The organism is Vibrio sp. 1F169 (assembly GCF_041439605.1).
Taxonomy (GTDB): Bacteria; Pseudomonadota; Gammaproteobacteria; order Enterobacterales; family Vibrionaceae; genus Vibrio; species Vibrio tasmaniensis_A.
This window is the reverse complement of record NZ_JBGOOI010000016.1, coordinates 1-57,671: the sequence shown is the minus strand read 5'-3', so window position 1 is coordinate 57,671 and position 57,671 is coordinate 1. Positions and strand designations below refer to the sequence as shown.

Below are 57,671 nucleotides of genomic sequence, written 5' to 3'. Positions count from 1 at the left end.
ATGTACGTGGGTTTCGACCATATGACGGGGAGTTTAAAGCTAGCTGATTACTTCAAACAAGTGAGTGAACCGGACAGCAAGTATTCTGTGTTATATCGTTCTGAAGGTTATATTAGTGATGCTCGTGGAGATACCTTTATCCATGATGTGAATTCTGATACTAACTTTGCTCTTAAGTCGTCCTTTTACACTAAGTCAAATAAAGAGAGCGGTTACCAAGCAGCTAAAATCAGCCTTGCTAACGATAAGGATCTAAACTTTATTTATGCATGTGCAACTGACATTGCTCTGGGTGCAGCAGAAGCTATTCGAGAATCTGGTCGAGATGTATTAGTGAATGGTTGGGGAGGCGGCTCTGCAGAATTGGAAGCTATAGCAAGGGGTGACTTAGATGTTACGGTCATGCGCATGAATGATGATACGGGTATTGCGATGGCAGAGGCGATTAAATGGGATCTTACCGGGTTGGAAGTTCCTACCGTTTATTCAGGTGAATTTGAAATTGTGACTAAAGAGGATTCTCCAGATCGTATTTTAGAACTTAAGCAGCGAGCATTTAGGTACTCAGACCAATAATGAAAAAAAGCTACGCCATTACACCAAAGAACACTTTAGCCAAATTAATTACGCGTATCATTATTTTAGTGATAGGCGTGATGGCACTTGGCGTGCTTATTCATAACTACGAAACAAGCAGTAGGATCGTTAAGCAAGAGACGAATAGAACGGTTAAACAAACTTCTAGCTTGATCCAAAATATGTTCGATTATCGCTTATCAGTGCTGCAAATCCATCAAGACAGTAGCTCACACAGTGAAACTTTAAGGGAGTATTTTGATACCAACAATGAAGAGGCTCTGAGCTACTTTTTTTATGGTGTTGACCAACGCGAGCCGGAACATGCTCCCGACTTACGCTTTGTTTCTACTTATAACGGTTTGGCTTGGGAAGATGGCAATGGTCAGTTCTATGGTTTGGATACGTCCAATTTAAAACATATTTCTGATGAGGTCGCTTTTAGCAGTAACTGGCACTTCATTCAGCTGGCTACGGATATCGGCAAGCGTCATTTGTTGGCTCGACGAACGCCTATTGTTGATAACAAGACTGGTGAAGTTCTAGGGCAGCTTTATGTTGCTATTGTTCTAGACAACAACTTTCCATTGGCTGAATCTATCCAGCAAGGCAGTAATTGCGAAAATATCGTCATTGAAGCGCATGGTACTCCTGTGACATCGACATTCAGTGGCGACGAAAGCTATACTATAAAAGACGTCCTCAGTTATAAAACGTATGAGCAACTACCTCGTCATTTCGTCACTATTGCAACCATTAAGATCAATGCTGTTGAAACTCCTCTAACCATTCGCGCGATCCAGAAAAACACTAACCTCATTGCACTCGAAGACAATTATGAACGTACCATCATTGTTATGATTGTGGTGATCATCATCATGTCTTTCCTTGCGCGAGCTTGGATTCAAAGAAGAGTCGCGGCAGAACTTGATAAATTAATGGAATTCACTCGCTCTGCAAGTGGCAATGAAGAATTCAGCAAGTTTGATGGTTCAAATATTTTCGAATTTCACCACATTGGCTGCACGTTGGAAGATACTTTTGAGCGCTTATCTGAGCAACACCAAAAATTTCAAGATCTGTTTAATTTTGCGCATTCTCCAATTTTGGTTTGGTCCGAAAAAGGTGACTTAATTCAGATGAACCCAGCGGCTCGTATGGCGCTATTTGATGAAGATGATAACTATGGTGCAATGGCTCGAGAGTTTGAGCTCCGTATGCTGCCGAATATCCAGATGGTGGTTCAAGGCTCGAAACTAACGGGTATTAATGTGCCAATCGGCGAGAAGGTTTTTCGCTGGAACATGTCTGCAATCCGTGTTGAACACGGCATCAGCGGTGTGGTGGTGCAAGGTCAAGATATTACTAAACTTATAGAAGCAGAAAGACAGGCAGATCGAGCGCGTGAAGAGGCAGAGCATCTTGCCAGTGTGCGTGCAGACTTCCTCGCTAAAATGAGTCACGAAATTCGTACGCCACTGAATGGTATCCTCGGTGTCTCTCAGTTGCTTAAACGTTCAATACACAGTGAAGATAACCGTGATCAGGTTGATGTACTTTGTCATAGTGCAGAACATCTATTGGCGGTACTAAACGATATTTTGGACTTCTCTAAGATAGAGCAGGGACAATTCAATATTCAGAAGAAAGATTTCCTTCTAGGAGAGTTGGTTAACACCTTAGATAGCATCTATCGCCCACTTTGTGAGGATAAATCCGTCGAGTTCACCATTGTGAATCACTTGGTTGATGACATCGAAATAAACACCGACCAGGTTCGCTTGAACCAGATCATGTTTAATTTACTGAGCAACGCCCTTAAGTTCACACATCAAGGCAGTATTTCCGTCAGTTTTGAAATCGAAAGTATCTTGAATACTGATTACGCTAGCTTGATTGTTCGAGTAAAAGACAGTGGCATCGGTATTGATGAGAGTAAGATCGATGCTATTTTTGAACCTTTTGTTCAAGCAGAAGAAACGACGACTCGGGAGTATGGTGGTACAGGACTTGGACTTACGATTGTAAAGAACCTTGTCGATATGCTGGAGGGAGACATTCAAGTCCGAAGCGTTAAAGATCAGGGGTCTGAGTTCATTGTAGAAATCCCAGTGGAGTTACACTCCAAGCCTCTGTTAGCCGACGTTAAGAAACAAGCCGACATGGAGCCTGAGGCGTTGTTTAATCGTTCGTTGAAAGTGCTGCTAGTGGAAGATAATCACACCAACGCCTTTATCGCACAGGCATTTTGCAAAAAGTATGGGATGGTGGTTACTTGGGCAAAAGGTGGCTTGGAAGCGATAGAGCTAGCAAAAAGCACGGTTTACGATCTTATCTTAATGGATAATCAACTCCCTAATCTTGGTGGGATTGAAACCACACAGCAACTAAGAGAGCAAATTGGCGTAACAGCTCCGATTTATGCGTGTACTGCCGATGCTCAAGAGTCAACAAGAGATAGATTCATGGCTGCTGGAGCAAATTACGTGATCGTAAAACCGATAAAAGAAGCGTCGTTGCACAAAGCTTTTGTTCATTTCAAACAATTGTACTGGGATGATACTCAGCATTAAGCTGAAGATTAAATGGTGCTCTTTAACTGGTTGTAAATGGCGTTATCTAATTGATAAAATTGAATAAGTTTTACGGGTTTCGAGCTGAGTAAGAGCTCTTTTTGTATCTGTATTCCCTTTAGCTTGTATTCCTGTTAGCGTGTATTTAGATAGAGCCAGTTACAAAAGCTTGTTCCAACAGAAGCGTTTTCAACTCATCACTCATATTTAGGTGTTGAGGAAACTGAATGCCTAATAGCCAGCCTTGTTTTTGCCTTTTCTTACTCACCACGGTGTAAACCAGATCGTCATCCAAATGTTCATTTAAATTGGAATTTACTTTTATCTTCCAGCCCACATCGATATCTGACTGTTGAGTAAGATAGATACCGCAGCCTGAAGCTGAAAAATCAACCAGAGTGGCATCTAGTGATAGAGTATCAACGGTGACTTCACAGCTGAGACGCATCTTATACCGTTCATGTTCACGGATCGGTTTGTTCGCAAAGCTTGAGGGAGGGCGAAGGAAGATAAGGTGTGCTGGCGAGGTGATGCGGGCCAGTACAGTCGTCTTAAACGCGACAATGTGTCCAAGTTCAGTATCGGTAATAGCACGAACAACAATATCAACGTTGATGAGCTTTCTTAGCGGTTAGTGCTTCGGTCGCTTTTTTTGAAAGTTCAAGTATAAGGTACTGATCTTCTTTGTGTCCGATATAAAGTGTACTTATCTGGATTGAGTCATCTAGGCCAAACTCCAATACACCCACTGTTTTTGTACCTGGTTTAAGGTATCTGAACAGTTCTAACCTTCTGTCTTTATGCATATTCGTTACTAAACAATATTGACCGTTTGATAAAATAATATAACGCTCTGATAAAACTATGTCATTAGTTTCATTGAAGTAATTAGTCATGGACGTCAAAAAAATGAATAACGGATTAAAGGAAACAACGGCTTACTCTTGCTGAAAAACAAGATACACTGCTTCAGATATGTACTTGATGGAGAAATATTAAATGGAACTGCAAACCTTATTGAATACTCTGGCTGATACCCCAGAAAGCGTGCAATTTGAAGACACAATACAAGTGATAGAAGCTCATTATGATTTTGCTGAGAGTGAATTTCGTAATGGCGATGTAGTGAATGCCACTGGGCAGAATAATGGTTCGTGTAAGATTTTTGCTTTTGGTTTAGAGCAAGGTCTATCTGCAGAGCAAACACTTGCTTGTTTTGGTCAATTTTATCGTAATGACGTATTAGGTTTTCCCGAGAACACTGACCATCAAAATATTCGTAACTTCATGACTCATGGCTGGAGCGGAGTACAGTTTTCTCAGCCTGCGCTGATTGCAAAATCGAAGTAACCACTAACTAGATAACTATTAGTAAGTAGTAAGTAGTAAGTAGTAGGTCGAAACTTAATGTCGTATCTTGAAGCGAGAGAACAACCTCTCGCTTTTTTGTATATGATGAACAGGCTCGTAAGCTGCTGAGTAGCTTTGTAAGCTATTGATTATGTTTGCAAGCTGTTGATTATGTATGAAAACTCTTGACTAGGTTCGTAAGCTACTGAATAGGCAAGGCAGACAGGCATTTACGGCACATGCACGCACCAGTTTTTGGAATGTTGCTAGTATCACGCTTCTCTAACTCAAAACACCAACACGTCTCTTTACCCGCACTAATATCGCATTGAGCTGGCTCATGACACTGCGGACATTGGTGAGTCGAACTCTCGCCACTAAGGTTATCCATGACTGACGTTCGTTCGTCTTCAGATAAGCCTTTCCAACCTATAATTTCATCCATTGTTCGAAAGCAGCCACTGCACATTCCGCCATTATTTTTACAAGCCGCTCGGCAAGGTGTTTTCATCTATCTAACCCATGATTCATTTGGGCTGAAATGTAGCATATTTGTTTCCTTTTTAAGAGTCATCAAACCAAAAACACAAGGGTCTGTTGATCTTTCGAGCTGATTTTTGCAGCACTTTGTGGGAAATTTCTACAAGGCAGAGGCTTTGAAGTGTAGCTAGCCTACATGAGAAGCCGATAACACAGTAGAAATGAACCACAAAGGCTGCCCGAAGGGTTCGGTTAGAATCGTTTTATACTTTGTTAAGATGTATTTACTTAGAATGACTAGGCTACATACATCTTGCCGCGCCTAAAACGATTCTATCTCGAACAAAAATTTAACCACGAAAGGTCAACAGACCCTAAGTAAAATCGACAAATGACCTCGTAATTTAAAGGCTTTTCATGTAGCATCTCGACCCTTTTGTTGAGTGGGGGATATTATGTTTATTGGATTTGATTATGGAACAGCGAACTGTTCTGTCGCGGCGATGGTTGATGGAGAACCAAGCCTGTTACCATTGGAAGGTAGCAACCATTATATTCCCTCAACTGTATTTGCACCTACTCGTGAGAGCGTTTCTGAGCACCTATTTCGCCATTTGAATATCAAACCGAGTGATGCGATTGGTGACCAGGTGTTGCGACGTGCTATCGCTCTGAACCGAGAAGAGAGTATCGACCTAGTGCCAGAAGACATGGCATTTGGTCAGGCTGCATTGGACCTCTATTTGGAAGACCCTCGTGACGTTTATTACGTTAAGTCCCCCAAGTCTTTCCTTGGTGCCAGTGGATTACATGATGTCCAGGTGAGTTTCTTCGAAGATTTAGTGTGTGCCATGATGGCGAATATCAAGCATCAAGCTGAAATTACGACTCAAGAGCCGATCAAACAAGCTGTTATTGGCCGACCAATTAACTTCCACGGTCGTGGTGGTGAAGAAGCAAACCGACAAGCCGAAGATATACTCTCACGTGCAGCCAAACGTGCAGGTTTCCTTGATATAGCCTTTCAATTTGAACCGGTCGCTGCAGGCCTTGATTACGAAAGTACTCTGACTGAAAACCAAACGGTATTGGTTGTCGATATTGGTGGTGGTACCACTGATTGCTCATTGTTAGAAATGGGGCCAAGTTGGTCTGGTAAAGCGAACCGCACCCAAAGCTTGTTAGCACACAGTGGACAAAGGGTAGGGGGTAATGATCTTGATATTTACCTTGCCTTCAAACAATTGATGTCACCTTTCGGTATGGGTAGTAAGGGTATTTCGGGTATCGATATGCCGTTGACTCAATTCTGGAATCCAATTGCGATAAACAATGTAGAAGCTCAAAAAAACTTCTATTCAAGGGAAAACCTAGCCGCGTTAAAGTTACTTCGTAAAGAAGCTTCAGAGCCTCAAAAGTTAGACCGTTTAATGAAGGTCTATCACGATACTTTAGGTTACAGCATTGTGCGTCGGGCGGAAGAAGCCAAGATTGCATTGGCAGAATCCTCCCAATATCGAACAGCAATCAATGTTGCATCAGATCTGATTGAAGTGGATATCTCCGTTGAGCAGATGATTGAAGCGATTGAAACGCCAAAATCTAAGATGATTGAATTGGTCAAAGAAGCGATTCAACAAGGTCAGAAAAAGCCAGATGTCATCTACATGACGGGCGGTTCTGCCCGTTCTCCTATTCTTCGAGAAGCAGTACAACAAGCCGTACCGAATGTGCCAATTGTGAGTGGTAACTATTTTGGTTCCGTAACTTCAGGCCTAGCACGTTGGGCTGAGGTTTGCTTCAAATAAGAATGTACTAACTTGTATTAGGGCAACCAGTCACGGATTGGTTGCCCTTTTTTTGTATTTTCTCTAGTGAACTTTCAATAAAGCAATAGCCAATAATTAATAAAGCAACTTATCCTAGTTCAAATTGGGAATTGTTTCACAAGGCTAAATATTTCAGTACGGTTCATTATGTTACAGGATGTTTCTAAGTTAATGGTATGTCGCAGAATGGTCTAGAAAGTCGTTTGTAGCTTAAGTGTCTAATGCTGTTTTTATGATTGGAAAATCAAAAAATCAAAGGTTTTTATATCAAAGAATACCAAAAATTAGCTTGAGGTTTGTTTTTAATGGTTTGTTTTTAATGGTATTTTTTGTTTTTATAGCGAGATTTTTTTTATTTTATATATTTTAATGCAACTTTTTTGTCAGTCGTATATTAGTGTTTTCCCACTTGTTAAATGCAGGTAACAACCTCTTCGTAAGTACGAGGTTGTTATGGAATCACTCTCCCAGTTACAAATGGATATGACAATGAATAAGAAACTTTTAGCGCTAGCAATTTCTGGTGCAGTATTTGGTACACAGGCAGTTGCGGTAGAGCTTTATAACGAAGACGGTACAGCCTTCTCTGTTGGTGGTCACGTTTCTGTAAACCTGAATGGTTCAGAGAAAGGCGATACGGATGTTGGTACAAACTCACCACGTATCAACTTTAATGCTACGCAAGAATTAGGTAATGGCTTCACAGCTGACGCTAAAGGCGAATGGGCGCTTAACTACCTAAACGGTGGTGATGAGTCGTTCACTACTCGTCTTGGTTATGTAGGTTTAAGTCATGATGAGCTAGGTCGTGCTGTTGCAGGTACGCAGTGGGCGCCATACTACGATGTAGCTTCAGCTACTGATATGCCGATCGCTTTCGCGAACGATTTCTTATACGACAACCACGGTGCGCTAGGTACTGGTCGTGCAGACAAAATGGCAAGTTACCGCAACGGATTTGATTTTGGTGAAGCGGGTGAGCTTAGCTTTGGTCTAGGTTGGCAGGGCAGCAATGACGTAACGACTGACACTGAAAACGTTCTTGGTGGTGTTGTTGTTACTACTCGTTCAACGGTGTCTTACGATGACCGTATTCAAGCGACTCTTGGTTACTCAATCGCTGGTGTTAAATTGGGTTATGCCTTCAACACTGGTGACTTCAAAGAGGGTGGTGTTTCTAAGACGGCTGAATCTCACCTAGTTTCTGCTGCATACGGTTCTTACGGTTCAGGTTTATACCTAGCAGGTATCTACGCTTCAAACGAAAACATGAACGCAGGCCTTGAAGAAAGTGATGCATATGAATTGCTAGCGGCTTACGCTTTAGCGAACAGCTTAAACTTAAGCGTTAACTACGAAGTTGTTGAAGGCGAAGCGACGAAAGGCGCGGCAACACAAACTGACCGTGAAGAGCTAGCTCTACAAGCTGAATACAACTTTACGAGCAATGTTGTTGGCTACACTGGCTATCAGTTTGATCTAAACGATGCAGACAACAGAAAAACTGATGACAAGTGGACTATTGGTGCTCGTTTCTACCTATAAGTCGCGACTCATTGAGTTTGACTACTATTATGCATAGTGTTTACTCCTTAAATTTACCTTTTCGGATACTGTCCTAGACACCATGCTAAGCCCTCTCAAGCCTTTTGGTTTGAGGGGGCTGCTTTCGTTCTATATGCATCTGTTTTAGCTTTCCCTTCATGTTACCTTGCCATTCATTTCATCTACGTAGCTATGGTCTACGCAGCGATGATCTACGTAGCTATGGCTCTTGTCATCAGTTCTTATACGTCGCGATCTTCGGATAAAAGTATTTAAATCATTTAATTGAGCTAAAGATCAGAATTTAGATATTGGTAACCATCTTGACGAAGATTCTCTTTTAATGATGCGGTAAACTCTGCGCTCCAAAAAACAGTTTAGGGACAAACTATGAGCAGCGTTGTAGATCAGGAGCAATTGATGAATTCGAAACGAACAGCAACACCCAGCAAAGTACTGTGTATTGGGCGCAATTATGTTGATCACATCGAAGAGCTTAATAATGTTATCCCTGACTCTATGGTGGTGTTTAATAAGCCGAGCACTAGCGTTACGTCTTCTCTATCATCTTTCCATCAAGAAACGTTACATTATGAAGCTGAAATCTGCTTCATTGTTGAAAACGGTGAATACTCTGCCGTGGGGCTAGGTTTAGACCTTACCAAACGCGAGTTACAAAGTAGTTTGAAGGCAAAAGGTCTGCCTTGGGAACGTGCTAAAGCTTTTGATGGTTCTGCTGTTTTTAGTCGCTTTGTTCCCATAGATAACTTGGACCTCTCTGACTTAAACATAGAGTTATTTATTAACTGTGTCCGCGTTCAAAAAGGGCATGTTGAACAGATGCTTTATTCCCCACAGACCATCCTCGAAGAGTTATCTTCTTATACGACTTTGCTTGACGGTGATGTTGTGATGACGGGCACTCCGAAAGGTGTTGGAGAGGTACATCAAGGTGATATTTTCCTTGGTCGTCTAAAGTGTGGCGAAACCACTGTGATTGAGATCGAGTGGGTAGCACGTTAATTAGTCTTTTGTATTTAGTTAATAAATTGGTTTTACTGTTCATTGATGGTGTTTAATTCGATCAATTTAATACCTAGCAACTGATTGCATCTGGAAGGGTGTTAGTAATTGATATAAAATTCGCCTCCATTTTTATCAATACTGAAACCCATGATCGATTTAACCATCCTACCTGTTTACCTGACGGCCGTTGTAGCTCTTCTCCTTTTACCAGGCCCTGATATGTTACTTATCGCGAGTTCAAGCATGAGCTATGGCCGTAAAGTCGGTGTGTTTGCGAGCTTAGGTAATGCGACTTCTGGAATTATCCTGACAGTATTGGCAGCAATGGGCGTTTCAGCATTGATTGCGATGAGTCCAGTGGCTTTAAAAGCTCTTCATCTATTAGGCGGTGCATACTTATTAAAGATGGGGTGGGATTGTCTTCGAACAGAACAGGGCAGTGCGCCTGAGTTAAGCGACAACCGTGCTGCAAAAGCGTACTACCAACGAGCACTTATTAGTAACCTGCTTAACCCTAAAGCGTTGGTTTTTTTCGTGATGTTCTTACCGCAGTTTGTATCGACGAGTATTGAAGCGACTTCGGGTGAGCAGATGCTCGTTCTGGGCTTATTGCTGAATGTGCTAGGTTTGACGTTCAACTTTTTACTTGTGGCGTTAGTGGGTACTATTGGTAAATCTTTGGTAGAAAATGCTAAGTTTCGTACCTATCAGCAAAAAGTGATGGGCGGAGTTTTCATCGTGTTAGCGGTGTGGATGTTGTCTTCTTTCTTTACCTCGTAGACTGCAACTCAAACAGTTTATTGGGGTTGGCCGCCGATACAAAAATGGACGCTTCGAGCGTCCATTTTTTATGTCTATCAGTTACATATTGTACTTCATTGAACTGATGTTTTGAAAGAATGATGAGCTAAGAGTTCAGCTCTTTCTGGTGTTGTTCGATGAGCTTATCCATGTACTCTTCACCGCGCTTGCGAGTATCGTCATAGGTTTCTGTCCCTTCGAACTTTGTTACCGTCTCATAATAAACCTTAACTTTTGGTTCTGTTCCTGAAGGTCTTACGATAATGCGTGAACCATCCTCGAGATGATAGATGAGTACGTCACTTGCTGGCAGGTTAATCGCCTCGGTAGCCCCACCGACAATAAAGCGCAAAGAAGACTGCAGGTCTTCAATCACAGAGATAGCGACACCGTTTATTACTTTTGGTTGTGCCGAGCGGAGTTTAGAACCAATCGATGGTGAATCTGGGTCTAGGGCAATACTTCGTTGCGCGTTGGTATGAACCCCATGTTCAAATGAAATTTGAGCGAGAAGATCCCAAACGGTTCGCCCTTGAGATTTTAACTCCTCAACCAGTTGAGCAAACACGACGATAGCAGACAGCCCATCTTTGTCTCGTACCTGAGTACCAATTGTGTAGCCTAACGCTTCTTCATAGGCGAACAAGAACTCGTTTTTCTCATCTTCTAATTGCATGCCAATATTCGCTAACCATTTAAAGCCAGTCAGTGTTTGGAAGTAAGTCGCACCGTGAGAATTAGCCACTTTCTCAAGTAGAGTTGAAGATACGATACTGTTACCAACTAACTGGTTTTTAGTGTGTGGCTTTGATAGCAAGTAGTGCGCGAATAACACACCCACTTGGTCACCCGTGAGCATTTTATAGGAAGCATCTTCAGTTCTGACTTTATCATCGGTTCGAACGGCAACCGCAAATCGGTCTGCATCTGGGTCATTAGCGCAAGCGATGTCGGCATCGACACTTTTTGCTAAGTTAACCACAAGATCCATCGCGCCTTTTTCTTCCGGGTTGGGGAAGTTCACGGTTGGGAAGTGACCATCTGGCTCTCTCTGTTCGGCAACACTGAACACCTTATGGAATCCAGAATTATGAAGTAGATCTTCCGCCATTTGTGCGCCGACACCATGCATAGCGGTATAGGTGATGGTGGTGTTCGCCGATTCGATCTCTTTACTCACGTGTGGGCTCTGGTTGATCGCAGCGCGGTACGTTTGATAATAGCCTTCAGTTAACCATACCAACTTACCCTGTGTTTCAGCGTCACTAAGGCTCATCAATGGGATGGCCTTGGTCGATGCTATGTCTATTTCAGCAGCAATGCCTGCATCATGAGGGGGAATGATTTGAGCGCCATTCTCCCAGTACACTTTGAAGCCATTGTACTCCGGCGGGTTGTGGCTCGCCGTCACGACAACAGCCGCCGCCGCGTTGAAGTGCTCGATACCAAAGGCAACGATAGGTGTCGCTGCAACATTCGAAGTTAGGTAAACCTTAATACCTAAAGCAGTGAGTACAGAAGCTGTATCAATCGCGAATTGCTTTGAATCTAAACGGCCGTCGTAGCCAACCACTACACCACGCATAGAGGCATTTTCGACATGTTCAATTAAATAGTGGCCAAGGCCTGTGGCCGTTTCTTGTATGACCAGGCGGTTCATTCTATTTGGGCCGCATCCGACTTTGCCGCGCAGTCCCGCCGTTCCGAATTCTAATCGTTGAATAAAGCGGTCTTCAAGTTCGTCGTGCATTCCCTCATCGATAAGGTATTGAAGCTCTTCACGAGTTCTTGGGTCTGGGTCTCTCGCTAACCAGTTCATTGCATCTTGCATAATCACTAAACCTTTTAATATCGGGGTGTCTTTCTGTTGATTTAATTTAAATGATACTGATTATCATTTCTATGAAAGCAATCGTAAAACTCAATTTAAAATAAATTCCAACAGTAAGGGAAAGGCATATGGGGAAAGCCACTTCAAATAATTGACTGTTTAATAAGTAAACTTACCTTGAACAATTGGATATCACTAACTAGCCTTTTACATAAATATAACAAAACTTAACAAATTCGTCGTTTTTGAATCTTTAGTGGAAACTTCCAACGCTTATGATCCGTATTGGTTCTTAAGTTGAGATGAGGTCAGCAGCCCGTTTACAGGCTAGCTCCATGTGAGTTTTAGATTGAGATTCAGCTTTTCATGTTCAGCTGGAATAACAATGAATGTTGTCTGGCTCGTAATGAAACGTAGCTCGCAACGAATATAGCTCGTAACGAAACACAGCTCGTAACGAAACACAGCTCGCAACGACATTTAGGTCGCAAGTATCCAATTAGGAAGGATAAGGAGAGATCTTTTGAAAAGATTACTGGTTAGGCTAGCGTGGCTTTTGAAAAGTTTTGTTGTGGTTTTGGTGTCGCCTTTGGTGCATGCAAGCAGTGAATACAACATGACTCAAGGTGTCACTGAGATCAGCGGTAAGGTATACGAGCTTCATATGCTGATCTTCTATATCTGCTGTGCGATTGCCTTTGTTGTTTTTGGAGTGATGTTCTATTCGATTCTGAGGCACAGAAAGTCGAAGGGTGCGGTTGCTGCCCATTTTCACGAAAGCACGAAAGTAGAAATTCTTTGGACCATCATTCCTATTATTATCCTTATCGCTATGGCGATACCCGCCACTAAAACCTTAATAGCGATGGAAGACACCTCCCAATCAGATCTGACCGTTAAAATCACAGGGTCACAATGGAAATGGCATTACAGCTATTTTGGTGAAGACGTTGAGTTTTTCAGCCTCCTAGCAACCAGTGATAAAGAGATTGAAGGCATCGAAGTGAAAGGCGCGCATTACCTGTTAGAAGTTGATAAGCCACTTGTACTGCCTATCAATCGTAAAGTCCGCTTTTTGATGACTTCCGATGATGTTATTCACTCATGGTGGGTACCAGCTTTTGCCGTTAAGAAAGATACCATTCCGGGTTTCATCAATGAGGCTTGGACAAAGATAGATGAGCCCGGTGTTTATCGAGGCCAGTGTGCTGAGTTGTGTGGTCGTGCTCATGGGTTTATGCCGATAGTGGTGCATGCGATGGAAGAAGCTGAGTATGACGCATGGTTAGCCGAACAAAAAGAATTGGCGGTAGCCGCACAGCAAGCCGCGCAAGATGCATTAGATGCGTCACTTTCCTTGGAAGAGCTCAATACCATTGGCGAAGAGGTGTATAAAACTCGTTGTGCGGTGTGTCACCAAGTTAACGGCGAAGGTATCCCTGGAGCATTTCCTGCCATAAAAGGAAGCCCTATTGCGCTTGGCGATGTGGATGTTCATATCGACACTATTGTTTATGGTCGTGGCGGGACGGCGATGCAAGCATTCGATAATCAGTTAACTGAGAAAGAGATCGCAGCGGTAGTGACTTATCAACGAAACGCTTGGGGTAATGACACTGGGGATATTGTTCAGGCTTCAGATGTGAACGCTTATAAAGCCAAGCAAGAAGGCGGGGAACAAGCTTCTGACGAACAAGGTTCAACGGATGAAACGGAAGGCTCAACGGACAAAGCACAAAACGATGCTAAGGAGCAGTTATGAGTTCACCAATCAATAAGCCGGTGAAATCGGCTCCAGCAGAAGACCAAGCACTGAGCCATTCTAAGGAAGGTACACTAGGCAATAATGATTTGCCTGTTGATGATCACGACTCACATGCGGCACCTAAAGGTTGGGCGCGTTGGCTGTACTCAACCAATCATAAAGACATTGGTACATTATATCTTTGGTTCAGTTTTGCGATGTTCTTAACGGGTGGTGCGATGGCGATGGTCATCCGTGCTGAGCTATTCCAACCGGGTTTGCAACTCGTTGAGCCAGATTTCTTTAATCAAATGACCACAGTCCACGGTTTAATCATGGTATTTGGTGCGGTGATGCCGGCATTTACGGGCTTGGCTAACTGGATGATCCCGATGATGATCGGTGCTCCAGATATGGCGCTGCCGAGAATGAACAACCTCAGTTTCTGGATTCTGCCTTTTGCATTTTTAATCCTGATCGGATCTTTGTTTACTGAGGGAGGCGGGCCGAGTTTTGGTTGGACATTTTATGCTCCGCTCTCAACAACTTATGGCCCAGACAGCACCGCGCTATTCGTATTCTCAGTTCATATTATGGGGATCAGTTCGATCATGGGGGCGATTAACGTGATCGTAACCATAGTGAACATGCGCGCGCCGGGTATGACTTGGTTCAAGCTACCGATGTTCGTATGGACATGGTTAATTACCGCTTTCTTACTAATAGCCGTGATGCCCGTGCTCGCGGGTGCGGTTACCATGGTGCTGACCGACAAATACTTTGGTACTAGCTTCTTTGATGCCGCTGGTGGTGGGGACCCGGTGATGTTCCAGCACATATTCTGGTTCTTTGGGCACCCCGAAGTGTACATCATGATCTTGCCGTCTTTTGGTATTGTCTCAGCCATCATCCCAGCATTCAGTGGTAAGCGTCTGTTTGGTTATCACTCTATGGTTTATGCGACCTGTAGTATCGCATTGCTGTCATTCTTGGTTTGGGCGCACCACATGTTCACCACGGGTATGCCAGTATTTGCAGAATTGTTCTTCATGTATTGCACCATGTTGATCGCTGTGCCGACCGGTGTGAAAGTCTTCAACTGGGTGGCGACCATGTGGCGAGGGGCTCTGACCTTTGAGACGCCAATGCTGTTTGCGATTGCCTTCATTGTTCTGTTTACGATTGGTGGGTTATCTGGATTGATGCTCGCTATCGTGCCAGCTGATTTTCAATACCACGATACCTACTTTGTTGTAGCTCATTTCCATTACGTTCTGGTAACCGGTGCCGTGTTCTCTATTATGGCTGCTGCCTATTATTGGCTGCCTAAGTGGACTGGGCATATGTACGATCACAAGCTCAGCCTGTGGCATTTCTGGACGTCGGTGATTTCAGTCAATGTACTGTTCTTCCCTATGCACTTTTTAGGGTTAGCGGGTATGCCGCGTCGTATTCCAGATTACGCCATTCAGTTTGCTGATGTTAACCAAGTCGTGTCGATTGGTGGCTTTGCCTTTGGGTTGTCTCAGTTGATTTTCTTATGGCTAGCTATTAAGTGCGTAAGAGGCGGAGAGCCTGCACCAAGTAAGCCTTGGGATAGGGCTGAAGGACTAGAATGGACAGTACCAAGCCCAGCGCCTCACCACACCTTTACTCATCCACCTAAAGTAGATTAGAGGGATGAGCTATGAGTGATAAGCAAAGCGATCCCAATCAAGATAAAAAGCAACCAAAGCGCCTGTCTAATAAGCGATCGACTAAAAAGCTGACGGGCTACTTGGTGTTGAGCGTGGTTGCGATGTTTGGCTTCGGTTTCGCTTTGGTTCCTCTGTATGACGTAATGTGTGAAGCCTTGGGGATCAACGGCAAAACCAACACGGTCTCTGCCGTTCAACCTCAGGGAATGCAGCCTGATTACTCTCGTACGGTCCGCGTTGAATTTATGTCGCACATTAAGCTAGATATGCCGTGGCAGTTTTCGCCTGAAGTTCGAGTGTTAGAGGTTCATCCTGGTGAGGTGGTTCAAACTAACTACATTGCCAAAAACCTTTCTGGAACCTCATTGGTTGGCCAAGCTGTGCCATCGGTTTCTCCAGGTATGGGGGCAACTTACTTCAATAAGATGGAATGCTTTTGTTTTAATCAGCAGCCATTGGACGGGCACAAGAGCGCAGAAATGGGTTTGATATTTTACATTGAGCCAGATATTCCAGAATCGATACATACGCTTACACTCTCTTATACGCTGTTTAACATTACGAGTCAGGTGAGTGGAGAGGCAAGTAAGCCTGAAGTGAGCACATCAACATTGAACACACTACAATCTGGCTCACCAAAAGCGAGCACACTCGCAAGTAACTAGGGATTTACAGAACCAGTATCAACATAAGGAGTTGAGCGATGAGTTCTAAAAAGGAAGTTTATTTCGTTCCACACCAAAGCCACTGGCCATTGGTGGGTGCTGTAGCACTGTTTTTGGTCGCGGTTGGCGCTGGCTTGACGGTGCAAAATATGGGCACCGACGCTGCTGGCGGCGTGTTTGGCAAAGCGGTGTTGTTAGTCGGGTTTGCTGTGCTGCTTTACATGCTCGCAGGTTGGTTTAGCAATGTGATCACAGAATCATTGAGTGGTCTCTATTCTGAGCAGATTTCTCGTTCTTTTAGACAAGGAATGAGTTGGTTTATTTTCTCTGAAATCATGTTCTTTGGCGCTTTCTTTGGCGCGCTTTTCTATGCTCGAATGATTTCTGTGCCTTGGATTGGTGGCGCGGGTAATAATGAAATGACCCATGAAGTATTGTGGCCGATGTTCCAATCAATATGGCCACTAACTACTACCCCTGATGGTGTGACGACACAAGCCATGCCTTGGCAAGGTATCCCTCTTAAGAACACCATTATTCTGCTGCTTTCCTCTGTGACGCTGCACATGGCACATATCAGTCTTGAACAAAATAAGCGTATGGCTTTGATCGTCTGGTTGGAGATAACCATTGTTCTGGCTGGCTTCTTCCTGTTCTTCCAAGTTGAAGAGTATCTTCACGCTTATCAAGAAATGGGGCTGACACTTCAGTCTGGTATCTATGGCAACACCTTCTTCTTGTTGACCGGATTCCATGGCTTGCATGTCTGTTTAGGGACGATCTTTTTGATTGTGTTACTGGCGAGAGTTGCGAAAGACCACTTCACTCCGAAAGACCACTTTGCGTTCCAAGCGGGCAGTTGGTATTGGCACTTTGTTGATGTGGTTTGGTTAGGTCTGTTCGTGTTTGTCTATGTACTTTGATGATGTACGGGGCTGCTTTAAGTCGTGTTTTGAAGAATAAATAAGTTTGAAAACTTGAATGCCTTAGTAAGGTCTTGGATTTGGAGTGATGGTGCCTGAGGCTAGGGCAAGTAACAATAATAGCACTACGATGGCAGACAGCATCACACGGCGACCTAAGAAGTGACTCAGTCTTTTGCCATTGTGTTTACCAGAGGCGATTTGAATTAGGCCTTTCATCAAATTGAAAGCGATGAAGAACAGCAAAGCGACTAACACAATTTTAAATAACAACACAAAGGTAGATGACGCCATAGTGATAACTCCAAACCGATTGATTGATGATGAACACAAGTTCCGCAGTAAAGGTTTTTGGATAGCGGTTGTTTTAACTGTGGTTTCAGTCGGCATTTTAATCAAGTTGGGTTTGTGGCAGTTAGATCGAGGTAACGAGAAATTGCGCTATGAAATGCAGCTATCAGAAAGAGCGCAGCAATCGTCTAGGTCATTGGATACGGTTATCTCTGAATGGAAGGGCTCGCGTACACAAATGCAAGGTGCATCTGAACTGCCGTCTTTAAATGGTTTGAGAGTTGACGTGGAGCTGGAAGCACCCAGTGGATTAGTGGTTTTGTTAGACAACCAGATTAACCAAGGAACGGTAGGGTATGTGATTTACATGTTGGGCGAAGTTCCAACACAAGATGGAAGAAAACAACTGTTGATCGATCTTGGGTTCGTTGCAGCTAGCCGTGACAGAAGAGAGCTACCCCAATTAGGAAGCATCACACTACCAACCAATATGTCAGGGCGTTTGTACACACGTTCGGTGAACCCTCTAAGTCATGAGTTGGGATTAGAAAATACGACACCGAATAGAATTCAAAACTTAAACATAACAGCGCTATCACAGTACACCGGGCAAGAAGTGCTGCCCTTTGTCTTCCAACCTCAGAGTTTAGATGCATGGCCCTATGAAATGTTATGGCGTCCAACGGCGATGAAATCTGAGAAGCACTTTGGTTACTCATTTCAATGGTTTGTTATGGCTGCGGTACTTTTGTTTTTGACGATGTTGATTGGCTATCGGTACCTAAAGGCAACACCTATCACGAGGAACAAGGATGGATAAATCTCAAGCACAAGTGAACAGGGAAATTACCGAGGCAAACATGGCCGAGCTTAAAAGCCGCCGTACTAAGGGACGTCTGGTATTAATCGGATTAGTTTTGATTTTCGCTTTGCCAGCCATTATCGCCAAAACCGTATTGGACCAGAATTGGTACACGTCAGGCGTCACTAACTCAGGCGAATTGGTAGAACCAAGAACCACGCTTGCGGATTTCGGAGTAACGGTACCCATGGCTGGAGAAGGGTGGTTAGTGGGTTATATCGCACCGATGGAGTGCGAAAGCTTGTGTGAACAACAGCTTCATTATTTGAATCAAAGCTACTTAGCGTTAGGGAAAAACAAAGAGCGAGTGACCGCCGTTGTTTTTGTATCTGAGGGTAACTCGTTAACGGGTTCGCTTGATAAGCCGGATTTGTCTTTGTTAGCTGGTGGTGATCAATTAAGTACTGAGTTTGCACCAGCTTCCATTGTCATAATTGACCCACTCGGGCAATTGGTTATGGAATACAAAAGCGTTTCTGATCCTTCGCAGCTAGTCAGCCAATCTAAAGGCATGATTCATGATCTAAGAAAGCTGCTTAAGCTGTCACGAGTTGGGTAGTTAATCAGCTTAAGTTGATGGTCTTTAGCATATTGCGTTAATGCTGAGTGTTGTTAGCGAAAAGGGAATAAGTATAGGGAGATAAACGATGCAGAATAAAGCCCCTGATTTACTCATGCACATGATGAGATTAACTATCTTGTTAACCCTTACCGTGATTGTGCTCGGCGCTTATACACGCTTGTCTGATGCTGGCCTTGGTTGTCCTGACTGGCCTGGGTGCTATGGAAAGATCACCGTTCCCTCGAATACCCAAGCCGTTAATCAAGCCAATCTACAATTTCCAGAACGAGCTCTCGAAGCAGACAAAGCTTGGATTGAGATGATCCATCGCTACTTTGCAGGAACATTAGGGCTGCTTATCTTTGTCGTTGTTGCTTGGTGTATTAAAAAGAATATAACAACTGCTGGTCTTCCGTTACTTATCTCTGCAACCGTGATATTTCAGGCTTTGCTTGGAATGTGGACGGTGACTCTCAAGTTGATGCCCGTTGTGGTTATGGCGCATTTGATGGGGGGCTTCACGTTGCTGTCACTGTTGTGTCTGCTCTACTGTCGTTTGTCTCATTTCCAAAGCCGTTTTGGTGAGGCTACCTATTCTTCACCACTTAAAGTCTCGGCACTATTCGGATTACTCATTGTAGTCGGGCAGATACTGCTTGGTGGCTGGACATCGTCTAATTATGCCGCTCTGGTGTGTACCCAATTACCTATCTGCGAAGGGAACTGGACAAGCTATTTAGATTTCAAGAATGCGTTCGACTTTGCTCAACATGGACACGATAACTATGAGTTTGGTGTGTTGGAATATCCCGCAAGACTTACCATCCATGTCATGCACAGGTTCGGGGCTATTGTGGCGACGTTAACGGTGCTGATGATTGTGTACAAGCTATGGAAATTTGGCCAAGCGCCTCACCAAAAGCTGAGCGTGATTGTCGCAATAGTCTTGTTTACTCAAATCAGCCTTGGGATCAGTAATGTATGGTTTCATCTGCCAATTTCAGTTGCGGTTTTGCATAACCTAGTCGCAGCGATGTTGCTCATCAGCATGGTTGTAACCAATTTTGTCGTGTGGCAACGCAAACCAAGTCAGAGCTTGGTGAAAAACAATGTATTACAAGGAGGTAATCATGGTCAGTAGAACGTCAACACAGTATGAAGTGGTGGCTCAAGACGCAGCCTTAGCTCATAAGATAGCAGCCAACAATGACATAGCTTTAAGTCACGAAATTGCTATAAAAAACAAAGCCACTTGGAAAGTTTATTTAACGTTGACCAAGCCTAAAGTGGTGGCTTTGATGTTGCTGACGGCATTGGTTGGGATGTGCTTGGCCGTGCCGAATGGATTGCCTTTGCAACAAACTGTGTTCGGGATGATTGGGATAGGGTTAATGGCAGGTTCAGCGGCTGCATTTAACCATTTGATCGATAAAAAGATCGACGGTCAGATGACTCGAACAAATCGACGCCCTTTACCATCTGGTGAACTGAGTAGTGTGCGTGTGTTCAGCTTTGCAGCGGGTATCGGCTTACTTGGGTTTGCTACGTTAGTGGTGTGGGTCAATCAACTCACGGCTTGGTTAACCTTTGCAAGCTTATTAGGCTATGCGGTGATTTATACCATGTACTTGAAGCGAGCGACGCCACAAAACATCGTGATAGCAGGGATAGCTGGCGCAATGCCTCCCCTATTGGGCTGGACGGCAGTCACCAACGAGCTTCATTCAAATGCTTGGTTGTTGGTGATGATCATCTTTATTTGGACACCTCCGCACTTCTGGGCGTTGGCAATTCATCGTCGTGACGAGTATGCCAAAGTGAACATCCCTATGCTGCCTGTGACCCACGGAATCGAATACACCAAGACTTCTATTTTGCTCTATACCTTGTTGCTTAGCATCGTGTGTATATTGCCGGTATTGGTCGGCATGAGCAGTTGGATATACCTAAGCGCTTCATTGGTACTCAACGGTGGGTTTGTTTATCACGCTTGGGTACTTAAGTATCGTGATGAGCCTAACATGGCGATGAAGACCTTCAAGTTCTCCATTTATCATCTTATGATTTTGTTTGTTGCTCTGTTGGCGGATCATTATTTGCTCTGATAGCTCTGTACAGATCAAACAAGGTTATTCCATATCAAAACCAAACCTTTGGTTTCCACTAACCAAACCCTGACATGCCATGTATGAAAAGCCGGACAATTGATTGGCATGAATTATATAAAGGAACCGGTAATGGAATTCACTGAGCAAGATAGAGATGCTTTGTACCAAACGTGGATGTCACAAAAATCTCGAATGCGAATTACGCAGATGGAGTTTTCAAAAAAGCTAGGCATGAACCAGTTGGATTTTTCTCGAGTGCTAAGAGGGGAGAAAGCATTAACCATGTCTTTCGTTAGTCACTTCTGTCGTTTGCTTCATTTGGAGCCAAGGAATGTGCTCCCTTCACTTAAAGAAGACAATGAATCCGGGCCCAAAGTGGTTTATCTGAAAAGTAGAATGAGTGTTGATGGTGAGATCCAAAATGCTTATATCGAAGGCAATCAGGTGATCGTAGAGTATGCACATACCGTTCAGAACCATTGATTTTAGATCGAGCTCTGAGTTTTACCTCTTTTTCTACAACTTTTTCACTTAGGGTATGGCATACTTAGTTAATTCCTTGATTTACTTAAGTGCGTTATGAAACCTTTAAAAGTCCTTTTGCTTGTTGCAACCAGCATGTTTTTGTTTGGTTGTGCAGGCGGCCCAATTAAAACCGCTACTAAATTCACCAGTTATGAAGATTTTCAGCCTGGCCCTGATGGGGGCGTTGATTTAGTTTGGGCAAGGATAGGGCTGCGTGACGAACAACGTTTGAAATCCAAGTTAGACGCTTATGACTCTGTGGTGATCGATCAAGTCTTTGTGTTGGCAGAAGAAGGCACATTAGATCAGGAAGACATTCAGGAGCTCACAGATCATATGGTGAGCCGTTTGGAAGCGAAAATATCGCCTCATAAAACGATTGTCGATGAACCAACAGGGAACACGCTACGTTTGAGTATTGCCTTAAGTAATGTTGAAACGCCCAATCCGATCTTAGCCGTGACAAGCAGTGTGCTGCCGTTTGGCCTTGCGATGTCGACTATATCTAAGGTGACGACAGGCGAGCACACCAACGTTGGGAGCGCCAGTGTTGAGCTATTGGTCAGTGATGCGCAAGACGGCACTCCATTGTTTGCAGCTATCGACCGCGAAGCGGGTAACAAAGACTTTTCTACTATGATTGATTCGCTAGATGACGCCAAAGATGCGATCAACTATTGGGTTGAACGTTTAGGTGATACTCTACAGAACATCGACGACGTCTAGAAAGAGCTTGTAATGCTAGAGAAAGAGAACCTAATTAAGCTAGCCAGAATGCAAATGCCATTTGGAAAATACGCTGGCCGCACCTTGATTGACCTACCTGAAGAATACTTGCTGTGGTTCGATAAAAAGGGCTTCCCACAAGGTGAGTTGGGCGACTTAATGCAGTTATGTTTAGCTCTCAAGATTGAGGGCTTAGATTCTGTGGTGCAACCGCTTAAATATGACTATTAGCCTTAATTAGTCCCAGTCCTCCCCCCCAAAGTTCTAAACCAAAACCCATACACCTAAGTGACGAGTAGTGGTGATTTTCTGAGGAACATTCAAAGGCAAAAACGGAATCTTGCCTTTTGAATGTTTATGAACTCAGAGTCACCGTAACTTTAATATTCCCACCAACACCTCCCTCAAAGCGCCCGAATTTATGATTACTTTTATACATTCACGTATTCATTGATGACGAGTCAGAATCGACTAGCTTTACCTTCCCTTAAGTGACCTGTACACACAGACAGTTTTTTTTTATTGAATAAATCGGGCCTAAATAAGAGTAGTTTTTAACTCTGAATGAGCACGAATAAAACGAGCAGCTACTTTTAAGTTGTTGATTAATAATTGAAATGATGGATGGTTGAAAATGATAACGAGCGTTACATCGGCGGCAATGTGTGCTTGCACGTCTACACACTGAATGTTTAGACCTACTTTTATATAAAATGCATAGCATTCAGTTGGTTATAAGCAAACTTTTTGATATATTGGCTGGATGGATTCGTGCTTGCACGATATTAAAATGTTATATTTTAGGTGCATACCTCTTTATGAATGAACGATTAAATCAGTTTTTTGAATATCACGCGAATTTCAATTTGTTGGATGAGACATTAAAAACCCCAAAGAGAATTAATAAATTCCATTCAGCTAATGTTGAGTACTTTAAAAATAAAGTTGATTTCTCTAAAAATGAAAACTCTATGGATTGGCACTTTAGGAGCTTTAGATCTTTCCGACAAATTTTTCATTCTTCACTTATGTACACAGAGTCTAAGCTAACAGAAAAACAGTACTGTATTGCTTCGGTATTTTTTACTAAATATTATTCTTTTTTACATGCTGTCAAATCGGTTCTTTATTTAACACCAATGGAAAAATTTGATCCTAGGTTAGGTCACAGCCAATCAATTAATATGTTTATGAATCACTATTGTCAGGGAAAAAGAAAAATTTTTGATAAAAATGAATTTGAAAATTTTTCAAAAACTCTACGAGATCTTCGTGAAATAACGTCTTATCAAATACCGCATGCAGGTGATGATTTTTTGAATAAAGATGAATTTTTGAAAATAGAAGCTAAATTATCAAACTATTTATTAAAGCTGTATCAGCTTTCGCACTATTTGAGTTTTATTGCTAGCAGAATACATAGATCTATACCTATTTTGAGTAATTATAAATTATTTGAGTCATATAAAATTAAATACTTCCGTACAACTCACCCATTCAAAAGTGAACATATAGATTGCTCTGATAACGTATTCATCAGTGACACATTACGTGCAGATGCGACTTATTGTGAACCATTTTGTATTATTTTTGAGCATGAAATGGATGAGTTTCAAATATATAGTGGATTTGATTATTTACAACATGATGAAAGTACTTTTATGCCTAGAGATGTCACTTCATTTATTTGGAAGGCACTTTAATACAATAAAAATATAACGAATAAGGATTGAGGTATTGCGTAGCCAACACTAAATCCCGAGTGTTGAACAAGCCCGAAGCCACTTTATTAAGTAAATTGTACGATTGCATTTGAAGGGCGCACCGCTTTGAGTCTTTTCTCAAGGCGAGCGAGGTCAAGATAAGATTGCGATCGCAATTTTATCAACCAATTAGCTATTTTTCGTTTCTTTCGTCGTCACTTCCCCTCTGATTTCGCTAATGCCATTATTCTTATTATCGATGCCTTTCAGCTAGGTGGATAGGCTCATTCCGAAACTCGCCATGTATTGGTCTTACTTTTATAGCTAAAAGTGACTGTGTCTTCGGTGAGATACTAGCGTCATGCCCCCGTTGATTGAGTGTTCTTGCCCAATAATGTGCACCACCACACGCTTCAACGCCTATACGCATGAGTGGCATATTTGCTATTGTAGTCAGCAGTTTAGAGCGAGTTACTGACTTATGAAGTATGACCTTGCCATTTTGCTTTTCGGCATGAAGACTAAAGTGGTTTTTAGCTAGGTCGATACCGCAGAAATAAGAATAATCAGACATGGCGCCTCCGGTGCAATTAAGTACCACATAAGTGTGACAGATCTTCGGTAGGGGGAATCCATGTCATTCGTTAGGCATCAAGGCATCATATGGAAGAAACGAAGCAAGTATATAGGTTTGAAATCCATACGGGATTATACCTAGGGACTGAGACTGTTCATTTTCGAAATGGTCTTTGGAGTACTCCCTCTGATTGTACGGAGTTAGAGCCACCTTTTCTGATCTGTTTGGATGGGTACATTCCAATTTACAAAGATGGTCGGTGGGTTATTGTTGAAGACAATATTTGGCGCCCTAAGCCGGCAGTTGAATATAACTATGACGCAGGTCGAAATGCGGTAACATACACGCCAATATTGATATATGGGTTTGGTAGAGCATTATGAGAATTGTAGAAACAATGTTTATAAGCTAAATCAGTACCCTCTAGATGGTCCTCCCCCTTATCTAAAAGGGTATGAAGAGCACGAAAGTAACCAATATAAGTATTACTTTTTGTGCGAAGAATTGGTTAGTCATATGAGAACAACTATAGATCGCTTGGTTCAGCTGTCGTATATTCTCACAGACTTTGCTGCTTATACGTCTAGTAAGCACATTAAAGTAAGTCAAATCGGTTCACTTAGCGCTAACAATAATCCTCAAACTGATTTTGAAAAAGTTATTGTCGGTGATGGAATTTACTTTAGGCATGATGAAACGGTTTTTTTGCGTTGTATCAATGACTTGTCGAATAGCTTTAAACACTCGATTATGCATGCAGAGGTGTACAACCTGTATGGTGAGAGCACAGCTACAGTAGTTTCTTATCAGGCAAAACAGAATAATCATAAAAAGAAATCACGTATCATAATCACAATGCATGTCACTTAGTTATGGGTTTTCAAGATACCGTAATACGTATTATTCAAAATCATAGAAAGTATGTGCATATAAAAAATGCCTAACGAATAAGGTGTTGCGTAGCCAACACTAAATCCCAAGAGTTGAACAAGCCGAAGCCACTTTATTAAGTAAATTGTACGATTGCATTTGAAGGGCACATCGCTTTGAGGTTCTTCTCAATACGAGCGAATCCAAGATAAGGTTGCGATAGTAATCTTGTCAACCAGTTAGCTCTTTTTCGTTTCTTTCGTCGTGACATCTCCTCCTGTTTCGCCTGTACAATTCTCTATATACCGTTCCTGCGCAGAAATTGCCAAATTTGATCGGTTCTATTCTTCGATGAGTAACATCCAAACCAAGGCTGTAGTGTGGTAAAGAGCTTTTATCTATCGTTGCGTAAGACATTATCTAGCCAGGATAGTTTGAAGAGCTGTGGTCTTACTGTGTCTGATAACTGCGCAATCGATAGCGTGTAAATAATGTTATACGGGGTGTTTTAAATATAAAACACAAAATAAATTGCGTTTTTTTTTAATTAGTGATTGAAACTGTGGTTTTTACTAGTTAAGTTACAGGGAACAAGAAGATAAATGCTGATGGAAAGTGACGTGAGATAACGTGCATTCAGCCTCAAGGATAGAAAATAGGAAGAAGTAAGCAATGTTCCAGACTGATGATGTAAGAATTAACAAAGTAAAAGAGTTATTACCACCTGTTGCTGTTTTAGAAAAGTTTCCAGCGACAGAAATTGCTTCTTCTACAACCTTTGAAAGCCGCAAAGCGATCCACAATATTTTAGAAGATAGCGATGATCGCTTACTTGTTATTGTTGGCCCATGTTCTATTCATGATACAGAAGCTGCGCTTGAGTACGGTAAACGTTTGAAAGTGCTACGCGACGAACTAGGCGATAACCTTGAAATCGTAATGCGTGTTTACTTTGAAAAACCACGTACCACTGTTGGCTGGAAAGGCCTAATCAATGACCCGTACATGAACGACACGTTTAAACTAAATGACGGTCTTCGCCTAGGACGTAAGCTACTACTTGATCTAACTGACATGGGAATGCCTACGGCGAGTGAATTCTTAGATATGATCACGCCGCAATACGTTGCAGATCTAATCAGCTGGGGCGCAATTGGCGCACGTACTACAGAATCTCAAGTTCACCGTGAACTGGCTTCAGGCCTATCTTGCCCAGTTGGCTTTAAGAATGGTACGGATGGCAATATCAAGATCGCAACAGACGCTATTCGTTCGGCAAGTGCTTCGCACCACTTCTTGTCGGTAACCAAATACGGCCATTCAGCAATCGTTGAAACAGCAGGTAACCCTGACTGTCATATCATCCTACGCGGTGGTAAAGAGCCAAACTATAGCGCAGAGCACGTTGGCAAGATTAAAGAAGAGCTAGAAGCTTCAGGTCTTCCACAGAAGGTGATGATTGATTTCAGTCACGCGAACAGCTCAAAGCAGTTCAAACGCCAAATGAACGTTTCTGATGACGTAAGTGCACAGATCTCTGGCGGTGACAAAGCTATCTTTGGTGTGATGATTGAGTCTCACCTAGTTGAGGGGCGCCAAGACTTAGTTGACGGTAAAGCAGCGACATACGGCCAATCTGTTACTGATGCATGTATTGGTTGGGCAGATACTGAAACAGTACTTCGCCAGTTGGCAGACGCTGTTGAAGCTCGCCGCAACAAGTAATCTAATTATTACAGCCAGTCACTAAACGACTGAAAACTCAAAGCCCTTATTAGCATCGCTAGTAAGGGCTTTTTTGTGGTTCTTAGTTGTAAGCGGAAAGTGCCTTGTACTCTTAAATGAGAAAAGACAGTAACTCGTCGACTTTAAATGACAGTAAAGTTCTATCTTGCTTGGTTTCCACGTTAAGGCGTATCAACGGCTCTGTATTGGACTTTCTTAAGTTGAAGCGCCATGTGCCCATATTCATGCTGAGCCCGTCTGTGTGATCGATATCAACGGCATTATCTCGGTAGTGCAATAACACACAAGCCATGACTTCCTCTGGGTTGGATACTCTGCGATTGATCTCTCCGGATGAGGGGAATCTATCCATACTTGCGCTCGTCAGTTGGTAAAGAGACTGTTGGGTTTTCGACATCAGTTCAATAACCAGTAGCCAAGGAATCATTCCTGAGTCGCAATACCCAAAATCACGGAAATAATGGTGCGCACTCATTTCACCACCGTACACAGCGTTTAATTCTCGCATCTTCTCTTTGATAAGTGCGTGTCCTGCTTTAATCCCAATCGCTTTTCCACCACGTTTGTGAGCGATTTCAATCGTGTTCCATGTCATACGCATATCGTGCAATACAGTGGCGTTAGGCTCTTTTAATAAAAATGCTTCAGCGAGCAACCCGACAATATAGTAACCCTCAATATAATTGCCTTTTTCATCAAAGAAAAAGCAGCGGTCAAAATCACCATCCCACGCAATTCCTAGATCGGCCGAATGTTCTAGCACAGCATTTCGAGTCGCTATTTGGTTTTCTATAATCAATGGATTGGGAATACCATTAGGGAATGTTCCGTCAGGAGTATGGTGAACCTTGATGAAGGTGATCGGAATATCGAGCGTGGCAAAGCGAGCTTCTAGATCATCAATGATACGTCCTGCGACACCGTTCCCTGCGTTTACCACAATCTTCATTGGTGAAAGTTTAGACGGTGTTATATAGGAGAGTAGGTGGTCTACATAAGGAGCGAGAATACTGGTCGTTCTACTAGAGTTACTTGGTTGTACATTAATAAGCGGTAAATCGGAGTTCAGCTCTTGATTGAGTATTTTAATACGTCGTTTGATTTCATCTAACCCACTGTTTTTACTTATCGGGCTAGCGTCAGCGCCGACCAGTTTCATTCCGTTGTAATTGATTGGGTTATGGCTGGCTGTGATTTGTATTCCGCCAATCGCTTTTAGGTGACGAGTCGCAAAGTAGACTTCTTCAGTGCCAGTAATCCCAAGATCAACGACGGTTATTCCAGACTCGATTAAGCCTTTGGTCATGGCTTCTTGTAATGAAAGGGACGTTTCTCGGTTATCACGACCAATCACGACTTGAGCCGATGCATCTGAATCTTTGGCATTTCGTGACAAGAGATACTCACCAAATGCTTTTCCAAGCAGATAGGTAAACGGTTCATTGATTTGGCGACCAATGATGCCGCGAATGTCGTTGTTCTTAAAGCAGCTAAGATCTAATGTTGGTTTCATTGAATTGTCGCCGCTTCTATCTCGATGAGTTGTTCTGAGGCGGAGAAGCTTGTTCGCTTCGAACATCTCGCCCATAGCTGTCTTGATATCGAATGATATCGTCTTCACTTAAGTGACTGCCAGTTTGAACTTCAATCATTTCAAGAGGTGTCTCGCCAGGGTTCTCTAGGCTGTGAATATGACCTAACGGAATGTAAGTGGATTGATCTTCTTCGATTAGATACGTTTTATCGTCGTTGGTCACTTTCGCAGTGCCAGCCACGACTACCCAATGTTCTGCTCTATGGTGATGCATTTGCAGTGAAAGCTTATGTCCCGCTTTTACGGTGATACGCTTTACCTTGTCGCGCTTACCTAGATCGACCACATCGTATTTACCCCAAGGCCTAAAGACCTCGCGATGATGGACATGTTCCGTTCGACCAGCCTGATTCAGTTGGCTAACAATCGACTTAACACTTTGAACTTTGTCTTTGTTCGCAACCAATATTGCATCTTTAGTTTCGACAATAATGAGGTTTTCGACGCCTACCGTCGCGACCAGCTTATTTTCCGCATGAATGTAGTTGTGTTGAGAATCGACGGTTAATACATCACCTTCAATGACGTTATTGTGCTCATCTTTGTCGCTTACATCCCAGATAGCAGACCACGAACCAATATCATTCCAACCAACGTCCATCGGGATCACTGCGGCGTGTGAGGTCTTTTCCATTACTGCATAATCGATGGAATCACTCGGGCTATTTTTGAATGCTTCTGCGTCGATACGGATAAAATCGAGGTCGGTATTTTGCTTTGCAAGAGCAAGTTTACAAGCCGCTAATATCTTTGGGTGGTGTTCGGCGAGTTCCGAAATATAGCGAGATGCCTTAAACATGAACATGCCGCTGTTCCACAAGTATTGCTCTGAACGTATGTATTCTTCTGCAGTTGCTTTATCAGGCTTTTCAACGAAGCAATCAATGGCATAGGCGTGATGGGTTGACTGCTCTGTAATGCGTGAGTCAGCTTGAACAAGAGGGAAAATCGGTTCTCCCTGCTTGATATAGCCATAACCCGTTTCTGGCGCGTTGGGTGTTATGCCGAATGTCACCAGTTTGCCTTGCTTCGCGTAATCAACACCACGACTGATCACTTGTTGGAATTCAGAGGTGTTAGCGATGTGATGATCAGCAGCCAGTATTAATAAGATCGGGTCTGATGCATCCTGCTCATTATTGGTTGATTTACCTAAGGCTTGTAATGCCGCTAATGCGATGGCTGGAGCCGTGTTTCGACCGACAGGCTCTAGCAGAATACCACTATGTTGGATGTTAGCCGATCGAGCTTGTTCAGCGGCAATAAAGCGGTGTTCTTCATTACAGATAATGAATGGAGCTGCGCACTTGCTATCCGTTAGATAGTCCTCAAGACCTTGCAGGCGTTGAAGTGTTTGCTGAAGCATCGACTGTTCGCCAGCAATATTGAGAAATTGCTTAGGGTAAAGTTCGCGAGACAGAGGCCAGAGGCGACTTCCGGAGCCGCCAGCTAGGATCACAGGTAAAATCATAGAGTGGTAATTAGGTGTATTTGAATACTGGCGCCATGTTACCACGCTTCACTCTGTTTATTTATCGATAACCAGTTTACTTATCGATAACCCATCGACTTAACGGCAAGCTATAAACGATAAGCAATATAGATGTGCTTCTTAATGACCTTCTGAGTTGGAAATGACCATACCTTGAGCTTCGCCAAAATCTTGAGGATCGATCTTGAGCGTTTGTGTTGGGAAGGCGATATCAGCATTGTGCTTATGAATAATCGCCAACACCTGCAGCAGGACATCTTGCTTAACTTCGTGGTATCTCACCCAGTTAACCGTTTTGGTGAAGGTGTAGATAAAGAAATTAAGGGTTGATGGACCAAACTTATCAAAGTTAACGATCAGCGTCTGTTTTGCATCAATGTCAGGGTGTGTTTCGAGCATGGATCTAACTTCATCAACAATTAGAGCTAGCTTGTCTGCATCTTGATAACGAAGACCGAAGGTTTCATTGATTCTGCGGTTCAACATTCTTGATGGGTTCTCCACCACAATGTTACTGAATACCGAATTTGGCACGTATAAAGGTCGCTTATCAAAAGTGCGAATGATGGTCATGCGCCAACCAATGCGTTCGACTGTACCTTCGATTTGGCGGTCTGGTGAGCGTATCCAATCACCGACTTTAAAAGGACGGTCGAAGTAAATCATCATGCCGCCAAAGAAATTCGACAGTAGATCCTTTGCTGCCAAACCGACGATCAAGCCACCCACACCACCGAAGGTGAGTAAGCCAGATAGGCTCAGACCAAATGCCTGCATGATGGTCAGGCCGCCCATCACCATAAAGAACAAGCGAGCGACTTTCGCGATAGCTTGCACTGTGGTTTCGTCTCTGGTTTTTTGTTCTAAGACGTACGCTTCAGTGTTGGTGATCATTCGCAAGGTAAACCAAACGAAGGTACAGATAATTAATATGTGCTTAAGTGTTTTTAACCAATTAATTTCATTACCAAACTGGTCTTGAAGGATTAACCCCACAGAGACAGTTGCAGGCCAACACCAGAGTAATGTACTGACAGGTGTTTTTAGCGCCTCTAGCAGTAGGTCATCCCAGTGGAATGGGGTTTTCTGAACCAGAATTTCTAAGCGATTATGGATAATTCGCCAAGCGACCCAAGCGAGAAAGCTCGCAATAGTGATGAATAGGACGCTGTTTGCCCAATCACTATGGCTCTGGTTAATGTAGGTTTGTACTTGGGTTATGAATTCATTCATTGTGTGTACTGCCGCAGAAATAGTGGGTTAGAAATTAGCAGAAATCACTTTTGTTCTCTACCTTTATAAATCAAGCGATTAGCTGACAATTGTATCTCTATATGGATATATAGTCGTTTTTTTGTATGAAGACAATTTCATTATTTGTTTTCGATGCTACGTAGCTTTGTAAGTGGAGTAATAAATGAGTGACAAACAATATGCAGTTATTGGCTTGGGACGTTTTGGTCTCTCTGTCTGTAAAGAGCTACAAAGTTCAGGCTCACAGGTACTCGCCGTTGATATTGATGAAGAGCGAGTGAAAGATGCGGCGGCTCTTGTTTCTCAAGCGATTGTTGCGAACTGTACAAGCGAAGAGACAGTTAAAGAGTTAAGGCTCGATGAATACGACATGGTGATGGTGTCGATTGGCTCTGATGTTAACTCCAGTATTCTAACGACGCTAGTGGTAAAAGAATCAGGCGCAAAAGCCGTTTGGGTGAAGGCGAACGATAAGTTTCACGGCAAGATCCTTTCTAAGATTGGTGCCGATCATATCATCATGCCCGAACGAGACATGGGTATTCGCGTTGCGCGTAAAATGTTGGATAGACGCGTTCTTGAGTTTATCGACCTTGGCAGCGGTTTAGCGATGACTGAAATTGTTATTGGTTCTAATTTTTTGGGTAAGAAACTTGGTGACCTTAAGCTGTGCAAAGAAAATGGTGTTGAGGTACTTGGTTTCAAGCGAGGCCCGAACCTAACTAAAGCACCTGAACTGGATGTGAGTTTAGAAATTGGGGATGTGGTGATCATCGCTGGGCCGAAAGAGACCTTATCTAGAAAGCTACGCAATTGGTAACTGGCAATCGGAAATAAGGTAACAGTATGAATTCGGTAAAACGAAAAGGTACTCTCTACACACTTAAGAGTGATAAAAAGCCACGTAAAGGCTCTGAACCTAAGATTATCCTTACGAGCTTCTTAGGCGTACTTATCCCTTCTGCAATATTGTTGACCCTACCCGTGTTCTCTGTGACAGGTCTAAGCTTTACGGATGCACTGTTTACCGCCACGTCGGCGATCAGTGTGACAGGCTTAGGTGTTGTTGATACCGGTCAGCATTTCACCTTGGCAGGCAAAATCTTACTGATGTTCTTGATGCAAGTCGGCGGGTTAGGGCAGATGACCCTTTCTGCGGTGCTGCTCTATATGTTTGGTGTTCGGCTCAGTTTGAAACAGCAAGCATTAGCGAAAGAAGCATTGGGGCAAGATCGTAAGATTAACCTCAGGAAGTTAGTGAAGAAGATCATCATTTTTGCATTGGTGGCGGAATTTATAGGTTTCGTATTGCTCTGTTTTCGGTGGGTTCCTGAAATGGGATGGGCAACAGGGAGCTTTTACGCGTTATTTCACGCGATTTCCGCATTCAATAACGCAGGGTTTGCGTTGTTCTCAGACAGTATGGTGAGCTTTGTTGACGATCCACTGGTGATCTTTACCTTAGCTGGCTTGTTCATTTTCGGCGGATTAGGCTTTACTGTTGTGGGCGACTTATCGAGTAACTGGCGTAAAGGCTTCCAACACTTGCACTTACATACCAAGATCATGCTGACCGCGACACCAACTTTGTTGTTGGTGGGTACGGTTATGTTTTGGTTATTGGAGAGAAATAACTCAGCGACGATGGAAGGCCTCTCTATACAAGGTCAGTGGTTAGCTGCTTTTTTCCAGTCTGCGAGTGCTCGTACCGCTGGTTTCAATAGTGTCGATTTGTCTCAATATACGCAACCGGCATTATTGGTGATGATAGTACTGATGTTGATTGGTGCTGGTTCGACTTCCACTGGTGGTGGTATTAAGGTCTCGACTTTCGCGGTTGCGTTTGTTGCAACTTGGACATTCTTGCGTCAGAAAAAGCATGTCGTGATGTTTAAGCGCACCGTGACTTGGCAAGCGGTAACAAAGTCATTGGCCATTATTGTGGTCAGTGGAGCGCTATTAACCACCGCGATGTTTTTGTTAATGCTCACTGAGCAAGCCGCGTTTGACCGCGTGATGTTTGAAGTGATTTCTGCCTTTGCAACCGTCGGTCTAACAGCTGGACTCTCTGAAAATCTCACTGAGCCGGGCAAATACATTATGATTGTGGTTATGGTAATCGGACGTATTGGTCCTCTCACTTTGGCATACATGTTAGCTCGTCCAGAACCTTCTTTGTTGAAGTACCCAGAAGATACGGTGTTGACGGGCTAATAATGTTAACGGGTTAATAATGCTAACAGGCTAGGATTTATAGTTCTTGTTAGCGTGTTAGAAAACAAAGCCAGCGATATGCTGGCTTTGTTGTTATAGGTGTAGCTCTAATTTCTTAGCACTTAGCCTTCGAACATTTCAATATATTCTTCGTAGCCTTCTTCAGCCAATTTATCTGCTGGGATAAAGCGCATAGCGGCTGAGTTCATGCAGTAGCGTAAACCTGTTGGCTTTGGACCATCTTTAAATACATGCCCTAGGTGAGAGTCACCAAATTTACTACGAACCTCTGTTCTTGGGTAAAGTAGCTTGTAGTCAGTAGTTGTTACCACATAAGCTTCGCTGATTGGTTGTGTAAAGCTCGGCCAACCTGTACCTGACTTGTATTTGTCTTTTGAAGAGAACAAAGGTTCACCCGTTACGATATCAACGTAAATACCTTCTTGCTTGTTATCCCAGTATTTGTTGTCAAATGGGCGCTCTGTTGCATCGTCTTGTGTGACATCGTATTGCAGTGAAGTTAGAGATGCTTTGATCTCTGCATCAGACGGCTTGCTGTATGTCTTAGCATTGGCTGTCGCATTTTTGCCATCGATGATCTGACGGATCGTTTTAGGATTTTCTTTTCTATCATCACCGAAGATTTTATCTAGGTATTGATCACGACCAGAAGCGTAGCGGTAGTAGTTATAACGAACCTTGCTCTTCTTGTAATAATCTTGATGGTAATCTTCTGCTGGCCAGAATTTTTCAAACTTAATCAGTTCTGTTTTTAATGGTTCACCAAAGATTTGAGCCTTATCGATTTCCATCATGAAGTTCTGAGCAACGTTTTTTTGCTCTTGGTTATGATAGAAAATAGCAGGTCGATATTGAGGACCTCTATCTACGAATGAGCCTTTATCATCGGTAGGATCGATGTGTCTGAAGAATTGGTCAAGTACCTGCTCATAGCTAACGACATCTGGATTGTAAGTCACGTTGATCACTTCGATGTGTCCAGACTTACCCGAGGAAACTTGTTTGTAGGTTGGATTTTCTAATTCACCACCGGAATAACCAGAGATAACGTCGGTGACGCCGGTCAGTTTTTCTAGGTCGGATTCTGTACACCAAAAACAACCACCAGCCAGTGTCGCGATTTCACTTTTACCTGAATCCATCGCTTTATCCATTGTATTGGCAGTGCCAGTCTGGCTTACAAATAGCGAAGTCAGTGGTAGTGCAACCACGAGTGATACCAATATTTTAGATAATTTATTCATAGATACCTCATCTTGACGTTTTCTCATTCGATTTTGAATGTACGAATAGAGACAGGGTTTAGATAGAAAAAATTACACTATTCATGAAAAAAATATCTCAAACAGAAAATCTTGCTCATAAATGCTGCCAGTAGTAGGGTGTCCATTATTGATATAATAGATAATGATGGCGGTTTCCGTACATCTAAGGAACAACATGCAAGCAGAAGTTAAATGGGTCGAAGGCTTTAAATTCCTAGGTCAATCTCAATCAGGTCACTCTGTCGTTATGGATGGCAGTGGCGGTGCTACCGCGCCAAGCCCTATGGAAATGGTGTTAATGGCGGCTGGCGGTTGTAGCTCTGTTGATGTGGTTGATGGCTTGAAATCTGCAGGCCAAAGCATCACAGGCTGTAATGCAAAACTTGAAACGACACGTCGTGAAACGGCACCAAAAATTTTCACTGCAATTAATATTCATTTTGAAGTGACTGGTGATGATCTTGATCCCGAGCTTGTAGCTAAGGTCTGTGCGGATTCATTAGAAAAGTACTGTTCAGTATGCTTAATGCTGGGTGCTGGTGTAGAGATGACCCACAGCTGGGAAATAGTCTAGTCTCTGATTGTACAGCTTGGCGGTAGACTGATTTTTACGGCTTCTACTTATAGCTGACGGCATATGGGGAGAGCCTGATAAAGGAAAGGGCGGAGCACTTGAAAGTGCTCCGCCCTTATTATTTTAATTAAGGTAGAGTGCTATTATTCAGCAGTTTCTACGATAACTTCTTCCATTTGCGCTTTTTCTTGGTATTCGAAGCTTGGGATCGTTGCGTCAACACGACGGTTTTGCGCACGACCTTCAGCTGTAGCGTTTGATGCTACAGGGTTTTCTTCCCCTTCACCTGAAGCTGCAATGCGGTCAGCTGCAATGCCTTGCTCTTCAATGTATGCGGCTACAGCAGCAGCACGCTTCTTAGAGATCATCATGTTGTACTCTGCTGCACCTGTTGAATCAGTGTGACCAACAACATTAACTGATGATTGAGGGTGAGCTTGCAGTACTTCAACTAATGGCATTAATGCAGTTTTGCCTTCTGAAGATAATTCAGTGCTGTTTGTCTCAAACATACCTTGAGAGAAGCTTTCAGTTTTAGCTTTAGTAACCACAACTTCTTCTTCAACAACAACGACTTCTGGTTCGGCAATTGGCTCTGCAGGAGCCTGTGTTACAACGGCTGCAGAAGCGGCTGCTGCTGAAGCCGTTGTGTTACCTGTACCAAAGTTGTAGCTAAGGCCAACGGTAACAAAGTTAGAGTTTAAGTCTTGAACATAGTTGTCATCGAAATCATCGAAGTATTGGTACTCAACACGAACAGCCCAATCTGAGGAAAGTTGCTTCTCTAGACCGATACCGGCTGAAAGAACAACGTCTGTTTCACCGCCGTGCGAGATGTAAGCAGGACCAGCTTTGAAGAATACATCGAACTCTTGTTGTACTGGTAGGCGGTACATTGGCGTTAGTGATATAGCGATTAGAGGGTCGCTAAAGTTACTTGTAACCCCATTTTTGGAAAAGCTCGTTTTGTAGTCACCTAAGAAATCAGAACTTAACTCAACACCTAGTCTGTCTGTGAAGTTATAGCCAGAGTATATCCCTGCACCAATTGCATCATCATCACACTTTTCACCGCTTACGCATGCGCTATCCAGCCAACCCATGCCCACTTTTGCACCAACATAAGTGGTTGCAGCAATAGAAGGTGCTGCCGCTAAGCCGGAAGCTGCGACGACAGCACACATGATTTTAGAAAGTTTTTTCATAATCTTATCCTTGGATTAATTTTTATTGTTATCTGAACTGACCTGTAAAGCGATAACTTACTGGCTAAGACACTGCGACCGTAAGTAAATCAAGGCGTTGATTCAGGTAGAACTTTTAAGGAACTACTAATGTATTGTTAGTCTGATTGCGTATGATAGTCAATCGGATTGTTGGTATTCATAGTTTTCAAGGCGCTATTTATAGCTTTTTTGTTGATCAATTGTTGTCTTAAATGTTGGAAACGATGAAACCTCGTATCATTTTAAGGCGATATGAGGTTTCATCTTTTTGTGTGAACGGATTATTTGGCTACATAGCCTGAGTTGTAAGGTGGAGCGGAGGCTTAGCTGTTACGGACGCTCACCGGCTAACAAACGCTTTTCGATATCTGCAATCACTCTAGGTAAGTCGGCGATGGTATCGATCAGGTAGTGCGGGTTTGATTTGTTTAGCTTAATGCTTGCTTTTTCTCGCGCAGCTGCAAGTGTCGCTTCGTCGGCATCCACATATTCTTGGTAGGTTAAGCCTGCTTCGTTGCCTGATAGTACAAGGCCTACTGTCCACATGCCTGCGTTGTGACCTTCATCGATACCCGGTGCAGCGTCATCCACTTTCACACACGCAGCGACGTTCGTCACACCTAGGTCAATGACGTTTTTAAGTGCCATGAATGGAGCAGGGCGACCGCCTTGCGGTAAGTCGTCAGTTGCAACTACGTTGTCAGGAAGATAACCGTAATCTGCTGCAGCTGGAATTAGTACGTCCATCACCTCTCGTGGGTAACCAGAACAAGAGCCGATTTTTACGTTCTTTTCTTTTAAGTTATTCACGACTTCAATCGCGTTTAAAATTGGTGCTGCGTGGTCTGCTACTTTTGCTTTCTGAAGAGGCATGAATGCCGCGTAGATCGCATCAACGTCTTCACTGGTCATCGAGCGTCCGAATTGAGCATTCCAACGAGCGTTAACAGCTGGGATTCGACCAACTGCTTGGATGTGGTCCCATTTGCCGATCCCCATGGGTTCTCGCGCTTCTGCTAAGTCGATATCAAAGTCGAAACCTTGTCTGAATGCTTCAACGAAAATACTGGTTGGAGCAAATGATCCAAAATCAACGATAGTGCCAGCCCAGTCAAAGATAACCGCTTGGATAGGTGATGTTGTGTTCATAGTCGTGTCCTATTTCTGTTCTCTCCCGGCTCAGGTTGTTCTGGGAGATGAATGATTGTTTTAGGTTATTGGTTGCTTGAAATCATTACTTCAAGGCATGCTTTAAAAGGTGGTTTAAAGGTATTCAAAGTCTTTGCAGACTTTTGCTATCGCTTTTTCGAATACAGACAGAGCGACTTCTAGTTCACTGCGGCTGATGATCAAGGGCGGGCTCAATTGAATCACGTTACCTTGTGACACCTTAAAGCTCAGGCCATCGTTCAGACATTGATAAAGTACGGCTTCTGCTTCATCGAACGCTCGGGTTTTGGTGATGTGGTCGGTGACCAATTCAACGCCCCAGAGTAGGCCGATGCCGCGAACGTCACCAATGACTGGGTATTTCTCTTTCATTTGAAGCAGTTGTTCACGCACGAAAGCGCTGTCTGCTTGCACTTTTTCAAGTAGGTTTTGTTGCTCAATCACTTCCATGGTCGCGAGTGCTGCCGCACAACCAATTGGGCTTTTCTCATGGGTGTAGTGACCAAGAGATACTTGCGCTGCCGTGTTGTATTTGTCTTTAGTGATCATGGCTGCGATTGGTACTAAGCCGCCGCCAAAACCTTTACCGATACATAGGATGTCAGGTTCGATATCAAACGCTTGGTGAGTGAACCATTCGCCACTGCGACCCATACCGTTTGGAATGTCGTCGATGATCAACATGACGTTGTGTTTGTCACAGATCTCACGGATGCGCTTCCAATAAGCCTTACTTGGCACTTGAACGTCTGTGTTACGAACCGCTTCTGCAATGAAGGCGCCAATACCGCCTTCTTTTTCAATCACATATTCTAGGTAATCGGCATAGTGCACATCACATGCAGTCTCGTTTGAATCGCTAGCGTTATTCCCACTTAATGGAAAACTATCGCGAAGCGGGAAAGCACCGCGATAAGAGACGGCTGGTGGAATGCGTTCTACGCCAGCCATTAATGGCCCCATGCCTTCGCGGAAACAAGCTTCGCCACCCACTGAAATTGCATCGAGTGACGCACCATGGAATGAGTCCCACAATGACACTACTTTGAAATTGTTGGTGACATGTCGAGTAAGTTTTAGCGCCATGCCGATAACGGATGTGCCCCCGGGAGCAAACAACACGCGATTCAAATCACCACCGCAGATCTGTGTGAGTTTTTCAGCACACTGAACGGCAGTCTCATTGGTAAAGCGACGCGGTGAAAACGGCAATGACGCCATTTGCTGAGTCACTTTATTAATAATATGTGGGTGGCCATAACCTAATTGGTGAACATTATTGCCGTGAAAGTCCATGTACTTCTTGCCCGTCGCATCTTGAATGTAGATGCCTTCTGCAGCTTCAAGCGTGTCTAGGCAAGGTGTTGACATGGCTTGATGAAGAAACACGTCAGAGTCACGCTTTAACATTGCTTGAGTCGCATCATCGTTTAGCGATTCGTTCCATTTTTCGCGTGCTGGCGTGGTGTTCACATCGCCTTCGCTTCGAAAGTGTGTGGCCTTTAGAATCGGCTCTTGATTGGTCATCGTCATTATTTGATGTCCCAGTACATAGCGTTTTCTACAGCGCCAATGAGAGCTTCAATGTCTGACGGGTAAACTTCACCGATGTTACCGATTCGAAAGCAGTCTGCGTTTGAAACCTTGCCCGGGTAAATCACAAAACCTTGTTCTTTCAAACGATCATAGAATTCCTTGAATTGGTAATCGCTATGAGTTGGAGAATAGAAAGAGGTAATGATAGGTGAGTGAAGGTCATCATTAAGCAGTGGTTCAAAGCCAAGAGAACGCATACCTGCAACCAATGTGGTTTGGTTGGTTTGGTAGCGACTATGACGAGCTTCGATGCCGCCTTCTTGTTCCAATTCAAGTAGAGCTTGGTAGAAAGCGCGCACTGTATGAGTCGGAGAGGTGAAGCGCCATTTCCCATGGTTGCTTTCCATACAGTGCCATTGGTCAAACAAATCAAGGCTTAATGAGCGAGCTTGGCCTTTACACTTCTCGAGATCTGATTGCTTAGCAATAACAAAGCCGAACCCCGGTACCCCTTGAATGCACTTGTTTGCAGAGCTGATCATGTAGTCGATGCCTAAGTCAGCAATATCCATAGGGATGCCACCAAAGCTCGACATAGCATCAAGAATGACGGTTTTGTTGTGCTGTTTTGCCAATTTGGCAATCTCTTCAATTGGATTCAGCATGCCAGTGGTGGTTTCACAGTGGACAATCGCCACGTGAGTAATGTCTGAATCCATGGCCAATGCCGTTTCCATTTCGTTCAAGTCAGGTTGTGATGTTTCACCTGGGGAAACGACATGGCATGGAATGTTTAAATATTCTGCGATTTGAGCAATACGAGCACCATACGCACCGTTGTCAACAACAAGAAGCTTACCGCTTTTAGAGATAACGCTACCGATTGTTGCTTCAACTGAAGCGGTGCCGCTACCTTGCATCAGTACGCTCGTGTAACCCGTTTGCTTAGTCGCCAAAGTCACTAGCTTGCTACGAATCACTTCAACAACGTCTTTGTTGTATTCATCATCCCAAGTACACCAATCTTTTAGCATCGCTTGGCGAACGGTTTCAGAAGTAGATAGAGGACCCGGTGTCAGCAGTAAGTATTCGTTTCTCATGTTTAATTCTCGTGATTTGCATTTTGGACTATACCAATATTTGCAATTACTTTAACAACCAATTTAAACGGTCGTAAATAGCCCAAACGTTATTTTCACAAAAGCTTCATATTCAAATTTGTCACTTGTGTTGAGAAATTTTTCGATCTTTAAATTGCCATTTTTTGTTCATTTAATCGTCATAAAAGCCAGTTAGCTTAATACTCGAAATCTGGTACATACCAATATAAAGGTGTGTGCTAACAACCTAAATGAATTTATGGGTATAGAAGCCTCTAGATGGAGCTTCTAGCCTTAACAACTTTAACCTTGGCAATTCCTAACCTTGGCATCGGGCCTGACTGGAGAAAATGATGAAAAACCGTTTTATGAAAGGATCACTTGCAGCTTTAGTAACTCTACTCGCTGGTAACGCTTATGCAGCACAGGAAGTGACGGTTTACACTGCGTTTGAAACTGACATTCTGGCTAAATACAAAAATGCTTTCGAAAGTGAAAACCCAGACATCAACATCAAGTGGGTACGTGATTCAACAGGGATCATGACGGCAAAATTATTGGCCGAGAAAAACAACCCTCGCGCAGAGGTCGTTTGGGGACTTGCTGGTTCTTCAATGGCGCTGCTTAAAGAAGAGGGCATCTTGAAACCTTATACGCCTCAAGGTGTAGAAGCATTACGCGCTAATCTTAACGACCCACAGTCTACTCAAGCTTGGTATGGTAATGACGCATTCTTCAATGCAGTTTGCTTTAACGAAGTGGTGGCTAAGCAATTGAATCTACCGGCACCTAAGTCTTGGGATGACCTAACGAAGCCTATCTACAAGGGCCATATTGCTATGTCAAACCCAGCGTCTTCTGGTACAGGCTACATGCAGGTTTCGGCTTGGCTACAAAACATGGGTGAAGACCAAGGTTGGAACTACATGCAGAAGCTAGATCAAAACATTGCTCACTACACGCACTCAGGCTCTAAGCCATGTGTTCAAGCGGGCATGGGTGAAGTCGCTATCGGTATTTCTATGGCGAGCCGTGGCGCTAAGCTGAAAACTCAAGGCGCGCCACTTTCAGTGATTACGCCTGAAGGCATCGGCTGGGAATCTGAAGCGGTAGGTCTTGTTAAGCCTTCTGATGCAGCACAACGTGTTATCGATTGGTCTATTTCTAAAGCGGCAAATGAGCTTTACATCGAAATGTACCCAGTTGTTGGTCACAAAGATGTGACAGGCAAAGCAGAGAACTTCCCTAATGTAGAAAAGAACATGGCAAAAATGGACTTCGCTCGAATGGGCAGCGAACGTGCCGACGTTCTTAAAACATGGTCTGACAAGTTTGACGCTAAATCAGAGCCAAAATCTTAATCTGCTGAGTTTTTTAGTTCATGAGCTCCTGAGTTAATTATCTACTGAGCTTATTAGACACATGGTTTATTAGACACGTAGTCCATTAGATATGCAGCTCATTAGAAGTTAGGAATCAGTAAAGGAAGGCTTCGGTCTTCCTTTTTTAGTTTTACGCCTTTAGGTTTTTAGTAAGGTACAACAAATGAAAAAGCACTACTCATATTGGTTCAAGCAAGCGTTGGAACAAGAGTTTGGCAACATCAATGCGGGGCTAGATTCGGTTAAGCCGCTCCAAAAAGACGTCAACTGTGATATCGCCATTGTTGGCGGTGGCTATACGGGTTTATGGACGGCGATTTTAATCAAACAACAGCAACCCGAAAAACATGTTGTCGTGATTGAAAAAGGCCTATGTGGTAGCGGTGCTTCTGGTGCGAACGGCGGTTGCATGCTGACGTGGTCAACTAAGTATCCGACGCTGAAAAAGCTCTACGGAAAAGAACAAGCGAAATGGTTGGTTAAGGAATCTGAAAAGGTCATTTACGAGATCGAAGCTTTCTGTAACGAGCATAAAATCGATGCGCATCTTTATAGAAGTGGCACTTACTACACGGCAACCAACGAATCTCAAAAGGGCGGAATGGAGCCTGTCGTTAATGAGTTGGTCAAGCAGGGTATCAACAGCTGGAAGAAGTGCGATCAGTCATTGCCTGATAAAGCAGGGTCGGATCGCCACATTGAAGGTTACTACTCGGAAGCTGCTGGTAGCGTTCAGCCAGCGTTATTGGCGAGAGGTTTACGCCGCGTTGCGATCGAATTGGGTGTCGAAATTTACGAAAATACAGAGATGACTTCTCTTGATTACGGCTCGCCAGCTCGCGTCCAAACTAAGGGTGGGACGATAACTTCCGATAAAGTGATCTTAGCGCTCAATGCATGGATGCTCGATCACTTTAAAGAGTTCAAACGCAGCATTGTGGTTGTCTCGTCTGACATGGTAGTGACTAAGCCTATTCCAGAAAAACTCAAGCAGTTTGGTCCCGAAAAAGGAGCGGCGGTAGTAGATTCGCGTATCTTTGTCCATTACTACCGAGATACCCAGGACGGACGACTCATGTTGGGTAAAGGCGGTAATAAGTTCTCGTTTGCCAATCAAGTTGAAAGCATGTTTAACCAAACCACTAACTACCTGCCGATTCTCAATCAATCGTTCCAAAAACTGTTCCCTAAATTGGAACAAAGTGAATTCGATTACAACTGGTCTGGCGGCTCAGATCGTTCGGTGACTGGATTGCCATTTTTCGGTAATCTAAAAGGCCAAAGCAACATTTATTATGGGCTTGGTTACTCGGGTAATGGCGTTGCTCAAACCCGTATGGGCGGAAAAATTTTGTCAGCAATGGTACTCGATATCGATAATGCATGGACACGAAGCGGTTTAACCAAAGGCCCGTTGGGACACTTCCCGCCAGAGCCATTTCGTTGGGTAGGTGCGATGATGGTGCGTGATGCGGTACGAAGAAAAGAGAACGCGGAAGATTCGGGTGACACGCCATTGTGGCTAGATAAACAGTTATCCAAACTCGCAGGTGCGGCGGGCAAAGCCGACAAGGTTGAATCATAGATTAATCCAGCGTTTAAATTAGAAGTTTACATTTAGGCTCTCAGTGATTTATGGGCAAGTCACTGAGGGCTGTCAACGTTGAACGAACTGTTAATGCTGAACAAATAGCAATCTTTAATGCTTATTATATCTGCAATATAACTGTCATTTAGCTACTATAAATTTGTCACTCAACTGCAATATTCTTAGTTTAAATTTGGTATATACCATATGGAGAGTGCTGTAGTATGAGCAACCAAACTTATTTGAATATTGAAAACGTTGTAAAGCAATTTGGCCAATTTACAGCGTTAAAAGACATCTCCCTATCGATAGATAAAGGCGAGTTCGTCTGTTTTCTTGGCCCGTCCGGCTGTGGAAAAACCACCTTATTACGTGCGATTGCAGGTCTAGACTTGCCAACTTCAGGTTCTATTGAGCAGAACGGTAATGATACGACCTTCTTGCCACCAGAAAAGCGCGACTTTGGCATCGTGTTCCAATCTTACGCTTTGTTTCCAAATCTCACTGTGGAAGAAAACATTGCGATTGGTCTAAAAAACCAAGGCATGTCGACCAAAGAAGCCCTTGAGACGGTTGAGTCTTGGTTAGAGACGATTGGTTTACCAACGTCCGGCCAAAAGTATCCGAATCAACTGTCTGGCGGACAACAGCAGCGTGTTGCTTTGGCTCGCGCATTGGCTCTTTCTCCAGGTTTGTTGTTACTTGATGAACCGCTTTCTGCGTTGGATGCGAAGGTAAGAACACACCTGCGTGATGAGATCTGCCAACTGCAACGTAAGCTGGGTATCACCACTATTATGGTGACGCACGACCAAGATGAAGCCCTAACGATGGCCGACCGTATTGTCGTGATGAATCACGGTGTTATCGAGCAGGTCGGTGCTCCACAAGAGATCTACCAAAAACCTGTCAGTCGTTTTGTGGCTGAGTTTGTTGGTAGCATGAACTTCATTCAAGCTTCTGTCGCAGCGCAAGGCAAGATACGTATTGCTGAGTCGATGCTACCGTTGCCGGGTTTAGATAACCTCACTCCAAAACTTGGTGATGTTTTCGATATTGCCGTTCGTCCAGAGCAAATCCAGTTTGTTGATCGTTTTAGTGAATCCTTCCCAGTGAGAATCGTATCAAGCGAATTCTTAGGGGCGTTTTATCGTGTTGAGTGTCAATTGCAACATGACTCAACGGCGAAAGAGATCATCGTCGATGTATCAGTCAAAGAGTTCAACCGATTGAAGCTGCGTCGCAGTGATATTCGTTATGTGGCGTTTGACCAAGAAGGCCTGAGAGCTTACCCATCGAAAAGCCTGCAAGTGATGAAAGACGAGGCGGCGTAAATAATCATGGAATCGACTCAAATGATGCAATCTAAGCTGCTAATTCAACGACGAGTACAGCCTTTTTTTGCTCGATTAAGTAAAGACAACGTAATCCTATTTGGGCTGTTGGCCTTTTTGTCTGTGTTCATGACGCTGTTTATCCTGATGCCACTGTGGGCAATGTTGAAAAAGAGTGTTCAGAACGCAGATGGCGAATTTGTAGGATTACAGAATTTCGCAACGTATTTTGCTTCTCAAAGCCTTTGGCAATCGGTAGGCAATACGTTCACGCTTGGGTTGTTAGTGACCGTTGTCGTGGGGGTACTAGCGTTTGGCTATGCCTATGCTTTGACTCGTTCATGCATGCCTTTTAAGGGGCTTTTTCAAGTGCTAGGTTCAGCGCCTATTTTGGCTCCTTCATTGCTTCCAGCGATCAGTTTGATCTTCTTATTTGGTAATCAAGGTATCGCTAAAGAAGTCTTAGGTGGCAACTCGGTTTATGGCTTGATTGGTATCTCACTGGGCTTGATATTCTGGACGTTTCCACACGCCTTGATGATTCTGACCACTTCGTTAAGAACGTCTGACGCTCGTCTGTATGAGGCGGTACGTGCACTCAATACTTCATCGCTAAAAACCTTCTTCATGGTGACGTTACCAGCGGCAAAGTATGGTTTGATCAGCACTCTGATCGTTGTATTTACGCTGGTGGTTTGTGACTTTGGTGTGCCAAAGGTGATTGGAGGCAGTTATAACGTTCTATCGACTGATATTTTTAAACAAGTGGTAGGGCAACAGAATTTCTCTATGGGTGCAGTAACCAGTATTTTATTGCTATTGCCGGCGCTGCTTGCGTTTACAGTGGATCGCTGGGTTCAAAAGAAACAGAAGAGCTTGTTTGATACTCGATCCGTCGCGTACCAACCTGAACCAAACACTCTACGTGATGGCATGTGTTTCTTTTATTGCACCATCATCTCTGCTGCTGTTGTTATCGTGCTAGGCATGGCGATATACGGTTCTATGGTCACGTTCTGGCCTTGGAACAAAGCACTCACCTTGAATAACTATAACTTCGCAGAAATGAGTACTTATGGTTGGACGCCGTTCTTCAACTCTCTAACGCTGGGCGCATGGACTGCTATTATCGGTACGGTACTGATTTTCTTGGGTGCATATTGCATTGAGAAAGGCAGAGCATTTGGTCCAGTTCGTCAAGCAATGCAAATGCTCAGCGTTGTGCCGATGGCGGTTCCGGGCATGGTGTTGGGTTTGGGGTACATCTTCTACTTTAATGACTTGAGCAACCCACTTAACTTTTTGTATGGCACGATGGCGTTCTTGGTGATCAACACCGTGGTTCACTACTACACGGTAGGGCACATGACGGCATTAACCGCATTAAAACAGCTGCCTGAGGAGATAGAAGCGACGGCGGCTTCGGTTAACCTACCGCAATACAAGCTGTTCTTTAAGGTGACCGTGCCGGTTTGTTTGCCTGCGATTTTAGATATTGCGACATACCTGTTTATTAATGCACTTACCACGACATCTGCGGTAGTATTCTTGTATTCTACCGATACGATACCTGCGTCAGTTTCAGTACTGAATATGGATGATGCTGGACAAACGGGTGCAGCAGCTGCCATGGCGGTGATGATCATGATATCGGCAGCGAGCGCGAAGTTGATTCATATGTTAATCAACAAGTTATTCGAGAAGCGCACCCAGGCTTGGCGTAAACGCTAACGAACTATTTTATATTGCAGTTGGCCAAGGAGTGGCTGACGACAAGAACAAGAATAAAAGGAAATGAAGTGCAGTACGTAAAAATCAAAGATGTCATCGTAGAGCAGATAGAGTCGGGGATGTTAACACCACGACAGAAGCTGCCTGCGGAGCGCAAACTGGCTGAATCGTTTGATACAACACGAGTTACGTTACGTGAAGCCTTGTCTTCACTTGAAGCGGAAGGCCGAATTTATCGAGAAGACCGACGTGGTTGGTTTATCTCTCCTGCGCCACTGCGTTACGATCCAACACAAACACTGAACTTCACCAATATGGCTCTGTCGCAGAACCGTAAGCCGAAAACAGAATTAGTGGCAGCTAAAGGCATGTTAGCAACCAAGGAAGCAACTAGGCTTCTTGAGCTACAACCTTTTTCGGATGTTTATCGAGTAGACAGAGTTCGTTACCTTGAAGATAGGCCAGTTGTGTATGTGACCAACTACATTCGACCTGAACTGTTCCCTAACTTGCTTGACTACGACTTGTCTAAGTCGTTGACGGACATATACCGAGAGCACTTTGGCGTGGTGTATCAGAAGATACGTTATCGTGTGAGCACAACATCATTGCTGGGCGAAACAGCGCAAGCTCTGCGTGCGACTTCGGGTTCTCCGGCTATGGTGGTTGAGCGTGTTAATTACAATCAAGACGGTGATTTGATTGATTGCGATATTGAATATTGGCGTCATGATGCGATCAGCATTGAGTCGATCGCACAGCTAGAGCGCTAGTCATACGTTATAACGTTGGCATACCTGCAATTACGCAGGATTGCCCAATTGAAACGCTCAAAGGTCTCTTATTCGGAGGCCTTTTTTATCACCTGTTGTCAGCCGTTGTGCTAATTCATCAATAATTTAGGAATGAAATGGAATTCTCTGCCATTGTAATCGTGATTATTTCGGCTTTGCTTCATGCGGGTTGGAACGTTCTAGGTAAATCTAATCAAGGATCGGGTTCGTCTTTCTTCCTAGCCTCTGGCTTTGCCGCCGCAGCGATATTGACACCTTACTTGCTCTGGTATGTTCACAGTGTAGGGCTATCAAATATCTCACTTCCATTTTGGCAACTGGTTTTCTTGAGTGGGATCTGTCAAATCATCTATTTGATTGGGTTAGGTGCGGCCTATAAACAAGCTGATATCGGTGTTATTTACCCAATGGCACGAGCACTGCCTGTGTTGATGGTGGGTTTAGGGACTGTGTTGATCGGCTATGAATTGTCAGCGAATCAATGGATTGGGTTCACTTTAATAACCTTGGGTTGTTTGTTTGTACCACTTAAGCAGTTTTCAGATCTTAGGTTAAAAGCGTATCTCAACCTTGGCGTGCTGTGGGCGTTAATCGCCGCTATTGGTACCACGGGCTATTCGATCATTGATAAAGAGGCGCTTCTATTATTAGAGCCTCTAAGCACACAAATCGTTACTAACAAACACACTGCGATTTTCTACCTAGGCATTCAGTTTTGGGCGATTGTGATTCCGCTGAGTGTTTGGTTATTCGTAACCAACCAAAGAATCGAGTTTACTAATGCGTGGATACTACGAAAGAAAGCCACTGTGGCCGGCATCATGATGGCTTCGACTTATGGTTTGGTGTTGTTTGCGATGACCATGACTGAGAACGTCAGTTTGGTTGTGGCACTTAGGCAAGTAAGCATCATCTTCGGCGTAGTGATGGGGATCTACTTTTTAAAGGAAAAGTGGCACGTTACACGTGGTGTAGGAGTCGTTTTTATCATTGCAGGTTTAATTATCTCACTGACTTAAAAAGAAATTAAATCCCACCTCCAACCTATAATGTGACTTTTAAGTCGCATTTTTCTTATTGATAGCAAACGTTTCACTAATGTTAAAGATGTGATCTTTCTCATAGACAAGGTTGTAAAGTTACCGGTAACATCCATCTTGACGTTACCGGTAACATATAATTACAAACCGGACTCTGTGAAACTCATAAGGATACCCAAATGAAAACTCTGACTAAAACGCTGATTGCTGCCTCCCTCACTGGTCTATTTGCTACTTCAGCAATGGCTGCAGACTTTAAACTTAAAATCCAATCTTCAGATCCATCTGGTGATTTGAACTTCAAAGTTCAGCAGAAGTGGGCTGAGCGCGTAGAGACGATGTCTAACGGACGTATTGATATCGATCTTCTGCCTGTAGGCGCTGTGGTTAAGCACACAGAAACGCTAGGCGCGATCAAAATGGGCATCCTAGATGGTCACATCACAGCAACAGGTTACTTCTCTGGTAAAGATCCAGCATTTGGTCTTATCGGTAACATGGTTGGTGCATGGTCAGACACAACACAACTGCTTCAGTACATGAACTACGGTGGTGGTAATGAGCTAATGACCGAACTGTACAAGCCTTACGGCGTTCAGTTTGTTGGTGCTTCTACGACGGGTGTTGAATCTTTCATTTCTAAAAAGCCAATCGATGGTGTTGCGGATCTTAAAGGCCTGAAATTACGTGCGCCTGAGGGCCTAGTTCAACAAGTATTTGCAGCCGCGGGTGCAACTCCAGTAAACCTGCCGGGTTCTGAAGTATTTACTGGCCTAAGCAAAGGCGTAATTGATGCCGCGGACTACACGGTATTCTCTACCAACCAAAAAGCGGGCATGAACGATATTGCAACACATCCAGTTCAACCGGGCTTCCACTCACTGCCTCTAATCGATATCTCTGTTTCTCAGAAGAAATGGGACAAGATGCCAGCTGATCTACAAACAATGCTGCAAACATCAGTGCGTGACTTCTCTTACGACATGACGACTCAGCTGAAAATGGCTGACCAAGCGGCACTGAAAGAAGCTCAAGCGAACCCAGAAATTACTATCCACGACTGGTCTCAAGAAGAGCGTAAGAAGTTCCGTGAAATCGCGAAAGGCCAATGGAAGGTATTTGCAGAGCGTTCTGATAACGCAGGGAAAGTTTACACCTCAGTGACTGTGTTCCTAGAAGAAAACGGCTTACTGTAATTCAAACTTAGTTTACTGACGGGGGAGGGCTCTGCTCTCCCGTATTCTCCCAGGAAATTTGGCTCATGACCGATAAAATCCCCCACGCCCCAGCTGAAAACGACGAGCAACCAAGAAATGCGCTTGATCGTTTTGTTATAAAGTTCAGTAATCTCGTTAGCTGGTTGTTTATTTTTACTGTATTGATTTCATTTTATGAAGTTGTGATGCGTTACGCATTCGATGCCCCGACCACATGGGTACATGAAACAGCTTCTTTCATCGGTGGTTCTTTATTCATTATTGGTGGTATCTACGCGTTTGCTGCGAATAAGCATGTACGTGTGGTTCTTATCTACGATTCAGTGTCTAACCAAGCACGCAAATATCTTAATCTTGTTCACCACATTGTTGGTTTGGCCTTTGCTGGCATGCTCGCTTACGCGGCTTACTTCACTGCGGAAGAAGCGTGGTTTGCACCATGGGGTGAATTCCGCCTTGAAACATCAGGTTCAGTGTTAAACGCGCCTTATCCTGCGTTGCTGAAAGGCCTGATTTTTGTCGTTTTGTGTGTTCTTGTTGTCCAGTTTGTATTGCACCTAATCCAAGAGTTGATGGGTCTAAGGAAGAATGACGATGTTTGATTTATCTTCTATTGGTATCGCATGGGGCAGTTTGCTCATGCTGGTTATGATGATTGGTTTGCTACTGACCGGTATGCAGCTAGCGTTCGTAACAGGCTTTGTCGCGATTTTCTTCACTCTGTGTTGGTTTGGTCCTGATGCCTTACCTTTGATCGCAAGCCGTACCTACAGCTTTGCTTCTGGTTATGTTTTCCTTGCCGTTCCCATGTTCGTATTGATGGCCGCTTTACTAGACCGTTCGGGTATCGCGCGTGATCTGTTTGATGCAATGAAATCTGTCGGCCGTAAGGTTCGTGGCGGTGTTGCGGTACAAACCTTATTGGTAGCTGTGTTACTGGCTTCGATGTCAGGTGTTATCGGTGGTGAAACGGTACTACTGGGTATTCTTGCTCTGCCTCAAATGCTTCGTTTAGGTTACGACCGTAAGCTTGCTATCGGTACAACCTGTGCGGGTGGCGCACTTGGTACCATGCTTCCGCCAAGTATCGTACTGATCATCTACGGTATGACAGCCAGCGTATCGATCGGCGACTTGTTCAAAGCTTCTTTCCTACCTGCGTTTATTCTTGCGGGCTGTTACATCGGCTACGTATTGATTCGCTGTAAGCTCAACCCTTCTCTTGCGCCAATTCCAAGTGATGACGAGACAGAAGAAGACATCGCCAATCAGCCAAGCTACTTCAAAGCTCTGTTCTTCCCATTACTTTCTGTCGCAACGGTTTTGGGCAGTATCTACACAGGTATCGCATCAGTAACAGAAGCGTCTGCTTTGGGTGTAGTTGGCATCATGATCAGTGCACTAATCCGTGGTGAGCTGAACTACAACATGCTGAAAGAGAGTGCCATCGCAACCATGCGTACTTGCGGCATGATCATGTGGATTGGTATCGGTGCAAGCGCATTGGTTGGTATCTACAACCTGATGGGCGGCATTGATTTTGTTGAAGAAACCATCCTTGCGCTCAGTGGCGGTAACGCGACAGTAACGCTATTAATCATGATGGCTATTTTGTTGGTACTAGGCATGTTCCTTGACTGGGTAGGTGTAGCACTTCTAACAATGCCAATCTTCGTACCAATCATCACTGGCCTTGGTTTTGACCCAGTATGGTTCGGCGTTGTGTTCTGTCTAAACATGCAGGTGTCGTTCTTGTCACCACCGTTTGGTCCCGCGGCCTTCTACCTGAAATCGGTAGCACCAAAAGACATCAGCTTAGGTGAGATTTTCTCTTCACTACTGCCGTTCATTGCCCTTCAAGTATTGGTTCTGGCACTGGTTATTATCTTCCCTCAGCTCGCGCTTTGGTGGCAATAACAGCAAAGGTTCCAGAGCGAGTTTAACGTTCAGGAACCGATAAACAGCAACACAAGTTTAACTATTAGATTCGATTGTCAGCCCCTGTTTTAGTTGGGGCTTAGGGAAGGCTTGCCTTATGAAAAGCAAAAAAATACTCGTGATGGGCGTATCTGGATGCGGAAAAAGCCTAATTGGTAGCCGCATCGCACAGGCTTTAGAGCTTCAATTCTTTGATGGCGATGACTTCCATCCGCAAAGCAATGTAGAAAAAATGCGTCAAGGTATTCCGCTGACTGACGAAGATCGTCAAGGATGGCTAGAAACACTCAACAAACAATACATTGAGCAGCCAAGTGCTGTGATTGCTTGTTCTGCATTGAAACCTCAATATCGCGACATTCTACGAAAGAACAATGAAGGTTTAGTTATCGTGTACCTACAAGGTAGCTTCGACACCATTTGGAACCGCCACAAAGCGCGCGAGAACCATTACTTCAATGGTCAAGAAATGTTGAAAAGCCAGTTCGCAACCTTGGTTGAACCAAATGAAGCCGATGCGTTGTTTGTTGATATCTCACAAGATGTCGAACAGGTAGTAGAAAGTGCACTCAAACAAATTAAGCAGATAGGCTAAACCATGACTCAGTTAAAAAACGACATTGCGATGATTGGTTTAGGCGTTATGGGCAAAAGCCTTGCACTCAACTTACTGGATAACGGCTTTAACGTTGCTGGCTTTGATTTGAATACAGACAACATTGAGCGCGCTAGTTCAGAAGCAAAGCTGCTTAATGAATTGTTTACTGGTAAAGGTCAGTTCACACAAGGGACTAGCCTTAAGCATGTGCTGCAAGGGCTAGCGAAGCCGCGTGTAATCGCTTTGTCCGTTCCTGCAGGAAAACCTGTCGATATCGTAGTGAGTAATTTGCTAGAAGCCGGTTTAGAGAGCGACGATATTGTTATCGATACAGGCAACAGCCTTTGGACAGATACCGAAGCACGCGAAGTGAGCTACAAAGGCAAGCTTCGTTTCTTCAGCACCGCCGTTTCTGGTGGTGAAGAAGGCGCTCGTGTTGGCCCTGCGCTGATGGCGAGTGGCGACCAATCAGCTTGGCAATATGTGAAACCGATGTGGGAAGCGATTGCTGCAAAAGTGGATGCTAATGGTCTACCGGTTGCTCAGTTTGAAGCGGGTGAAGCGTGCGCGGCGTATGTTGGACCTTCGGGCACTGGGCATTACGTTAAGATGGTTCACAATGGCATTGAATACGCCGACATGCAGCTTATCTGCGAAGTGTACCATTTCATGAGTGATGTACTTGAAATGCCAGCTCAAGAGATTGGCCAAGTTTTCGAACAGTGGAACAACGGTGTACTTAATAGTTACTTAATGGGAATCAGTGCCGATATTCTTCAACAAGAAGATTTGGCGACGGGTAAGCTATTTGTTGATGTTGTGCTTGATAAGGCTGGCCAAAAAGGCACAGGCTTATGGACAGCAGTTAACAGTCTTCAGGAAGGGTGCCCAACTCCAACCATTGCTCAAGCGGTTTATGCACGTGCGATGAGCGGTCAAAAATCACAACGTATTCAAGGTAGTCAGCTTCTAAAAGGCAGTATTGCTGATGCTAGTCAGCTGGATAAAGCCGAGGTTATGTCTGAGCTTCACGATGCCCTATATTGCGCCAAACTGTCTGTTTATGCCCAAGGTTTTGATTTATTGAAGACAGCGTCAGACAAAGAGGGTTGGAATCTCGATTTCACTCAAATAGCTAAGATTTGGCGAGCGGGTTGTATTATTCGTGCCGCTTTCTTGCAAGGTATTACATCGGCTTATCAACAAAATGCTGAGCTGGCGAACCTGTTGTTTGATGAGGCTTTCATCAAACAAGTGGAAGAGCGTGAGCTTGCTTGGCGCATCGCGGTAGCGAACTCAGCTCTGTATGGTGTGCCGATGCCGGGAATCAGCTCTGCTCTGAGTTACTTCGACTCATTACGTTGTGAGGTGTTGCCTGCAAATCTGCTGCAAGCGCAACGTGACTATTTTGGTTCTCATACTTATTCGCGAGTCGATAGAGATGAAGCAGAAAAGTTTCACGTGACTTGGAGTCAGTCTCCAAGAACTGAAGTAAAAGTGAACGCTTAAACAATCAATAACGCCCTCAACAAGAGGGCGTTTGTAATTATGACACTGTATCAACATTTTACTAAATTAGGCTTCAAATTCCACGTCAGTCGGATACACTATTACCAGTAACATAACTCAAAAATAATAATTACTAATTATGTCGAATAAGAAGAAACGTCCCACATTACAAGATGTTGCCAACCTCGTTGGTGTCACTAAAATGACCGTCAGTCGCTGCCTGCGAGACTCTTCTCAAGTGTCAGAAGCGCTGCGAGACAAGATCAGCGCTGCAGTAGACGAGCTAGGTTATATTCCTAATCGCGCACCAGACATTCTTTCCAACGCAAAAAGCAATGCGATTGGTGTTTTGGTTCCCTCGTTAACCAACCAAGTTTTTGCTGAAGTTATCCGTGGCATTGAACAAGTCACAGCGCCCGCAGGCTACCAAACCATGATTGCCCACTATGGCTACAGCGCAGAACTGGAAGAGCAGAGCATCGCTTCGCTGCTTTCTTACAATGTGGATGCGATTATCCTTTCAGAAAACGTGCACACCGATAGAGCGCGTAAGATGTTGCAGACTGTTTCTATCCCTGTGATTGAGATTATGGATTCAGTGTCGCCAAGAATAGAACAAGCGGTTGGCTTTGATAACTTCGAAGCGGCTAGAGCGATGACCAAAACCATGCTCGAGAGAGGGCGCACCAATATCGCTTACTTAGCAGCACGTATGGATGAACGTACTCGTTTGAAAATGGCGGGCTACGAGCATGCAATGCAAGAAGCCGATAAAACGCCTGTGACACTGCAAACGGAAGACGCTTCCTCGTTTACTCTTGGTGCTAAACTGATTGGCGAGCTACTTGAGAAACACCCACAAGTGAATGGTATTTTCTGTACTAACGATGATTTGGCCATTGGTGCTTTTTACGAATGCGTACGACGTGGTATTCAAGTACCCGAGAAGATGGCGATTGCGGGTTTCCACGGACACGACATCACAGTGGCGATGACGCCGCGTTTAGCGACTGTCGTAACACCAAGGGAGCAGATCGGTAAAGTCGCTGCACAGCAAGTTGTAGCGCGTCTACAAGGCAACAAAGAATGGGTGGCGAAGCTGGATCTCGGTTACGAGATTGAAGTGGGAGAGAGTATTTAATCTTACACTTCGGCTTTGCTCTTCATTGGATTCAAACTAAAACGCCCTTAACGAGATGAACTTCGCTAAGGGCGTTTTTATTTATCTGGCAAAAAGATGTATGTAGTAACAGACTTAACCTGCTAAAGCTTGAGCATCTTGTTGCTTCAACACTTTGTGGCCATCTTCAGTGACGCCACGCTTCCAATAACTGCTAATGTAGATGTTCTCTTTCGCGACTTCTTTTTCGTTTCGGAAGTATTGTCTCAGCTCGCGCATGCTTTCAAATTCACACGCTGTCCAAATCGAAACCTGACCGTCTAACCATTCTAAATTGCGAACCGTTTGTGAAAGTGTTTCTTCAGTTTCATCTTCAATTAACCAAGTGACTTTTATACCTTGAGGTGCTTCAAGCGTTTGTTTATCTGCTGCTGAATTGATCTGGATGACGGCGTGCCCTACGGCGTGCTCTGGAAGCGATTTTACTTTTGCAGAAAGCGCAGGTAGGGATGTCATATCTGCAACTAAGAAGAACCAGTCTGACTCTAGGTTAAGTCCTTGAATTAAACCTGGGCCAGCCACTGAAACTGTGTCACCCACTTTCGCGTTCATTGCCCACCTTGCTGCAAAACCACACTGCAAATCTGTAGTGATGTGGCGAACGAAATCAACCTCAATAAACTTCTCTGAAGGGTTGTACTGACGAATGGTGTAAGTGCGCATGGTTGGGCGCTCACCTTCGTTCAGTTGGCTCAAATCAGTGGTGCCGAGTGGCGAGAACAAAAGCTTGATGTAGCCGCCGGCACATTCGGTTGGATACTTACTTAATCCTTCACCGCTAAGCGTTATACGCTGCATGTTCGGTGTAATGGTTGAGGTTTGAGTAACAGTTAATGTGATAGGGCTAGGCTTGCTCATATAAGGCTCTCTTAGGTTTTGATTCCGACATCATAATCCTGAACTAAAAAACACTCAATACTAATAGTTATCATTTACTTTGATTTACACAGCGCAACGTAACTTGAATCACCAATCTATTTACCCTGGCATCCATACCGACAAAAAAGCCCTCTAGAAAACTAAAGGGCTTGGCGTATTAAAGCTGTGTTAACGTGAGCAGAATTAGCTGTTTGCTTGCTCTAGTTCAATCGTCTCATCTGCAGCTTTCGCTGCGTCTAGCATCTTACGAATAATGAACGATGCAGCCATCGCGATACCGACCATGACAACGGCTAAAACCGTTAATAGTTGGAAGTAATCACCGTAAACCGTTTGAACGATCTCTTGTGTGATCTCTTGGCCTTTCTCAAGTGCAATAGACGTTGAGAATACAGCACCAACAATGCCTGACATTGCGATTGCTACAGAGAATAAGCTTACTGAGAAGTTCTCGATGTGCTTAGGTGCAACAGACAGAATGAAGGCTACAACCATAGAACCAACAATAACTTCACCAAATGCCAGGAAGAAGTGGATTGCTAAGAACACTTCAGGGCGAATCAGAATATCCTCACCTACGGTCGTTACTGCCATCGTTAAGATACCGAAAGCGATCGCCGTCAGAATGAAAGAGAAACCTACTTTGGTTGCGGTAGAGAAGTGAATGTTTTTCTTTTCTAGCTTAGAGAAGATACCCGTAATAATAGGGCCTGCAACCATACACCAAAGTGGGTTCATTGCCATTGAAGCTTCTGGGGCTACAGGGATGAAGCCGAGTAGATCGCCACGCATTGTGTTGATCGCTACCATTGTCATCGACGTCATCATTTGGCCGTAGTACACGAAGAAGCATGTCGTCAGGAATGTGATGATTAAGATAGTACCCATTTTCAGCATGTCTGATTTCTTCGATTTCATCATCAAAGAGACAAAGTAGACGATTGCTGCTGCGCCGATCGCGTACACAATGTTCTGGCCGATATCCATGTTAGAGAACATGAAAAATACCAAGCCAATCATTGCAGCAGAAAGACCGAGGAACGCAGCCCAGTTTTTCGTGCTAACTGGTTTTTGGTCGATTTCAGCACTTGCTTCAACAAGGCCTTTGCGAACAAAGAGCATCATCAGAAGTGCAGCACCGGCTAGAACACCTGAGAGAAGGAAGCCACCGTGGAAACCGACAACTAGCACTAGCATTGGGAACAGGTATTGACCTAATAGAGCACCAATATTGTTTACTGAGTAGTTGATTGGGTAGCAATTTTCGAAATCTTCTTGAGTTTTGAACGTGCGTTTGTAAAGACTTGGGTAAGAAGGGGACATCAAACCACGCGCATAACTCGCTAAAGCAATACCACATAAAGCCATTGGAACATTAGTCGCTGCGGCACCGAGTACCAGTAGACCATAACCACTTGCGAATCCGAGAAAGGCAATGGTCAATGATCGGTATGCGCCTAAAAATTTGTCGGCGATGAAACCGCCTGCGATAGCAAATAGCGGCCCGATTGCAGAGAAAGCACCAACAACCATCATGGTGTCGGCTTCGTTGTAGTTCAGATCTTCAAGGAAGAAACGAGTCAAGATCACCATGACGCCATAGAACGAAAGTCCGAACATCATCTGGCAGAACATCATTGATTTGTTTAATCTATTCCACATTATTTTATTCTCAAATTTGTGTTGATATGTAGTGTAATTACCCAATTATAATATCATTAATAGCAATACATAAAATGAAACATTTGCTGTGTTCGTTACTTTGCTCTCTATATCTTTTCTTATCGGGCGATTCATTTTTCTCATGCGTTAAATATGCAATATTAGATTTTGCTAGTGGATGGTTGTGTAAATGTCGGTCAGATTTATTTGTTGCTAATCCGCGAGCCAAGAAAGGAAAGTTACGGGTGGTAATCTTGTAAAATATTCAAGTGAGTATCACTTTCAATTAGCTGTTGGATTTTAGCCAATAAAAAAGGTTCATCGCGGATTAGCGGGAACTCAAAACAAAAACGGTAGTAAGTG

At 43.8% G+C, this 57,671-nt stretch carries 49 protein-coding genes and 2 pseudogenes (1 of these 51 running past the window's edge); 36 read left to right on the top strand and 15 right to left on the bottom strand.

The annotated features are described in order from the left end of the window. Nucleotides 1-576 carry the 3' portion of a substrate-binding domain-containing protein gene (locus tag ACED53_RS09150; RefSeq protein WP_017100948.1) on the top strand. 519 nt of this gene lie to the left of the window's left edge, so the window shows 576 of its 1,095 coding nt (coding positions 520-1,095); its start codon lies beyond the left edge, outside the window; its stop codon occupies nucleotides 574-576. Next, nucleotides 576-3,149, top strand: a complete 2,574-nt coding sequence (gene luxQ / locus ACED53_RS09145) for a quorum-sensing autoinducer 2 sensor kinase/phosphatase LuxQ (RefSeq protein WP_017100947.1) — start codon at nucleotides 576-578, stop codon at nucleotides 3,147-3,149. The genes ACED53_RS09150 and luxQ overlap by 1 nt, the downstream gene beginning before the upstream one ends. A gap of 145 nt (nucleotides 3,150-3,294) precedes the next feature. On the opposite strand, the pseudogene ACED53_RS09140 reads toward luxQ, so the two are convergent. Beyond that, nucleotides 3,295-3,955: pseudogene (locus ACED53_RS09140) on the bottom strand (PilZ domain-containing protein). Between the two features lie 193 nt (nucleotides 3,956-4,148). Between ACED53_RS09140 and ACED53_RS09135 the strand changes: the two are divergent. After that, a complete protein-coding gene (locus ACED53_RS09135; RefSeq protein WP_017100944.1) occupies nucleotides 4,149-4,499 on the top strand; it encodes a HopJ type III effector protein in 351 nt (116 codons plus the stop codon). A 202-nt stretch (nucleotides 4,500-4,701) separates the two neighbouring features. Here the strand turns inward: ACED53_RS09135 and ACED53_RS09130 are convergent, their stop codons facing one another. Continuing rightward, complete coding sequence (locus tag ACED53_RS09130; protein WP_009845670.1) at nucleotides 4,702-5,010, bottom strand: DUF1289 domain-containing protein; 309 nt, start codon at nucleotides 5,008-5,010, stop codon at nucleotides 4,702-4,704. Between the two features lie 424 nt (nucleotides 5,011-5,434). Between ACED53_RS09130 and yegD the strand changes: the two genes are divergently transcribed. The 4 genes from yegD (at nucleotide 5,435) to ACED53_RS09110 (ending at nucleotide 10,159) form a co-directional block, all read left to right on the top strand. After that, nucleotides 5,435-6,787, top strand: a complete 1,353-nt coding sequence (yegD, locus tag ACED53_RS09125) for a molecular chaperone (RefSeq protein ID WP_029222890.1) — start codon at nucleotides 5,435-5,437, stop codon at nucleotides 6,785-6,787. Nucleotides 6,788-7,297: 510 nt separating this feature from the next. After that, complete coding sequence (locus tag ACED53_RS09120) at nucleotides 7,298-8,353, top strand: porin (protein ID WP_017100942.1); 1,056 nt, start codon at nucleotides 7,298-7,300, stop codon at nucleotides 8,351-8,353. 390 nt (nucleotides 8,354-8,743) lie between these two features. After that, nucleotides 8,744-9,376, top strand: a complete 633-nt coding sequence (locus ACED53_RS09115; RefSeq protein ID WP_009845667.1) for a fumarylacetoacetate hydrolase family protein — start codon at nucleotides 8,744-8,746, stop codon at nucleotides 9,374-9,376. A gap of 150 nt (nucleotides 9,377-9,526) precedes the next feature. Then, nucleotides 9,527-10,159 (top strand): LysE family translocator, encoded by a 633-nt coding sequence (locus ACED53_RS09110; protein WP_017100941.1) that lies wholly within the window; start codon nucleotides 9,527-9,529, stop codon nucleotides 10,157-10,159. A 127-nt stretch (nucleotides 10,160-10,286) separates the two neighbouring features. On the opposite strand, the gene ACED53_RS09105 is transcribed toward ACED53_RS09110, so the two are convergent. Then, entirely contained in the window at nucleotides 10,287-12,011 is a 1,725-nt protein-coding gene (locus ACED53_RS09105; protein WP_029225489.1) for a phospho-sugar mutase, read from the bottom strand. A gap of 523 nt (nucleotides 12,012-12,534) precedes the next feature. Between ACED53_RS09105 and coxB the strand changes: the two genes are divergently transcribed. Genes coxB through ACED53_RS09085 form a run of 4 tightly spaced genes read left to right on the top strand, consistent with a single transcriptional unit; the run spans nucleotide 12,535 to nucleotide 17,040 of the window. Further along, entirely contained in the window at nucleotides 12,535-13,773 is a 1,239-nt protein-coding gene (gene coxB, locus ACED53_RS09100; RefSeq protein WP_017100939.1) for a cytochrome c oxidase subunit II, read from the top strand. Beyond that, nucleotides 13,770-15,431 carry a cytochrome c oxidase subunit I gene (gene ctaD, locus ACED53_RS09095; RefSeq protein WP_017100938.1) on the top strand — a complete coding sequence of 554 codons (1,662 nt, stop codon included), beginning with the start codon at nucleotides 13,770-13,772 and terminating at the stop codon, nucleotides 15,429-15,431. Before coxB ends, ctaD begins: the two co-directional genes overlap by 4 nt. Nucleotides 15,432-15,442: 11 nt before the next feature. Continuing rightward, nucleotides 15,443-16,117, top strand: a complete 675-nt coding sequence (locus ACED53_RS09090) for a cytochrome c oxidase assembly protein (protein WP_017100937.1) — start codon at nucleotides 15,443-15,445, stop codon at nucleotides 16,115-16,117. A 38-nt stretch (nucleotides 16,118-16,155) separates the two neighbouring features. After that, on the top strand, nucleotides 16,156-17,040 hold the full coding sequence (locus ACED53_RS09085; protein WP_009845661.1) for a cytochrome c oxidase subunit 3: 885 nt from the start codon (nucleotides 16,156-16,158) through the stop codon (nucleotides 17,038-17,040). Nucleotides 17,041-17,103: 63 nt separating this feature from the next. Here the strand turns inward: ACED53_RS09085 and ACED53_RS09080 are convergent, their stop codons facing one another. Then, a complete protein-coding gene (locus tag ACED53_RS09080; protein WP_009845660.1) occupies nucleotides 17,104-17,334 on the bottom strand; it encodes a DUF2909 family protein in 231 nt (76 codons plus the stop codon). Between ACED53_RS09080 and ACED53_RS09075 the strand changes: the two genes are divergently transcribed. The 8 genes from ACED53_RS09075 to ACED53_RS09040 all read left to right on the top strand — a co-directional run bounded on the left by ACED53_RS09075 (nucleotide 17,273) and on the right by ACED53_RS09040 (nucleotide 23,817). After that, nucleotides 17,273-18,151, top strand: a complete 879-nt coding sequence (locus tag ACED53_RS09075) for an SURF1 family protein (RefSeq protein ID WP_241816705.1) — start codon at nucleotides 17,273-17,275, stop codon at nucleotides 18,149-18,151. The genes ACED53_RS09080 and ACED53_RS09075 overlap by 62 nt on opposite strands. Further along, nucleotides 18,144-18,752, top strand: coding sequence for a hypothetical protein (locus ACED53_RS09070; protein WP_069591674.1), 609 nt, complete (start codon nucleotides 18,144-18,146; stop codon nucleotides 18,750-18,752). The genes ACED53_RS09075 and ACED53_RS09070 overlap by 8 nt, the downstream gene beginning before the upstream one ends. Before the next feature lie 88 nt (nucleotides 18,753-18,840). Continuing rightward, nucleotides 18,841-19,896 carry a heme A synthase gene (locus tag ACED53_RS09065; protein ID WP_017094669.1) on the top strand — a complete coding sequence of 352 codons (1,056 nt, stop codon included), beginning with the start codon at nucleotides 18,841-18,843 and terminating at the stop codon, nucleotides 19,894-19,896. Further along, nucleotides 19,886-20,860, top strand: a complete 975-nt coding sequence (gene cyoE, locus ACED53_RS09060) for a heme o synthase (protein ID WP_017100139.1) — start codon at nucleotides 19,886-19,888, stop codon at nucleotides 20,858-20,860. Before ACED53_RS09065 ends, cyoE begins: the two co-directional genes overlap by 11 nt. A 132-nt stretch (nucleotides 20,861-20,992) precedes the next feature. Then, entirely contained in the window at nucleotides 20,993-21,346 is a 354-nt protein-coding gene (locus tag ACED53_RS09055) for a hypothetical protein (protein ID WP_009845655.1), read from the top strand. Nucleotides 21,347-21,442: 96 nt separating this feature from the next. Further along, nucleotides 21,443-22,114 carry a DUF3313 domain-containing protein gene (locus ACED53_RS09050; RefSeq protein ID WP_017100140.1) on the top strand — a complete coding sequence of 224 codons (672 nt, stop codon included), beginning with the start codon at nucleotides 21,443-21,445 and terminating at the stop codon, nucleotides 22,112-22,114. 12 nt (nucleotides 22,115-22,126) lie between these two features. Then, complete coding sequence (locus tag ACED53_RS09045) at nucleotides 22,127-22,345, top strand: DUF3820 family protein (RefSeq protein WP_009845653.1); 219 nt, start codon at nucleotides 22,127-22,129, stop codon at nucleotides 22,343-22,345. Nucleotides 22,346-22,779: 434 nt separating this feature from the next. Beyond that, nucleotides 22,780-23,817, top strand: a complete 1,038-nt coding sequence (locus tag ACED53_RS09040; protein ID WP_133153736.1) for a hypothetical protein — start codon at nucleotides 22,780-22,782, stop codon at nucleotides 23,815-23,817. A gap of 349 nt (nucleotides 23,818-24,166) precedes the next feature. Here ACED53_RS09040 and ACED53_RS09035 read toward each other — a convergent pair. Continuing rightward, nucleotides 24,167-24,391, bottom strand: a pseudogene (locus ACED53_RS09035) (IS110 family transposase); the annotation flags it as partial. A 519-nt stretch (nucleotides 24,392-24,910) separates the two neighbouring features. On the opposite strand from ACED53_RS09035, the gene ACED53_RS09030 reads away from it, so the two are divergent. Next, nucleotides 24,911-25,264, top strand: coding sequence for a hypothetical protein (locus ACED53_RS09030; RefSeq protein WP_133153735.1), 354 nt, complete (start codon nucleotides 24,911-24,913; stop codon nucleotides 25,262-25,264). A gap of 672 nt (nucleotides 25,265-25,936) precedes the next feature. Further along, complete coding sequence (aroG, locus tag ACED53_RS09025; protein ID WP_017099976.1) at nucleotides 25,937-26,989, top strand: 3-deoxy-7-phosphoheptulonate synthase AroG; 1,053 nt, start codon at nucleotides 25,937-25,939, stop codon at nucleotides 26,987-26,989. A gap of 112 nt (nucleotides 26,990-27,101) precedes the next feature. Here aroG and ACED53_RS09020 read toward each other — a convergent pair whose 3' ends face one another. The 3 genes from ACED53_RS09020 to ACED53_RS09010 form a co-directional block, all read right to left on the bottom strand. Continuing rightward, nucleotides 27,102-28,523, bottom strand: coding sequence for a phosphomannomutase/phosphoglucomutase (locus tag ACED53_RS09020; protein WP_017099975.1), 1,422 nt, complete (start codon nucleotides 28,521-28,523; stop codon nucleotides 27,102-27,104). A 16-nt stretch (nucleotides 28,524-28,539) separates the two neighbouring features. Beyond that, a complete protein-coding gene (locus ACED53_RS09015) occupies nucleotides 28,540-30,075 on the bottom strand; it encodes a mannose-1-phosphate guanylyltransferase/mannose-6-phosphate isomerase (protein WP_029225376.1) in 1,536 nt (511 codons plus the stop codon). A 141-nt stretch (nucleotides 30,076-30,216) separates the two neighbouring features. After that, complete coding sequence (locus ACED53_RS09010) at nucleotides 30,217-31,329, bottom strand: mechanosensitive ion channel family protein (RefSeq protein ID WP_009845641.1); 1,113 nt, start codon at nucleotides 31,327-31,329, stop codon at nucleotides 30,217-30,219. Between the two features lie 184 nt (nucleotides 31,330-31,513). Between ACED53_RS09010 and ACED53_RS09005 the strand changes: the two genes are divergently transcribed. Then, nucleotides 31,514-32,170: a TrkA family potassium uptake protein gene (locus tag ACED53_RS09005; RefSeq protein ID WP_017099973.1), complete on the top strand. Its 657-nt coding sequence runs from the start codon at nucleotides 31,514-31,516 to the stop codon at nucleotides 32,168-32,170. Between the two features lie 26 nt (nucleotides 32,171-32,196). After that, nucleotides 32,197-33,564 (top strand): TrkH family potassium uptake protein, encoded by a 1,368-nt coding sequence (locus ACED53_RS09000; protein ID WP_017099972.1) that lies wholly within the window; start codon nucleotides 32,197-32,199, stop codon nucleotides 33,562-33,564. A gap of 122 nt (nucleotides 33,565-33,686) precedes the next feature. Here the strand turns inward: ACED53_RS09000 and msrB are convergent, their stop codons facing one another. Next, nucleotides 33,687-34,829, bottom strand: coding sequence for a peptide-methionine (R)-S-oxide reductase MsrB (msrB, locus tag ACED53_RS08995; RefSeq protein ID WP_017099971.1), 1,143 nt, complete (start codon nucleotides 34,827-34,829; stop codon nucleotides 33,687-33,689). 196 nt (nucleotides 34,830-35,025) lie between these two features. On the opposite strand from msrB, the gene ACED53_RS08990 reads away from it, so the two are divergent. Continuing rightward, nucleotides 35,026-35,424 (top strand): OsmC family protein, encoded by a 399-nt coding sequence (locus ACED53_RS08990; RefSeq protein WP_012600352.1) that lies wholly within the window; start codon nucleotides 35,026-35,028, stop codon nucleotides 35,422-35,424. A gap of 143 nt (nucleotides 35,425-35,567) precedes the next feature. Here ACED53_RS08990 and ACED53_RS08985 read toward each other — a convergent pair whose 3' ends face one another. The 4 genes from ACED53_RS08985 to phnW form a co-directional block, all read right to left on the bottom strand. After that, the gene (locus tag ACED53_RS08985; protein WP_017099970.1) at nucleotides 35,568-36,629 is read right to left on the bottom strand and encodes an OmpA family protein; all 1,062 of its coding nucleotides are present in this window, start codon (nucleotides 36,627-36,629) and stop codon (nucleotides 35,568-35,570) included. Between the two features lie 351 nt (nucleotides 36,630-36,980). Next, the gene (gene phnX, locus ACED53_RS08980) at nucleotides 36,981-37,799 is read right to left on the bottom strand and encodes a phosphonoacetaldehyde hydrolase (protein WP_012600354.1); all 819 of its coding nucleotides are present in this window, start codon (nucleotides 37,797-37,799) and stop codon (nucleotides 36,981-36,983) included. 114 nt (nucleotides 37,800-37,913) lie between these two features. Then, nucleotides 37,914-39,353 carry an aspartate aminotransferase family protein gene (locus ACED53_RS08975; RefSeq protein WP_017099969.1) on the bottom strand — a complete coding sequence of 480 codons (1,440 nt, stop codon included), beginning with the start codon at nucleotides 39,351-39,353 and terminating at the stop codon, nucleotides 37,914-37,916. Next, complete coding sequence (phnW, locus tag ACED53_RS08970) at nucleotides 39,353-40,456, bottom strand: 2-aminoethylphosphonate--pyruvate transaminase (RefSeq protein WP_102580022.1); 1,104 nt, start codon at nucleotides 40,454-40,456, stop codon at nucleotides 39,353-39,355. Before phnW ends, ACED53_RS08975 begins: the two co-directional genes overlap by 1 nt. Nucleotides 40,457-40,806: 350 nt before the next feature. On the opposite strand from phnW, the gene ACED53_RS08965 reads away from it, so the two are divergent. From ACED53_RS08965 to gntR, 12 genes are all read left to right on the top strand, one after another. Further along, nucleotides 40,807-41,817: a putative 2-aminoethylphosphonate ABC transporter substrate-binding protein gene (locus tag ACED53_RS08965; RefSeq protein ID WP_017100663.1), complete on the top strand. Its 1,011-nt coding sequence runs from the start codon at nucleotides 40,807-40,809 to the stop codon at nucleotides 41,815-41,817. 184 nt (nucleotides 41,818-42,001) lie between these two features. Beyond that, nucleotides 42,002-43,423, top strand: a complete 1,422-nt coding sequence (locus ACED53_RS08960) for an FAD-dependent oxidoreductase (protein ID WP_017100662.1) — start codon at nucleotides 42,002-42,004, stop codon at nucleotides 43,421-43,423. 227 nt (nucleotides 43,424-43,650) lie between these two features. Further along, entirely contained in the window at nucleotides 43,651-44,760 is a 1,110-nt protein-coding gene (locus tag ACED53_RS08955; RefSeq protein WP_017100661.1) for a putative 2-aminoethylphosphonate ABC transporter ATP-binding protein, read from the top strand. 21 nt (nucleotides 44,761-44,781) lie between these two features. Next, nucleotides 44,782-46,491 carry a putative 2-aminoethylphosphonate ABC transporter permease subunit gene (locus ACED53_RS08950; RefSeq protein WP_198927410.1) on the top strand — a complete coding sequence of 570 codons (1,710 nt, stop codon included), beginning with the start codon at nucleotides 44,782-44,784 and terminating at the stop codon, nucleotides 46,489-46,491. 68 nt (nucleotides 46,492-46,559) lie between these two features. Further along, nucleotides 46,560-47,264, top strand: coding sequence for a phosphonate utilization transcriptional regulator PhnR (phnR, locus tag ACED53_RS08945; protein ID WP_010428770.1), 705 nt, complete (start codon nucleotides 46,560-46,562; stop codon nucleotides 47,262-47,264). Nucleotides 47,265-47,401: 137 nt separating this feature from the next. Beyond that, nucleotides 47,402-48,304 (top strand): multidrug transporter, encoded by a 903-nt coding sequence (locus ACED53_RS08940; RefSeq protein ID WP_017100659.1) that lies wholly within the window; start codon nucleotides 47,402-47,404, stop codon nucleotides 48,302-48,304. A 200-nt stretch (nucleotides 48,305-48,504) separates the two neighbouring features. Further along, on the top strand, nucleotides 48,505-49,521 hold the full coding sequence (locus tag ACED53_RS08935) for a TRAP transporter substrate-binding protein (RefSeq protein ID WP_017100658.1): 1,017 nt from the start codon (nucleotides 48,505-48,507) through the stop codon (nucleotides 49,519-49,521). A gap of 65 nt (nucleotides 49,522-49,586) precedes the next feature. Next, on the top strand, nucleotides 49,587-50,144 hold the full coding sequence (locus ACED53_RS08930; RefSeq protein WP_004730132.1) for a TRAP transporter small permease subunit: 558 nt from the start codon (nucleotides 49,587-49,589) through the stop codon (nucleotides 50,142-50,144). After that, nucleotides 50,137-51,459: a TRAP transporter large permease subunit gene (locus tag ACED53_RS08925; protein WP_012600364.1), complete on the top strand. Its 1,323-nt coding sequence runs from the start codon at nucleotides 50,137-50,139 to the stop codon at nucleotides 51,457-51,459. Before ACED53_RS08930 ends, ACED53_RS08925 begins: the two co-directional genes overlap by 8 nt. A 118-nt stretch (nucleotides 51,460-51,577) precedes the next feature. Further along, complete coding sequence (locus tag ACED53_RS08920) at nucleotides 51,578-52,075, top strand: gluconokinase (protein ID WP_017059513.1); 498 nt, start codon at nucleotides 51,578-51,580, stop codon at nucleotides 52,073-52,075. A gap of 3 nt (nucleotides 52,076-52,078) precedes the next feature. Then, entirely contained in the window at nucleotides 52,079-53,587 is a 1,509-nt protein-coding gene (gndA, locus tag ACED53_RS08915) for an NADP-dependent phosphogluconate dehydrogenase (protein ID WP_371715244.1), read from the top strand. Nucleotides 53,588-53,726: 139 nt separating this feature from the next. Then, nucleotides 53,727-54,728, top strand: a complete 1,002-nt coding sequence (gntR, locus tag ACED53_RS08910; protein ID WP_017100656.1) for a gluconate operon transcriptional repressor GntR — start codon at nucleotides 53,727-53,729, stop codon at nucleotides 54,726-54,728. 114 nt (nucleotides 54,729-54,842) lie between these two features. Here gntR and ACED53_RS08905 read toward each other — a convergent pair whose 3' ends face one another. Together ACED53_RS08905 and ACED53_RS08900 are read right to left on the bottom strand one after the other, a co-directional pair. Beyond that, nucleotides 54,843-55,625 (bottom strand): siderophore-interacting protein, encoded by a 783-nt coding sequence (locus ACED53_RS08905; RefSeq protein WP_017100655.1) that lies wholly within the window; start codon nucleotides 55,623-55,625, stop codon nucleotides 54,843-54,845. 204 nt (nucleotides 55,626-55,829) lie between these two features. Continuing rightward, on the bottom strand, nucleotides 55,830-57,308 hold the full coding sequence (locus ACED53_RS08900; protein WP_102580021.1) for a peptide MFS transporter: 1,479 nt from the start codon (nucleotides 57,306-57,308) through the stop codon (nucleotides 55,830-55,832). Nucleotides 57,309-57,671 lie beyond the last annotated feature (363 nt).

Bases quoted from the DNA above. Each gene is read 5' to 3' on its own strand.
- ACED53_RS08920 (WP_017059513.1), top strand. From the start codon at position 51,578: ATGAAAAGCAAAAAAATACTCGTGATGGGCGTATCTGGATGCGGAAAA.
- ACED53_RS08985 (WP_017099970.1), bottom strand. From the start codon at position 36,629: ATGAAAAAACTTTCTAAAATCATGTGTGCTGTCGTCGCAGCTTCCGGC.
- ACED53_RS08955 (WP_017100661.1), top strand. From the start codon at position 43,651: ATGAGCAACCAAACTTATTTGAATATTGAAAACGTTGTAAAGCAATTT.
- ACED53_RS09010 (WP_009845641.1), bottom strand. From the start codon at position 31,329: ATGAATGAATTCATAACCCAAGTACAAACCTACATTAACCAGAGCCAT.
- ACED53_RS09105 (WP_029225489.1), bottom strand. From the start codon at position 12,011: ATGCAAGATGCAATGAACTGGTTAGCGAGAGACCCAGACCCAAGAACT.
- cyoE (WP_017100139.1), top strand. From the start codon at position 19,886: ATGGTCAGTAGAACGTCAACACAGTATGAAGTGGTGGCTCAAGACGCA.
- ACED53_RS09115 (WP_009845667.1), top strand. From the start codon at position 8,744: ATGAGCAGCGTTGTAGATCAGGAGCAATTGATGAATTCGAAACGAACA.
- ACED53_RS09055 (WP_009845655.1), top strand. From the start codon at position 20,993: ATGGAATTCACTGAGCAAGATAGAGATGCTTTGTACCAAACGTGGATG.
- phnX (WP_012600354.1), bottom strand. From the start codon at position 37,799: ATGAACACAACATCACCTATCCAAGCGGTTATCTTTGACTGGGCTGGC.
- ACED53_RS09020 (WP_017099975.1), bottom strand. From the start codon at position 28,523: ATGAAACCAACATTAGATCTTAGCTGCTTTAAGAACAACGACATTCGC.
- ACED53_RS09030 (WP_133153735.1), top strand. From the start codon at position 24,911: ATGAGAACAACTATAGATCGCTTGGTTCAGCTGTCGTATATTCTCACA.
- ACED53_RS09120 (WP_017100942.1), top strand. From the start codon at position 7,298: ATGAATAAGAAACTTTTAGCGCTAGCAATTTCTGGTGCAGTATTTGGT.
- ACED53_RS09070 (WP_069591674.1), top strand. From the start codon at position 18,144: ATGGATAAATCTCAAGCACAAGTGAACAGGGAAATTACCGAGGCAAAC.
- ACED53_RS09130 (WP_009845670.1), bottom strand. From the start codon at position 5,010: ATGAAAACACCTTGCCGAGCGGCTTGTAAAAATAATGGCGGAATGTGC.
- ACED53_RS08900 (WP_102580021.1), bottom strand. From the start codon at position 57,308: ATGTGGAATAGATTAAACAAATCAATGATGTTCTGCCAGATGATGTTC.
- msrB (WP_017099971.1), bottom strand. From the start codon at position 34,829: ATGAATAAATTATCTAAAATATTGGTATCACTCGTGGTTGCACTACCA.
- phnW (WP_102580022.1), bottom strand. From the start codon at position 40,456: ATGAGAAACGAATACTTACTGCTGACACCGGGTCCTCTATCTACTTCT.
- gntR (WP_017100656.1), top strand. From the start codon at position 53,727: ATGTCGAATAAGAAGAAACGTCCCACATTACAAGATGTTGCCAACCTC.
- ACED53_RS08960 (WP_017100662.1), top strand. From the start codon at position 42,002: ATGAAAAAGCACTACTCATATTGGTTCAAGCAAGCGTTGGAACAAGAG.
- ACED53_RS09075 (WP_241816705.1), top strand. From the start codon at position 17,273: ATGAAGAACAGCAAAGCGACTAACACAATTTTAAATAACAACACAAAG.
- ACED53_RS09090 (WP_017100937.1), top strand. From the start codon at position 15,443: ATGAGTGATAAGCAAAGCGATCCCAATCAAGATAAAAAGCAACCAAAG.
- ACED53_RS08950 (WP_198927410.1), top strand. From the start codon at position 44,782: ATGATGCAATCTAAGCTGCTAATTCAACGACGAGTACAGCCTTTTTTT.
- ACED53_RS09085 (WP_009845661.1), top strand. From the start codon at position 16,156: ATGAGTTCTAAAAAGGAAGTTTATTTCGTTCCACACCAAAGCCACTGG.
- ACED53_RS09135 (WP_017100944.1), top strand. From the start codon at position 4,149: ATGGAACTGCAAACCTTATTGAATACTCTGGCTGATACCCCAGAAAGC.
- ACED53_RS09080 (WP_009845660.1), bottom strand. From the start codon at position 17,334: ATGGCGTCATCTACCTTTGTGTTGTTATTTAAAATTGTGTTAGTCGCT.
- ACED53_RS08965 (WP_017100663.1), top strand. From the start codon at position 40,807: ATGATGAAAAACCGTTTTATGAAAGGATCACTTGCAGCTTTAGTAACT.
- ACED53_RS09000 (WP_017099972.1), top strand. From the start codon at position 32,197: ATGAATTCGGTAAAACGAAAAGGTACTCTCTACACACTTAAGAGTGAT.
- aroG (WP_017099976.1), top strand. From the start codon at position 25,937: ATGTTCCAGACTGATGATGTAAGAATTAACAAAGTAAAAGAGTTATTA.
- ACED53_RS08975 (WP_017099969.1), bottom strand. From the start codon at position 39,353: ATGACGATGACCAATCAAGAGCCGATTCTAAAGGCCACACACTTTCGA.
- ACED53_RS09065 (WP_017094669.1), top strand. From the start codon at position 18,841: ATGCAGAATAAAGCCCCTGATTTACTCATGCACATGATGAGATTAACT.
- ACED53_RS09050 (WP_017100140.1), top strand. From the start codon at position 21,443: ATGAAACCTTTAAAAGTCCTTTTGCTTGTTGCAACCAGCATGTTTTTG.
- ctaD (WP_017100938.1), top strand. From the start codon at position 13,770: ATGAGTTCACCAATCAATAAGCCGGTGAAATCGGCTCCAGCAGAAGAC.
- ACED53_RS08905 (WP_017100655.1), bottom strand. From the start codon at position 55,625: ATGAGCAAGCCTAGCCCTATCACATTAACTGTTACTCAAACCTCAACC.
- ACED53_RS08940 (WP_017100659.1), top strand. From the start codon at position 47,402: ATGGAATTCTCTGCCATTGTAATCGTGATTATTTCGGCTTTGCTTCAT.
- ACED53_RS09005 (WP_017099973.1), top strand. From the start codon at position 31,514: ATGAGTGACAAACAATATGCAGTTATTGGCTTGGGACGTTTTGGTCTC.
- ACED53_RS08935 (WP_017100658.1), top strand. From the start codon at position 48,505: ATGAAAACTCTGACTAAAACGCTGATTGCTGCCTCCCTCACTGGTCTA.
- luxQ (WP_017100947.1), top strand. From the start codon at position 576: ATGAAAAAAAGCTACGCCATTACACCAAAGAACACTTTAGCCAAATTA.
- yegD (WP_029222890.1), top strand. From the start codon at position 5,435: ATGTTTATTGGATTTGATTATGGAACAGCGAACTGTTCTGTCGCGGCG.
- ACED53_RS08990 (WP_012600352.1), top strand. From the start codon at position 35,026: ATGCAAGCAGAAGTTAAATGGGTCGAAGGCTTTAAATTCCTAGGTCAA.
- ACED53_RS09110 (WP_017100941.1), top strand. From the start codon at position 9,527: ATGATCGATTTAACCATCCTACCTGTTTACCTGACGGCCGTTGTAGCT.
- ACED53_RS09015 (WP_029225376.1), bottom strand. From the start codon at position 30,075: ATGATTTTACCTGTGATCCTAGCTGGCGGCTCCGGAAGTCGCCTCTGG.
- ACED53_RS08925 (WP_012600364.1), top strand. From the start codon at position 50,137: ATGTTTGATTTATCTTCTATTGGTATCGCATGGGGCAGTTTGCTCATG.
- ACED53_RS08930 (WP_004730132.1), top strand. From the start codon at position 49,587: ATGACCGATAAAATCCCCCACGCCCCAGCTGAAAACGACGAGCAACCA.
- gndA (WP_371715244.1), top strand. From the start codon at position 52,079: ATGACTCAGTTAAAAAACGACATTGCGATGATTGGTTTAGGCGTTATG.
- ACED53_RS09045 (WP_009845653.1), top strand. From the start codon at position 22,127: ATGCTAGAGAAAGAGAACCTAATTAAGCTAGCCAGAATGCAAATGCCA.